The sequence below is a fragment of the Rhodoferax sp. GW821-FHT07F03 genome (genome assembly GCF_059418745.1).
Genome location: NZ_JBWKQM010000003.1, coordinates 281448 through 338916 on the forward strand (window position 1 = coordinate 281448; position 57469 = coordinate 338916).

51 protein-coding genes (2 of these 51 only partly in view) are annotated in these 57469 nt (G+C 56.7%); 36 read left to right on the forward strand and 15 right to left on the reverse strand.

Translation table 11 applies throughout. The features are described from left to right. The 19 genes from AC07R0_RS05905 to AC07R0_RS05995 form a co-directional block, all read left to right on the forward strand. Positions 1 to 760 carry the 3' portion of a ThiF family adenylyltransferase gene (locus AC07R0_RS05905; protein ID WP_495104154.1) on the forward strand. It extends 107 nt beyond the left edge of the window, so 760 of the gene's 867 nt are visible here — the last part of the coding sequence; the start codon falls outside the window, past its left edge; the stop codon is at positions 758 to 760. Between the two features lie 737 nt (positions 761 to 1497). Further along, positions 1498 to 2013: an XrtA/PEP-CTERM system exopolysaccharide export protein gene (locus AC07R0_RS05910; protein WP_495098075.1), complete on the forward strand. Its 516-nt coding sequence runs from the start codon at positions 1498 to 1500 to the stop codon at positions 2011 to 2013. Positions 2014 to 2066: 53 nt separating this feature from the next. Next, the gene (locus tag AC07R0_RS05915; RefSeq protein ID WP_495104155.1) at positions 2067 to 3650 is read left to right on the forward strand and encodes an XrtA system polysaccharide chain length determinant; all 1584 of its coding nucleotides are present in this window, start codon (positions 2067 to 2069) and stop codon (positions 3648 to 3650) included. Positions 3651 to 3653: 3 nt separating this feature from the next. Continuing rightward, entirely contained in the window at positions 3654 to 4577 is a 924-nt protein-coding gene (locus AC07R0_RS05920) for an XrtA-associated tyrosine autokinase (protein ID WP_495075855.1), read from the forward strand. Between the two features lie 36 nt (positions 4578 to 4613). Further along, positions 4614 to 6146: a TIGR03016 family PEP-CTERM system-associated outer membrane protein gene (locus AC07R0_RS05925; RefSeq protein WP_495104156.1), complete on the forward strand. Its 1533-nt coding sequence runs from the start codon at positions 4614 to 4616 to the stop codon at positions 6144 to 6146. A 3-nt stretch (positions 6147 to 6149) separates the two neighbouring features. Next, positions 6150 to 7232 carry an XrtA/PEP-CTERM system-associated ATPase gene (locus AC07R0_RS05930; protein ID WP_495104157.1) on the forward strand — a complete coding sequence of 361 codons (1083 nt, stop codon included), beginning with the start codon at positions 6150 to 6152 and terminating at the stop codon, positions 7230 to 7232. Beyond that, a complete protein-coding gene (gene wecB, locus AC07R0_RS05935; protein ID WP_495075852.1) occupies positions 7232 to 8383 on the forward strand; it encodes a non-hydrolyzing UDP-N-acetylglucosamine 2-epimerase in 1152 nt (383 codons plus the stop codon). The genes AC07R0_RS05930 and wecB overlap by 1 nt, the downstream gene beginning before the upstream one ends. 8 nt (positions 8384 to 8391) lie before the next feature. Next, a complete protein-coding gene (locus AC07R0_RS05940; RefSeq protein ID WP_495104158.1) occupies positions 8392 to 9231 on the forward strand; it encodes an XrtA system polysaccharide deacetylase in 840 nt (279 codons plus the stop codon). Positions 9232 to 9244: 13 nt separating this feature from the next. Continuing rightward, positions 9245 to 10303, forward strand: a complete 1059-nt coding sequence (locus AC07R0_RS05945) for a FemAB family XrtA/PEP-CTERM system-associated protein (protein WP_495104159.1) — start codon at positions 9245 to 9247, stop codon at positions 10301 to 10303. A gap of 25 nt (positions 10304 to 10328) precedes the next feature. Beyond that, positions 10329 to 11540 (forward strand): TIGR03087 family PEP-CTERM/XrtA system glycosyltransferase, encoded by a 1212-nt coding sequence (locus tag AC07R0_RS05950; RefSeq protein WP_495104160.1) that lies wholly within the window; start codon positions 10329 to 10331, stop codon positions 11538 to 11540. Beyond that, positions 11533 to 13083, forward strand: coding sequence for an exosortase A (xrtA, locus tag AC07R0_RS05955; RefSeq protein ID WP_495104161.1), 1551 nt, complete (start codon positions 11533 to 11535; stop codon positions 13081 to 13083). Before AC07R0_RS05950 ends, xrtA begins: the two co-directional genes overlap by 8 nt. A 34-nt stretch (positions 13084 to 13117) precedes the next feature. After that, complete coding sequence (locus AC07R0_RS05960) at positions 13118 to 14398, forward strand: nucleotide sugar dehydrogenase (RefSeq protein ID WP_495075847.1); 1281 nt, start codon at positions 13118 to 13120, stop codon at positions 14396 to 14398. Positions 14399 to 14415: 17 nt separating this feature from the next. Then, complete coding sequence (locus tag AC07R0_RS05965; RefSeq protein ID WP_495104162.1) at positions 14416 to 15576, forward strand: TIGR03088 family PEP-CTERM/XrtA system glycosyltransferase; 1161 nt, start codon at positions 14416 to 14418, stop codon at positions 15574 to 15576. Between the two features lie 5 nt (positions 15577 to 15581). After that, positions 15582 to 17516: an XrtA/PEP-CTERM system amidotransferase gene (locus AC07R0_RS05970; RefSeq protein ID WP_495104163.1), complete on the forward strand. Its 1935-nt coding sequence runs from the start codon at positions 15582 to 15584 to the stop codon at positions 17514 to 17516. Further along, the gene (locus AC07R0_RS05975) at positions 17513 to 18730 is read left to right on the forward strand and encodes a TIGR04063 family PEP-CTERM/XrtA system glycosyltransferase (RefSeq protein WP_495104164.1); all 1218 of its coding nucleotides are present in this window, start codon (positions 17513 to 17515) and stop codon (positions 18728 to 18730) included. The genes AC07R0_RS05970 and AC07R0_RS05975 overlap by 4 nt, the downstream gene beginning before the upstream one ends. A 56-nt stretch (positions 18731 to 18786) precedes the next feature. Continuing rightward, entirely contained in the window at positions 18787 to 19812 is a 1026-nt protein-coding gene (locus AC07R0_RS05980) for a glycosyltransferase family 4 protein (protein WP_495104165.1), read from the forward strand. Positions 19813 to 19839: 27 nt separating this feature from the next. Then, on the forward strand, positions 19840 to 21186 hold the full coding sequence (locus tag AC07R0_RS05985) for a phenylacetate--CoA ligase family protein (protein ID WP_495104166.1): 1347 nt from the start codon (positions 19840 to 19842) through the stop codon (positions 21184 to 21186). Positions 21187 to 21203: 17 nt separating this feature from the next. Next, complete coding sequence (locus AC07R0_RS05990; RefSeq protein ID WP_495104167.1) at positions 21204 to 22508, forward strand: putative O-glycosylation ligase, exosortase A system-associated; 1305 nt, start codon at positions 21204 to 21206, stop codon at positions 22506 to 22508. 3 nt (positions 22509 to 22511) lie between these two features. After that, positions 22512 to 23477 (forward strand): polysaccharide deacetylase family protein, encoded by a 966-nt coding sequence (locus AC07R0_RS05995; RefSeq protein ID WP_495104168.1) that lies wholly within the window; start codon positions 22512 to 22514, stop codon positions 23475 to 23477. Between the two features lie 19 nt (positions 23478 to 23496). On the opposite strand, the gene AC07R0_RS06000 is transcribed toward AC07R0_RS05995, so the two are convergent. Then, positions 23497 to 24396: a DMT family transporter gene (locus tag AC07R0_RS06000; protein ID WP_495075839.1), complete on the reverse strand. Its 900-nt coding sequence runs from the start codon at positions 24394 to 24396 to the stop codon at positions 23497 to 23499. A gap of 63 nt (positions 24397 to 24459) precedes the next feature. Here AC07R0_RS06000 and AC07R0_RS06005 point away from each other — a divergent pair, with 63 nt between their 5' ends. The 5 genes from AC07R0_RS06005 to AC07R0_RS06025 all read left to right on the forward strand — a co-directional run bounded on the left by AC07R0_RS06005 (position 24460) and on the right by AC07R0_RS06025 (position 29712). Continuing rightward, positions 24460 to 25452 (forward strand): quinone oxidoreductase family protein, encoded by a 993-nt coding sequence (locus AC07R0_RS06005; RefSeq protein WP_495104169.1) that lies wholly within the window; start codon positions 24460 to 24462, stop codon positions 25450 to 25452. Continuing rightward, complete coding sequence (locus AC07R0_RS06010) at positions 25449 to 26249, forward strand: NUDIX hydrolase (RefSeq protein WP_495104170.1); 801 nt, start codon at positions 25449 to 25451, stop codon at positions 26247 to 26249. The genes AC07R0_RS06005 and AC07R0_RS06010 overlap by 4 nt, the downstream gene beginning before the upstream one ends. A gap of 150 nt (positions 26250 to 26399) precedes the next feature. Next, positions 26400 to 27254: a DUF6502 family protein gene (locus AC07R0_RS06015; protein WP_495075836.1), complete on the forward strand. Its 855-nt coding sequence runs from the start codon at positions 26400 to 26402 to the stop codon at positions 27252 to 27254. Beyond that, complete coding sequence (locus AC07R0_RS06020; RefSeq protein WP_495104171.1) at positions 27247 to 28788, forward strand: DUF5666 domain-containing protein; 1542 nt, start codon at positions 27247 to 27249, stop codon at positions 28786 to 28788. The genes AC07R0_RS06015 and AC07R0_RS06020 overlap by 8 nt, the downstream gene beginning before the upstream one ends. Positions 28789 to 28812: 24 nt before the next feature. Beyond that, positions 28813 to 29712 carry a dioxygenase family protein gene (locus AC07R0_RS06025; protein ID WP_495104172.1) on the forward strand — a complete coding sequence of 300 codons (900 nt, stop codon included), beginning with the start codon at positions 28813 to 28815 and terminating at the stop codon, positions 29710 to 29712. An 88-nt stretch (positions 29713 to 29800) separates the two neighbouring features. Here the strand turns inward: AC07R0_RS06025 and AC07R0_RS06030 are convergent, their stop codons facing one another. Next, positions 29801 to 30451, reverse strand: coding sequence for a Smr/MutS family protein (locus AC07R0_RS06030; RefSeq protein WP_495075833.1), 651 nt, complete (start codon positions 30449 to 30451; stop codon positions 29801 to 29803). Then, positions 30451 to 31146 carry a RadC family protein gene (gene radC, locus AC07R0_RS06035; RefSeq protein ID WP_495104173.1) on the reverse strand — a complete coding sequence of 232 codons (696 nt, stop codon included), beginning with the start codon at positions 31144 to 31146 and terminating at the stop codon, positions 30451 to 30453. Before radC ends, AC07R0_RS06030 begins: the two co-directional genes overlap by 1 nt. A gap of 40 nt (positions 31147 to 31186) precedes the next feature. Here radC and AC07R0_RS06040 point away from each other — a divergent pair, with 40 nt between their 5' ends. Together AC07R0_RS06040 and ispH are read left to right on the forward strand one after the other, a co-directional pair. After that, complete coding sequence (locus tag AC07R0_RS06040; RefSeq protein ID WP_116604723.1) at positions 31187 to 31654, forward strand: FKBP-type peptidyl-prolyl cis-trans isomerase; 468 nt, start codon at positions 31187 to 31189, stop codon at positions 31652 to 31654. Beyond that, on the forward strand, positions 31651 to 32592 hold the full coding sequence (gene ispH, locus AC07R0_RS06045; protein WP_495104174.1) for a 4-hydroxy-3-methylbut-2-enyl diphosphate reductase: 942 nt from the start codon (positions 31651 to 31653) through the stop codon (positions 32590 to 32592). The genes AC07R0_RS06040 and ispH overlap by 4 nt, the downstream gene beginning before the upstream one ends. A gap of 55 nt (positions 32593 to 32647) precedes the next feature. Here ispH and AC07R0_RS06050 read toward each other — a convergent pair whose 3' ends face one another. Both AC07R0_RS06050 and AC07R0_RS06055 read right to left on the reverse strand, forming a co-directional pair. After that, positions 32648 to 33145, reverse strand: a complete 498-nt coding sequence (locus AC07R0_RS06050) for a hypothetical protein (protein WP_495104175.1) — start codon at positions 33143 to 33145, stop codon at positions 32648 to 32650. Positions 33146 to 33455: 310 nt separating this feature from the next. Next, entirely contained in the window at positions 33456 to 34976 is a 1521-nt protein-coding gene (locus AC07R0_RS06055; protein WP_116603804.1) for a CoA-acylating methylmalonate-semialdehyde dehydrogenase, read from the reverse strand. Between the two features lie 107 nt (positions 34977 to 35083). Here AC07R0_RS06055 and AC07R0_RS06060 point away from each other — a divergent pair, with 107 nt between their 5' ends. Next, complete coding sequence (locus AC07R0_RS06060) at positions 35084 to 36022, forward strand: LysR family transcriptional regulator (RefSeq protein WP_495104176.1); 939 nt, start codon at positions 35084 to 35086, stop codon at positions 36020 to 36022. Between the two features lie 101 nt (positions 36023 to 36123). On the opposite strand, the gene AC07R0_RS06065 is transcribed toward AC07R0_RS06060, so the two are convergent. After that, a complete protein-coding gene (locus AC07R0_RS06065) occupies positions 36124 to 36786 on the reverse strand; it encodes a GntR family transcriptional regulator (protein ID WP_495104177.1) in 663 nt (220 codons plus the stop codon). A gap of 161 nt (positions 36787 to 36947) precedes the next feature. Here AC07R0_RS06065 and AC07R0_RS06070 point away from each other — a divergent pair, with 161 nt between their 5' ends. The 6 genes from AC07R0_RS06070 to AC07R0_RS06095 all read left to right on the forward strand — a co-directional run bounded on the left by AC07R0_RS06070 (position 36948) and on the right by AC07R0_RS06095 (position 42960). Further along, a complete protein-coding gene (locus AC07R0_RS06070; protein ID WP_495104178.1) occupies positions 36948 to 37862 on the forward strand; it encodes a dihydrodipicolinate synthase family protein in 915 nt (304 codons plus the stop codon). A gap of 10 nt (positions 37863 to 37872) precedes the next feature. Next, positions 37873 to 38835 (forward strand): 4-hydroxyproline epimerase, encoded by a 963-nt coding sequence (locus AC07R0_RS06075; protein ID WP_495104179.1) that lies wholly within the window; start codon positions 37873 to 37875, stop codon positions 38833 to 38835. Between the two features lie 135 nt (positions 38836 to 38970). Next, positions 38971 to 40077 (forward strand): NAD(P)/FAD-dependent oxidoreductase, encoded by a 1107-nt coding sequence (locus AC07R0_RS06080; RefSeq protein ID WP_495104180.1) that lies wholly within the window; start codon positions 38971 to 38973, stop codon positions 40075 to 40077. Next, the gene (locus AC07R0_RS06085) at positions 40068 to 40307 is read left to right on the forward strand and encodes a (2Fe-2S)-binding protein (protein ID WP_495104181.1); all 240 of its coding nucleotides are present in this window, start codon (positions 40068 to 40070) and stop codon (positions 40305 to 40307) included. Before AC07R0_RS06080 ends, AC07R0_RS06085 begins: the two co-directional genes overlap by 10 nt. Continuing rightward, complete coding sequence (locus AC07R0_RS06090) at positions 40304 to 41611, forward strand: FAD-dependent oxidoreductase (RefSeq protein ID WP_495104182.1); 1308 nt, start codon at positions 40304 to 40306, stop codon at positions 41609 to 41611. Before AC07R0_RS06085 ends, AC07R0_RS06090 begins: the two co-directional genes overlap by 4 nt. A 215-nt stretch (positions 41612 to 41826) precedes the next feature. Continuing rightward, positions 41827 to 42960 carry a branched-chain amino acid ABC transporter substrate-binding protein gene (locus tag AC07R0_RS06095; RefSeq protein WP_495077162.1) on the forward strand — a complete coding sequence of 378 codons (1134 nt, stop codon included), beginning with the start codon at positions 41827 to 41829 and terminating at the stop codon, positions 42958 to 42960. Between the two features lie 78 nt (positions 42961 to 43038). On the opposite strand, the gene AC07R0_RS06100 is transcribed toward AC07R0_RS06095, so the two are convergent. The 7 genes from AC07R0_RS06100 to AC07R0_RS06130 all read right to left on the reverse strand — a co-directional run bounded on the left by AC07R0_RS06100 (position 43039) and on the right by AC07R0_RS06130 (position 51522). Further along, positions 43039 to 43299, reverse strand: a complete 261-nt coding sequence (locus tag AC07R0_RS06100; RefSeq protein WP_495098027.1) for a hypothetical protein — start codon at positions 43297 to 43299, stop codon at positions 43039 to 43041. Positions 43300 to 43466: 167 nt separating this feature from the next. After that, positions 43467 to 43844: a hypothetical protein gene (locus AC07R0_RS06105; protein ID WP_495104183.1), complete on the reverse strand. Its 378-nt coding sequence runs from the start codon at positions 43842 to 43844 to the stop codon at positions 43467 to 43469. Positions 43845 to 43893: 49 nt separating this feature from the next. Beyond that, positions 43894 to 44427: a hypothetical protein gene (locus AC07R0_RS06110; RefSeq protein WP_495104184.1), complete on the reverse strand. Its 534-nt coding sequence runs from the start codon at positions 44425 to 44427 to the stop codon at positions 43894 to 43896. Positions 44428 to 45818: 1391 nt separating this feature from the next. After that, on the reverse strand, positions 45819 to 46628 hold the full coding sequence (iolB, locus tag AC07R0_RS06115; RefSeq protein ID WP_495104185.1) for a 5-deoxy-glucuronate isomerase: 810 nt from the start codon (positions 46626 to 46628) through the stop codon (positions 45819 to 45821). A 1-nt stretch (position 46629) separates the two neighbouring features. Further along, positions 46630 to 47535 carry a myo-inosose-2 dehydratase gene (gene iolE, locus AC07R0_RS06120; protein WP_495104186.1) on the reverse strand — a complete coding sequence of 302 codons (906 nt, stop codon included), beginning with the start codon at positions 47533 to 47535 and terminating at the stop codon, positions 46630 to 46632. Between the two features lie 169 nt (positions 47536 to 47704). After that, positions 47705 to 49573, reverse strand: a complete 1869-nt coding sequence (gene iolD / locus AC07R0_RS06125; RefSeq protein WP_495104187.1) for a 3D-(3,5/4)-trihydroxycyclohexane-1,2-dione acylhydrolase (decyclizing) — start codon at positions 49571 to 49573, stop codon at positions 47705 to 47707. A gap of 8 nt (positions 49574 to 49581) precedes the next feature. Continuing rightward, complete coding sequence (locus tag AC07R0_RS06130; protein WP_495104188.1) at positions 49582 to 51522, reverse strand: bifunctional 5-dehydro-2-deoxygluconokinase/5-dehydro-2-deoxyphosphogluconate aldolase; 1941 nt, start codon at positions 51520 to 51522, stop codon at positions 49582 to 49584. Positions 51523 to 51782: 260 nt separating this feature from the next. On the opposite strand from AC07R0_RS06130, the gene AC07R0_RS06135 reads away from it, so the two are divergent. From AC07R0_RS06135 to AC07R0_RS06145, 3 genes are all read left to right on the forward strand, one after another. Next, on the forward strand, positions 51783 to 52712 hold the full coding sequence (locus tag AC07R0_RS06135; protein WP_495104189.1) for a sugar ABC transporter substrate-binding protein: 930 nt from the start codon (positions 51783 to 51785) through the stop codon (positions 52710 to 52712). Between the two features lie 81 nt (positions 52713 to 52793). Then, positions 52794 to 54329: a sugar ABC transporter ATP-binding protein gene (locus AC07R0_RS06140; RefSeq protein ID WP_495104190.1), complete on the forward strand. Its 1536-nt coding sequence runs from the start codon at positions 52794 to 52796 to the stop codon at positions 54327 to 54329. A gap of 18 nt (positions 54330 to 54347) precedes the next feature. Next, positions 54348 to 55367, forward strand: a complete 1020-nt coding sequence (locus AC07R0_RS06145; protein ID WP_495104191.1) for an ABC transporter permease — start codon at positions 54348 to 54350, stop codon at positions 55365 to 55367. A gap of 34 nt (positions 55368 to 55401) precedes the next feature. Here the strand turns inward: AC07R0_RS06145 and AC07R0_RS06150 are convergent, their stop codons facing one another. Together AC07R0_RS06150 and AC07R0_RS06155 are read right to left on the reverse strand one after the other, a co-directional pair. Beyond that, positions 55402 to 55854 (reverse strand): DUF4864 domain-containing protein, encoded by a 453-nt coding sequence (locus AC07R0_RS06150; protein ID WP_495104192.1) that lies wholly within the window; start codon positions 55852 to 55854, stop codon positions 55402 to 55404. 291 nt (positions 55855 to 56145) lie between these two features. Next, positions 56146 to 57469: the 3' portion of a heavy metal sensor histidine kinase gene (locus AC07R0_RS06155; protein WP_495104193.1), read on the reverse strand. Its footprint extends 59 nt past the window's final position; the window shows 1324 of its 1383 coding nt (coding positions 60-1383); the start codon falls outside the window, past its right edge — the gene reads right to left on this strand; the stop codon is at positions 56146 to 56148.

Below are 57469 nucleotides of genomic sequence, written 5' to 3' on the forward strand. Positions count from 1 at the left end.
CGTAGGCGGAACGCATTTATTGACACTTGTGCGGTTAGGGTTGGGTAATTTTAATATATCGGATTTTGATACTTTTGATGTGCACAATTTGAATAGGCAGGCTGGTGCATTTATGTCTTCCATGGGGAGGGCAAAGCTCGAAACTATGACGACCATGGCGGGAGATATTAATCCAGATATAAATATTAAGAATTTCCCCGATGGCATTAAATTAGATAATGTAGATGAGTTTTTATGTGATGTAGATGTGTATGTTGATGCGCTTGACTTCTTTGCCTTGCCTGCACGCCGTATGGTGTTTGCCAAGTGTCGTGAAAAAGGAATTCCTGCATTAACTGCGGCCCCCCTGGGGATGAGTACAGCACTTTTATATTTCAGTCCAAATGGCATGAGTTTTGAGGAGTATTTCAAAATGGAGGGGCATAATGTGCAAGAGCAATATGCTCGTTTCATAGCAGGCTTATCTCCAGCAATGCTCAATCGTAACTATTTGGTTGCACCGGAGGCAGTAAATTTCCGAGAAAAACGTGGCCCTTCAACGGTGATGGCTTGCGACCTATGTGCAGGTGTAATAGGAACATCTGTTTTGAAGTTGCTGCTGAATCGTGGTGCAATGAAAGCGGCTCCGTGGGGAATGCAATTTGATGCATATCATCAGAAGCTAAAATTTACTTGGAGACCATGGGGGAACTCAAATCCACTTCAACAGTTTCTACTAAGATTTATCAGACCTATTTTGCAGGGGCGAGTTGAAAAATAACAGTCATTATTTCCATTAAATGACTAAGTGGTCTTATTTATTGGTGAAATATACAAATTATTCATTTTTCTAGTTAAATTGAATGTGATGCAATTGTATTGCGATTGCGAAAATGTCAATCGTTATATTTTTATAGACTATTGTTTTTTTGTTTGGGTGGGAGTGGCTGTGTTTCAAATTGTTGCTCAGCAACGAGGTGGGACCCCCCCTAGGGAAATTCAGCCTATGTAGGGGAATATTTCATGTTAGAACTTGTGACCTTAGGCGTGACCATGACCACAGTCTGGCACTGATCCCATGGTTGGAACGCTATGAAACTAGTATTTGGGATATGTAAGGTAAGACATCGACAAAATTGACCCAACCACCTCTTTGTGACTGCATGGTGCTGTGCTGGAAAGGGTATCTGATCGAGGCGTGGACTTGAACCACGGCTTCCGCCATATCTTATTCTTCATAGTCAGCAAAAACCGCATTGCTTTGTCTCTGAGAGTGTGCTTGGCTATCTAAATTAGACTGCTCACAACCATGATTTTTGACTATAGAGATGTGTCGAACTAGGTTATATTCAAACTAGGTATGTGCAAGCAATTAATTCAGTACGGGGAATAATTTTGAAAACTTTTAACGTTTTTTTTGTGGCCGCAGTTCGGTGGGCCTTGGTTGCTTTAGTAGCGTCTCTTGTGACCGCCTGCTCATGGTTTTCACCTGCATTTCCTGCCGCTCCGGCACTCGCAATGCCCTCGACCGACTACAACTACATCATTGGACCAGGGGACTCACTCAACATCATCGTATGGCGAAATCCGGAGTTGTCTATGACAGTGCCAGTGCGTCCCGATGGAAAATTGACTACGCCGTTGATCGATGAGTTGAGCGTTCAAGGCAAGACCTCGGTGGAGGTTGCACGAGAGGTGGAAAAATTGCTGGCTAAGTTCGTACGTGACCCAGTCGTAACAGTGATCGTCACAGGGTTTGTAGGGCCGTACAGCGAGCAGATACGAGTGGTTGGTGAGGCTATGAAACCTCAGGTGCTACCTTACAAAAATAAAATGACTGTACTGGATGTAATGATTGCGGTCGGTGGATTGACTGATTTCGCTGATGGCAATGCAGCAACCATTTTAAGAACAGCAGAGGGTGATAAACGATATGCTGTTCGCTTGAAGGATCTTATTAAGCGCGGTGACGTTTCATTAAATGTTGAAATGCGACCTGGAGATATATTGATAATACCACAGGGATGGTTTTGAAAAATGATTTCCACGCATTCGATAAGTAAATATATTCAGCAAAGAATTATCTAATGGATGAAATAATTAGTCAAATACTAACCTATGCTAAAGGTGCGTGGAAATATCGATGGCTCGGCGTGGTTGTCGCTTGGTTAATTGGAATAGTTGGCGTTGGTGTGGTGTTGCGTGTTCCTGACCGTTACGAGGCATCCGCCCGCATCTATGTAGACACTCAATCGATTTTGAAACCCCTAATGTCTGGTTTAGCGGTTCAGCCAAACGTTGATCAACAAGTCGGAATGTTAAGTCGGACATTAATAACACGTCCAAATGTTGAGAAATTAATTCGCATGGCTGATCTTGATTTATCAAATTCATCCAAATCGGCTCAAGATGGTTTAATTGAGCGATTAATGAGTACATTGCAAATAAAAAGTACTGCAAGAGATAATCTTTATACATTATCTTATCAAGACCCGAATCCGGAAAAGGCAAAAAGAGTTGTCCAGTCTCTTGTTTCCATTTTCGTAGAATCTAGTATGGGTGATAGTAGAAAAGACACCGATGCAGCTAAGAAATTTATTAATGAACAAATAAAAACCTATGAATCAAAACTCGAAGCTGCTGAAGCTCGTTTGAAAGAATTTAAGTTGCGAAATATAGATGTTCAAACTGCAGGTGGTGGTACCGATATAGCTGGAAAACTTGGAGAAATATCATCTCAATTAAATCAGGCAAAACTTGAGTTGCGCGAGGCGGAAAATGCTCGAGACGCAGCAAAATTGCAGTTACAAAATGAGAAATCTCAAAATTCAAGTATTACTTCGAAGAGTTTGCTACAAGAGTCTGCGCAATCTCTTGCCACGCCTGAAATAGATTCTCGAATTGAGGCACAAAAGAGAAATTTAGATGGCTTATTACAGCGATTTACCGAGCAGCATCCAGATATCGTAAGCGCGCGAAAGCTAATAAAAGAACTAGAAGAGCAAAAGCGTAAAGAAGTGCAGGAACTAAGAAAAACTGCCATGCTAAATAGTTCGGCTGCCAGTGGTGGTGGCAATAGCCTTGCTGCGCAAGAAATGGGGCGGTTGTTGGCCTCGTCTGAGGTGCAAGTAGCCGCATTACGTGCTCGTGTGTCTGAGTATTCAGCGCGCTACGACCGGGCTCGTGAAACAATGAAAACTGCACCTCAAACTGAAGCCGAATATGCGCAGTTAAATAGAGACTACGCGATTAATAAGAAAAATTATGAAGATTTGGTCACGCGGCGTGAGTCGGCATCTTTATCAGGCGACTTGGAGTCGGCTGCTGGAGTAGCAGATTTCCGATTAATTGATCCACCAAGAGTTTCGCCAAAACCGGTAGCTCCAAATAGAGTCCTTTTATTGTTGCTTGTTATGTGTGTAGCATTGGCTGTGGGAGGATTTACTGCATTTTCTTCAAGTCAATTGAAACCCGTTTTTCACGACGCACGTACGCTTCGTAGTGTTATTGATTTGCCAATATTAGGAGTGGTCACACTTGTTATGAGCGAAACTGCTAAAGCGCGCGAGCGATCTGATCTTAAAAAATTCTTTTTAGCATCGGGTGGTCTTGTCGGAGTTTTTATTATTGCGATTGCTGCGTTGACTATTATTTCCGGACAGGTAGGGTAATTTATGAGCAGCTTGATTGAGCAAGCAACACGGCGTTTGGAACAACTTCGGCGAGCTGGTGTTGCTGTACCTGAAGAAGTTATTGCAGATGTACAACTAACTAAAGAAAATACGAAAATAGGTTTGGCAACGGCTAGCAATTTAGATGAAAAAGTAAACACTACAAATAAGAGCTTCTCGAGAAAAGTTGATTTGGATTTGGATGCACTAAATGCAGCGGGTATAGTTAGTCCAAATGCCCCTCGTTCACAGATCGCGGATCAATATCGAGTAATTAAGAGACCATTAATAAGCAATGCGATGGGGAGGGGGGCATCAAAGATAGAAAATGGTAACCTTATTATGGTTACAAGTGCATTAGCTGGGGAGGGGAAAAGTTTTTCCGCAATTAATTTGGCGATGAGCATTGCAACCGAGCTAGACAATACTGTGATGTTGGTCGATGCGGACGTTGCTCGTCCTTCCGTTTTAAGAATGCTGGGTTTGCCAGCTAGTCCTGGTTTATTGGATTTATTGGTTGGCGAAGTTGAAGATCTATCAAGCGTTTTATTAAAAACAAATATAGATAAATTAACTCTGTTACCTAGTGGCACCCCCCATCTGCGTGCGACAGAGTTGTTAGCCAGTGATGCAATGAGTGCATTAATTACAAATATTGCCAATCGATATTCTGATCGAATTATTATATTTGACTCACCTCCATTGCTATTAACTACAGAGGCTCGTGTTTTGGCTACGCATATGGGTCAAATTGTTATAGTTGTTCATGCAGAAAAAACATTGCAGACAAGTGTTCAGCATGCACTTACATCAATTGAGTCGTGCCCCGTGAAAATGATGGTACTGAATCAAGCTCGAAATGGCTCACAAGGTGGATATGCTGGATATGGTGGATATGGATACGGCTATGCGCAATCCGATACATGAACTTTAGTATAGATAAATTGTTTTGTTGTTTTGAAAATGAAAAAAAATATCTATAAAAAAACATTGCATTTATGGATGGTGGTTTTATTTTCATCTCCAAGTTATTCTCAGGAAAATTCATCAAATGTAGATGCTGGAAGTTCAGCAAGAGCTGCATCTATTGTTCCCAGAATATCTATAACTGAATACTATACAGATAATTATTATCGTACGAATGAAAATAAACAATCTGGATGGACAACAGATGTTAGTCCTGGAGTGCATCTGAGTAGTTCTACCGGAAGAATAGTGGGCTCCCTAGATTATTCTTTGCATCAAATAATTCAATCTAATGATTCAAGTAAAAATGAACTACAAAATGCACTTGATGCTACAGGATCTGTTGAGATTATAGATAAATGGGCGTTTGTTGACGCAAATGGGAAAATTTCACAAAGAACTATTTCTGCATTTGGAACACAATCAACCGTAGATGGTTTCTCTAACGCAAATAAAACTGAAGTTTCGTCATATAGGGTTTCTCCATATATTAAAGGGCGATTAAGTTATTTTGCTGATTATGAGGCAAGATACGAGGCATCAACTACTCGTGCAAAAGATGCACAATTCGCAAATACAAATGAACAGTCCGCAAATTTTAAACTGAATGGTGTCGGTTTAAATGGACGTCTTCATTGGGGTTCTCAATTATCGACGAATAAAGTCGAACAAAGTTCAAATCAAACATCTAGATCTGACAGTATTAAAAATACTTTAGGATATTTAATTGATCCGCAATTCAATCTAACAGCTTCTTTTGGGCGAGAGTATGGAAATTACTCTCCATCTGAGAATAGTTATAAAAATACCTCAGGTATTGGAGCAATCTGGACTCCTTCTGAGAGAACAACTGTTTCTGCAGATATTGAAAATGCTTATGCAGGTAAGATGCATAAGTTGAATTTTGAACATAGAACACCAAAAACAAGCTGGCGTGTTAGTGATGCCAAGAGCGTATCTTTGACAAATTCTATTACGTCTAATTCAATACAAGGAAATACGTATGATCTACTGTTTAGCCAGCTTGCATCAATAGAGCCCGACCCTATAAAACGTGCTGAAATGGTGAATAATTTGCTTTTAACAAATTATGGAACCTCGTCCGGAAGTATTTTGAATGGATATTTAACTTCCGGAGCGTCAATACAAAGAACTCGAGATTTTTCGTTTTCGTTGCTAGGTGTAAGAGATATCTTAACATTTACCGCCATGCAAAGTGTTGGGCAAAAAATAAACCAATCATCAATTGGTTTTGATGGTGCTAATGCTATAACACAACGCGCAATTACTTTCAGTCTGACGCACCGTCTTAATCCAGATACGTCGTTAAATACTCAGCTTACTAGCCAAAAGACTAGCAGTGATGGTTCTAATTTAACTTCAAACTTGAAATCTTTTAGTGTGGATGCCTCAACTAAACTGAATTTGAAAACTATAGCTACATTTGGGGTTCGTCGAACTATTTATTCTGGTGGCATTTCTCCTTACAACGCTAACTCCATTAATGGTGGATTATCAGTGCAGTTTTAATCTATGTATGAATCATTTTATGGTTTAAATATTAAGCCTTTTCAGCTTAATCCTGATCCGGCATTTTATTTTTCAAGCAAACAACACAATAGAGCCAAAGCATATTTGGAGTATGGGGTACTCAGAAATGAAGGTTTTATTGTTATCACCGGTGAGATCGGTGCTGGAAAAACCACAATTGTTCGTGGCTTGCTTGATAGCCTTGATGCTGACAAAGTAATTGCCGGAAGTTTAGTCAGTACGCAATTAGATGCTGATGATACATTGCGCTTGGTAGCCGCAGCTTTTGGTGTGCGGGTTAAAGATGTATCGAAAGCGGATCTTTTATTGGCGTTGGAGGCATTTTTTGTAAGTCAAGCAACTCAAGGAAAACGGTGTTTACTGATTGTGGATGAGGCGCAAAATTTAACTCCCCGTGCTGTTGAAGAATTACGGATGCTATCGAATTTTCAATATGGTAAGCAAGCATTGTTGCAGAGTTTTTTAGTTGGGCAGCCTGAGTTTCGCGAGGTTCTCCAGCATCCGCAGATGCAGCAATTACGGCAGAGAGTAATTGCTGCTTGTCATATTGGTCCCATGGATCTGGACGAAACACAAGGTTATATACAGCATAGATTGAAATGCGCAGGGAGCACCGGTCGTCCTGAATTTGAGAGTGCTGCGTTTGACGAAATTTTTAATATAAGTGGAGGAGTTCCTCGTCGAATAAATGCAGTGTGCGATCGATTATTATTATTGGGTTTTTTAGAAAACAAAGAAATATTGACATCAGATGATGTGGCTACTGTTTCGCGAGAGATGAGAGAGGAGTCCGGATCTTCGTTCAATTCGTTGAACGGAGAAAATTCAAATGGTTCATTAAATGAATTTGGAAATTCGGTACTTACTTCGTATGATATTAAATCATCAGAAGTTCATAATTTACTAGATGAATTTTCCAAGAAAATAGATTGTATAAGTAATGATCTGCATGCTGAGCGCTTAGAACAAAGTCTGCTAAGGTTGGAAAAGTCAAATAGTGAAATACTTTTCATGCTAAAACAATACTTTGATGCAGTAATAAATAATTCGAAAGATCTAAAATAATGGAAAAATTGCCTTCACAAAAACCCGTAATTTGTGTAGTTGGAGCAAGGCCCAATTTCATGAAAATGGCCCCGATATTGAGGGCATTTTCTTCTCATGTCCCCGTTATTCCAGTGTTACTTGTTCATACAGGACAGCATTACGACAAAGACATGAGTGATCGTTTGTTCGAGGATTTGCAGTTACCTAAACCGGATATTAATCTTGAAGTTGGCTCCGCAAGTCATGCAATTCAGACCTCCGAGGTTATGCGTCGATTTGAGCCTATTCTGGACGAAAATGATCCATCATGTGTTCTGGTTGTTGGAGATGTCAATTCGACGTTGGCCTGCACTTTGGTCGCTGTAAAGAAGCACGTTCCGGTTGCCCATGTAGAAGCTGGTTTGAGGAGCCACGATCGCTCAATGCCTGAGGAGATTAATCGTATCTTGACCGATCAGATAGCGGATAAGTTGTATACAACTGAACGCAACGCGGAAGGAAATTTACATTTAGAAGGCATACCCTCTGCTCGTATTTGTTTTGTTGGCAATGTAATGATTGATACTCTTAAGTTCAGTCAAAAAATTGCCCGAAGCGCATCTGATACTTTGAGTTCTTATGGCATTTCTCCCGATATTTTGAGCGGTAAAAATGGTTATGGCGTAGTTACACTGCACCGCCCGTCCAATGTTGACGAGAAGGAGACTTTATCTAAATTAGTTGACGATTTATCTTTGATCTCTAAAAAATTGCCCTTGATTTTTGCGTTGCATCCACGAACTCGTGGAAATCTTGAGAAATTTGATTTGCTGCGTGCAATTGATACCAACAAGATTGTTTTATTGCCACCGCAAGGTTACTTGGAAATGATTGGCCTAATGAGCAATGCTGCATTAGTTCTGACAGATTCCGGCGGTTTGCAGGAGGAAACCACCGCCCTGGGTGTTCCCTGCATAACCTTACGTGAGAATACTGAGCGCCCGATTACTATTGAACAGGGAACCAATACGCTGGTTGGCACTGATCACGATGCCATTATGAACTGTGTTAATCAGGTGCTTGCTGGCAATGGTAAAAAAGGGAGAATGCCTGAATTGTGGGATGGGCATGCCGCTGAGAGAATTGCTGCAGATTTATGGACTTGGATATCTTCATTTCCTCAAAATTGAATTGATCTATGGCTGAAAAAAAGATCTTTAATGCATTGACCATCGATGTGGAGGACTATTTTCAAGTTTCTGCTTTTGCTCCTTATATTTCACGTTCGAGTTGGGATAGTTTGGATTGTAGGGTGGAAAAGAATATCGACTCCATACTGACCTTACTTGATGTTCGCAATGTTAAGGCTACGTTCTTCACGTTGGGCTGGATTGCCGAACGTTATCCCAATATGGTTCGACTTATAGTCGATCAAGGTCATGAATTAGCTAGCCACGGATATGGCCATGAACGCGTTAGTGATCTAACTGCTTCGAAGTTCTTGTCTGATATTGTTTTGTCTAAAAATATTTTAGAAGATATCGGTGGTGTTGAAGTTCGTGGCTACAGAGCGCCCAGTTTTTCAATTGGGGAAGCGAATCTCTGGGCGTTTGATTCTCTGTTGGAAGCAGGCTACAAATATAGTTCTAGCATTTATCCGATTCAACATGATCATTATGGAATGCCGAATTCTCCACGTTTTCCTTATGAGTCAAGAAAAGGTTTATTGGAAATTCCAATTACAACATTAAGATTTTTGAATAAAAATTTTCCATCTAGCGGCGGCGGATATTTTAGATTGTTTCCATATGCACTATCTAACTGGATGTTGAATCGAGTTAATTCAAGGGAGAAAATGCCGGCTATATTTTACTTTCACCCTTGGGAAATTGATGCCATGCAGCCTCGTATTCCTGGGGCTGACTGGAAGTCGAAATTTAGGCATTATGTAAATCTTGAAAAAACAGAGGGTAAATTGAAGCGATTATTGTCTGATTTCGATTGGAGTCGAATGGATAAAATTTTTCTAAGTCTTTGAAAAAATAAATTAAATGATAGATATTTCTACGCCTTCGATAAGTATAAAAAAACTTGTTCGAGGCGATGTGTTTATTGAAAATGCGTGGGATGTTTTTGTCGAAAGATGTCAAAACGCAACTTTTTTCCATCGATCAGGATGGCAAAATATTATAAATGACGTTTTTCAGCATCAAACATATTACTTGTATGCGGAAATCGATGATTTGATTGTTGCGGTGCTTCCCCTTGCGCATGTAAATAGCTTTTTGTTTGGAAAATCTTTAACAAGCTTGCCTTTTGCCGTTTATGCTGGAGTGGCTTTTGAAAATGCTGATGCCGCTATTTTACTGGAGGATGAGGCATACAAGATTTCTCAAAAAATTGGTGTTGATTACGTAGAGTTTAAAAATATCTATCCTCGCCATTCTGATTGGCCATCTCAGGATATCTATGTTACTTTTCGAAAGAAAATATTGCCTGATGTCGAAGGTAATCTACTTGAAATTCCGCGTAAGCAACGGGCAATGGTTAGAAAGGGTATAAAGAATAATCTGACTAGTCAGCTTGATACTAAGTCAGATAGGTTTTTTAGCTTATATGCAGATAATGTTCATAGGCATGGTACACCACCTATGTCAAAAAAATATTTTGATGCATTACTCAAACAGTTTGAAGGGGCTTGTGAAATCTTAACGGTGGTAGACGACGCTGGCAATCCCGTTAGTAGTGTTTTTAGCTTTTATTTTCGAGATGAAGTTTTGCCTTATTATGCGGGTGATAATGAAAAGGCACGAGATCTCGCGGCAAATGATTTCAAGTATTGGGAGTTGTTGCGTAGATCTTGTTTGCGTGGGAATAAGATATTTGACTTTGGTCGAAGTAAGATAGGTACAGGTTCATTTTCCTTTAAAAGGAATTGGGGTTTTGAAGCTACGCCGTTGGCCTATGAGTATCGCTTGCTGAATCGAGACTCGGTTCCACAAAATAATCCATTGAATTCAAAATACAGCTTACTGATTGCTGCCTGGCGGAAGCTTCCTATCGGTGCTGCTAATTTTATCGGTCCATTTATTGTTAGAAATTTGGGCTGATGTCTTGAGTAATATACTTTACCTTGTGCATCGAATACCTTTTCCTCCCAATAAAGGAGATAAGGTTCGATCTTTTCATTTATTAAAATATCTGTCGCTTCATCATAATATATATTTGGGAGCATTTATTGATGACCCACTTGATGTGGCATATATTCCGGAGGTTAAGAAATTTTGTGTCGATTCATTATTTTTGGAAATAAATTCTTTTAAATCTAAATTTAGAAGTATCTTTGGGATTTTTCATAATTCACCGTTAACATTGAGTTATTATTTTAATAACTCTCTTCGGGAGTGGGTTAGAGATCTTCTTTTAAAAAAGAAGATTGATAAGATAATAATTTTTTCTTCTGCGATGTCTCAGTATGTGGATTATGTAAGTGATATAGATATATTGGTAGATTTTGTGGATGTGGATTCTTTGAAATGGTCTGAATATGCATTGAAGCATATTTTCCCAATGTCTTTGGTTTATCGTCGCGAAGCTACCAAATTACTCCAGTATGAGCGATTTGTTGCTACTCGCTCAAGACAATCTTTTTTTGTGACCGATAATGAGTCCTCGCTTTTTAAAGATCTAGCTCCTGAGTGTATTGATAAAATTTCAACTATTAATAACGGGGTCGATTCGGAATATTTTTCTTCAGATTTTTCATGTTCATCTCCATTTGAGGTGGGGAGTTTCGGGCCAGATTCTCGGTTCTTGGTCTTTACTGGTGCAATGGATTATTGGCCAAACATTGATGCGGTAGTTTGGTTTGTTGACGAAATTTTTCCTAAATTACAGCGTGTACGTAAAAATCTATACTTTTATATAGTAGGCAGAAACCCTAGTACCCAGGTTTTGGCATTGGCATCGGACTCTGTGGTAGTGACTGGTACGGTTGCGGACGTTAGGCCTTACTTGAAGTTTGCTTCGGTTGTAGTGGCACCTTTAAGAATCGCACGCGGTATTCAAAATAAAATTTTAGAAGCGATGGCTATGGGTTGTCCTGTTGTTGCGTCGACAATCTGTGTTAATAGTATGGCCGTTGAGTCAGAAACGGATCTACTTTCTGCGGAGAGTTCTGATGAGTTCTTTTATCAAATTAATAAATTATTGAACTCCGTGGATCTTTCTCATTCAGTAGGTGAGGCCGCTCGTTGCAAGGTTCAGGAAAAATATAGTTGGACGGCCCATTTATCCCAAATCGATCAGTATCTTGATGAGCCAACCTTTCATTTACTCCATGAATAGCGTCAAGATGTACTCTTCGCAGATTTGGCGAAATGCATTAATTTCGTTGATGCTTCTTGTTTTTATTGACTTCATTGTTTTTAAAAATAGCTTTTCTGGAATGCTAGCTATATGGTCTCGTTCCGAAACATTTGCTCACGGCTTTGTTGTGCCACCAATTTCTTTGTGGTTAATTTGGCGGAAGCGTAAAGTCATTGTTGTTGAAGTTCCCCGGCCTAATTTTTGGTTTCTAATCCCATTATTTTTTGTTATTACTGCATGGGTTTTGGGTGATGTAGTTGCGGTGAATTCTGTAACTCAACTGATGGCGATGGCATCCATTGTGTTGCTTGTTCCTGCATTGTTCGGCTACACGATATTTAGAATTATCTTATTCCCACTCTGTTTTTTGTTTTTTGCTGTTCCATTGGGGGAGTTTCTTTTTCCTCAATTGATGGAATGGACGGCAGACTTTACTGTGATTGCGTTGCGATTTAGTGGTGTTCCCGTATATCGCGAGGGATTGCAATTTGTTATTCCTTCTGGGAATTGGTCAGTCGTGGAAGCATGCAGTGGAATTCGATATTTAATTGCATCGGTTACCGTTGGTGCGTTATTCGCTTATTTAAACTATAGGTCCATTTATCGAAGATTTATTTTTCTTTTGATATCCATTGCTGTGCCTATTTTTGCGAATTGGATTCGTGCGTATCTTATTGTCATTTTAGGGCATTTATCTGCGAATAAAATTGCTACTGGTGTGGATCACATTATTTATGGTTGGCTTTTTTTTGGATTTGTTATTGCAGTAATGTTTTGGGTAGGGGCGCGATGGTCGGAAGCATTTATTGAGTTTTATCCGCGTTCTAATGCAATTGCGACGAGATTGCAACCGAATATGTTTGTTGAATTCGTTGGTATTTTTGCTGCAGTTATTTTTCTGTTAACCTGCCCCCTCTTGCTGAAGGCTGCTATAGATAATGTTGCTCCATATAATTTAAAGGGTTTGGCTAGCTTTTCGGATGTTAAATTTAATTGGGTATCCAGGCAGGAAACTCACTCTAATTTTTTGCCGTCGTACAAAAATACTGCACTTAATTTTTCTAGAAGTTTTGAAAAAAACGGTAAAACTGTTGATGCTTTTTTGGGATACTACGTCGGGCAAAGTTATGGCCACAAGATGATTTCTTCGGACAATGTACTGGTAACTAGTGCAGATCCGCATTGGTCAAAAGTTGCCTCGAGCGTACAGTCTCTTGAAATAGATTCGCAATCTATCCCAATACGTACCACAGTACTTCGAGGCGTCGGTTTTCCAGAGGGGGAGGTGCGGCTTGCTGTTTGGCAATTTTATTGGATTAATGGTTTTGTTACGAATAATGATTACATTGCGATAGTTTATAGTGCGTTTCAAAAAATTTTAGGGCATGGGGATGGTTCGGCTGTAGTTATCTTGAGTACAAGAATTGTTGAAGATGTCAATGCTGATGATGTGTTGAATGGATTTTTTTTGGATAATTATGTTGGGTTGAAGTCTATTCTTTACAAAATTAAAAATAATTGATGTATTTATTTAATATTGATAAATGGAGTGATTTATGAGTGTTGTTGCTGTAATTGGTTTGGGTTATGTCGGGCTCCCATTAGTCATTGAGTTCGGTAAGCATTTCCGAACGATTGGATTTGATATATCTTTACCTAAAGTGGAGTCTTGTAATCGCGGTATCGATCCTTCTCGGGAACTGTCTGATGAGGAAATGCGAGCATCTCCTCATGCGGTATATACCGCCGATCCTAAAATGTTAGGTGAGGCCGATATTATTGTTGTTGCAGTGCCTACACCTGTTGATGACGCGCATATACCGGATTTCAAACCATTAATTGGTTCCAGTACTAGTGTTGGCCGAAACATGAAAAAAGGTGCGATCGTTGTATACGAATCGACCGTTTATCCCGGTGCAACAGAGGAGGTTTGCATTCCTGTGCTTGAGCGCGAATCGGGAATGAAGTGGAAGCAAGATTTTTTTGTGGGTTATTCACCTGAACGAATTAACCCCGGTGACAAAGAGCATACGCTGACTAAGATTTTAAAAGTGGTATCTGGCGACGGACCCGAAACCCTTGAAAAAGTTGCTCGGCTGTATGAAACTATTATTGTGCCTGGTGTGCATCGTGCATCGTCTATTAAGGCTGCCGAGGCGGCGAAAGTTATTGAAAATACGCAGAGAGATTTGAATATCGCACTGATGAATGAGTTGGCTATTATTTTTGACAAAATAGGCATCGATACTTCGGAGGTTTTGGCTGCCGCTGGTACCAAATGGAATTTTCTGAAGTTTAGTCCCGGGTTAGTGGGGGGGCATTGTATTGGTGTGGATCCCTATTATTTAACCCATAAGGCCGCCATGCTGGGGTACCAGCCAGAGGTTATTTTGGCCGGTCGTCGCATCAATGACAGTATGGGGAAATTCATTGCTGAGCAAACAATCAAAAATATGATTGCTTCTGGTAGTTATATTAAGGGTGCTAAAGTTAATATTTTGGGTTTGACATTTAAAGAAAATTGTGGTGATTTGCGAAACTCTAAGGTGATCGATATTATTAGAGAGTTGCGCTCCTACGGTGTTGAAATATTTGTTACAGATCCTCAAGCCGATGTAGAGGAGGCTGTGCATGAATATGGTGTGCATTTGTCCAAGTGGGATGATTTGCCCCGTGCTGATGCTATTGTTGCGGCAGTTGCACACAAAGAGTATGCAGCGCTTTCTGTCGAGGATTTCTCCAAAAAACTTGTTAAGGGTGGAGCCTTTATCGACGTTAAGGCGGCCTTTGACGGTGATGCTATACAGGCTGCCGGTTATAAGTTGTGGCGTCTATAGTTGATTCACGTCCAGTTGTGGTACACGTGATGTACCGCTTTGATACAGGTGGCCTAGAGAATGGCGTTGTTAATTTGATTAATAAAATGCCTGTATCGATTTATCGCCATGTTATTTTGGCTTTAACGGACGTTACCGACTTTCGCTACCGTATTGTGCGATCTGATGTGGAATTTATTGCCTTGCATAAAACACCAGGGCATGCGATTTGGCTGTATCCACGTTTATTCAAATTGTTTCGAGCCTTACGCCCGGCGATTGTTCACACTCGGAACTTGGCAGCCCTTGAAGTGGTGGTTCCGGCATTTTTTGCAGGCGTGCGTGTTCGTGTTCATGGTGAGCATGGTCGTGATCAAGAAGATTTGGCGGGCTTGAGTAAGAAGCACCAATGGATTCGGCGAATTTACAGTCCATTCGTTTCTCACTACTTGGCACTTTCTCGTGATTTGGCTGCCTATCTAATAGATAGAGTCAAAATCTCTGGCTCACGTGTCACGCAGGTATACAACGGCGTTGATTCTGGCAAGTTTCGTCCTTTTGAGACGAATTCGGATTCTTTACCTGTTGATTTTCCATTTCGGCAGCCACGTGAATGGATTGTGGGTACTGTCGGGCGTATGCAGGTGGTAAAGGATCAGCTTAATTTGGCCAGAGCGTTTGTTCGAACGATTGAAATCGCTCCAGAGTTGAGAGCACGTTTGCGGCTGGTTATGGTGGGGGACGGGCCGTTGCGCTCGCAGTGTCAAGATGTCTTGGATGCTGCCGGCTTATCCGATATTGCTTGGCTGCCTGGCGAGCGCCAGGACATTGCGGAGTTGATGCGCAGCCTGGATTGTTTTGTATTGCCTTCGCTAGCCGAGGGTATTTCCAACACAATCTTGGAGGCGATGGCGAGCGGTTTGCCTGTGATTGCGACGGAGGTGGGCGGGAATGCTGACTTGGTTGTGCAAGGGGAAACCGGTTTGCTCGTGCCTTCTGGTGATTCAGAGGCGCTGGCGCGCGGTGTGGTGCAGCTTGCTACGGCACCTATGTTGGCCAAGAGTATGGGGCAAGCAGGGCGCCGGCTTGCCGAAGAAAAATTTAGCATGGCTGCCATGGTTGCGACCTACCAAGGCTTGTACGATCGCCTCCTGGGTGCGGCAAGGGTTGCTGTCCAAACACCTCTCAATACAAAATAAATACCATGTGCGGAATCGTTGGCATTTTTGATACCCGTGGCAGCCGAGATATCAACCGCGCGGTGCTTCACCGTATGAATGAATCGCAACACCATCGCGGACCGGTGGAGGGTGATCTTTATCTGGAACCCGGCTTGGGTCTTGGGCACAGGCGTCTGTCGATTATTGACTTGGCTACGGGTCAGCAGCCCCTCTTCAACGAAGATGGTTCTGTTGTGGTGGTCTTCAACGGCGAGATATACAACTACCAGCAGCTTATTCCCGAGCTTCAGGCCCTGGGCCATGTATTTCGTACGCGTAGCGATACCGAGGTGATTGTTCATGCCTGGGAGGCTTGGGGCAAAGATTGCGTCAAGCGCTTCCGCGGTATGTTTGCGTTTGCTTTGTGGGATCGTAACCAGCAGACATTTTTCATGGCGCGGGATCGTTTGGCGGTCAAGCCCCTGTATTACGCCCATTTGGACGACGGCACATTGCTGTTTGGCTCCGAGCTCAAGTCATTGTTGGCCCATGGTGGTCTCAAGCGCGATATGGATCCGCTGGCCGTAGAAGAATATTTTGCTTTAGGCTATGTTGCCGAGCCGCGGACCATTTTCCGTCAGGCAAAAAAGCTTTCACCAGCGCATACGTTGACTTTGCGCAGAGGGCAAGCTTTGGCAGAGCCCGAGCAGTACTGGGACGTGCGTTTTAGTCTGGATAGCAAGATCAGTGCGGAAGAGGCTTGTGCGGAGCTGGATGTCAGGCTGAAAGAGTCCGTGCGTTTGCGGATGATTGCCGAGGTTCCGCTGGGTGCATTCTTGTCGGGGGGGGTGGACTCTAGCGCCGTGGTAGCGGAGATGGCTGATTTGTCTGCCGAGCCAGTCAACACCTGCTCCATCGCTTTTGATGATCCAGCTTTCAATGAGTCAGCGTTTGCGCAAACCGTGGCAGACCGATACCGGACCAACCATCGTGTAGAGACGGTGAAGAGCGACGATTTCGATCTGATTGATACCTTGGCCAGTCTGTACGACGAACCATTTGCAGATAGCTCGGCCATTCCCACCTACCGTGTATGCGAGTTGGCGCGTAAGCATGTGACGGTGGCGTTGTCGGGGGACGGGGGGGACGAGACTTTTGGTGGTTACCGGCGTTACCGTTTGCACTTGATGGAGGAAAAGATGCGCGCCTCCATGCCGCAGGCGTTGCGTCAACCCTTATTCAAAACACTAGGGCGCTTGTATCCCAAGGCGGATTGGGCACCTCGCATCTTCCGGGCCAAAACTACGTTTGAAGGCCTTTCTCGCAGTTCGGTAGAGGCCTATTTCCATTCAGTCTCGATACTGCGTGACCCGATGCGTGAGCAATTGTTCAGTACGCGCTTCAAGAGTGAGCTTGCGGGTTACAACGCCCAAGAGGTGTTTGATCACCACGCCGCAAAGGCGAACACCGACGATCCTCTTGCCTTGATCCAGTATTTGGATTTGAAAACCTATTTGGTGGGTGACATCAACACCAAGGTGGATCGTGCAAGCATGGCCCATTCGCTGGAGGTGCGCGAACCCTTGATGGACCATGAACTGGTTGAGTGGATGGCAACTTTGCCCTCTTCTCTCAAGATCAAAGGGCAAGAGGGCAAGTATTTGCTTAAAAAGGCGATGGAGCCGCGTTTGTCGGACGATATTTTGTACCGTCCCAAGATGGGTTTCTCCGTGCCCTTGGCCCGTTGGTTCCGGGGACCTTTGCGCCAGCGCGTTCGTGATGCGGTGCTGGGGCCTCGCTTGGCGGAGACTGGTTGGTTTAACCGGGAATATCTGGAGCATCTGGTCAATGCACATGACTCTGGAGCCCGTGATTACAGTGCCCCTTTGTGGACGCTGTTGATGTTTGAAGCCTTTTTGCGCAATGTGATGCAGAGTGATATTGCGCTGCCTGCACAGGCTGAAGGCGTGGCAGTATGACGCGCGTATTGCATGTACTGGACCACTCCATCCCACTGCACAGCGGCTATACCTTTCGAACCCTGTCCATTTTGCGGGAGCAGCGCAAGCTAGGCTGGGAAACCTTTCATCTCACGACTCCAAAGCACACTGCCGAAAGTGGCCCGGAGGAGACGGTGGACGGCTGGCATTTTTATCGGACGCCCACACCGGAATCCAGTGTCATGCGTTTGCCTGGCTTGGGTGAGTTGGCATTGATGCGCCATGTAGAGCGCCGTTTGCAAGAGGTTGCCGAGCAGGTGCGGCCGGATATCTTGCATGCCCATTCTCCTGTTCTGAATGCCTTGCCGGCATTGCGGGTGGGTAAGCGCTTGGGGATTCCGGTGGTGTATGAGGTACGTGCCTTCTGGGAGGATGCTGCCGTGGACCACGGTACTACGGAAGAGGGCAGTTTGCGCTATCGCTTCACGCGCAGCTTGGAAACCCGGGCGCTCAAGCAGGCGAACCATGTCTTCACCATCTGCGAAGGACTGCGGTCTGACATTGTGGCGCGGGGCATTGCGGCTAACAAAGTAACCGTCATTCCAAATGCGGTCGATATCGACGCCTTTGACGTGGGCGGCGTTCCTGATGATGCCTTGAAGGCCAAGCTGGGTCTTGCGGGTTGCACCATCGTGGGTTTCATTGGCTCTTTCTACGCCTATGAGGGGCTGGATGTTTTGCTGTCGGCTTTGCCTGCAATTCTGGAGAAAATGCCCCAGGTTCGCGTGCTGCTGGTGGGTGGTGGTCCGCAGGATGCGGCCTTGAAAGCCCAGGCCCAGGCACTTGGTTTGCAAGACAAGATCGTATTTACCGGTCGCGTGCCGCACACTGAAGTACAGCGTTATTACGACCTTGTGGATGTGCTGGCCTATCCGCGCCATTCCATGCGCTTGACCGAGCTGGTAACGCCTCTCAAGCCTTTGGAGGCCATGGCGCAGGGGCGTTTGCTGGTCGCATCCGACGTTGGTGGGCATAAGGAGCTTATCCGCCATGGTGTCACGGGCGTTCTGTTCAAAGCCGGCAGCGTTGAATCATTGGCCGAAGCTATCGTCAAGTTGTTGCAAGAGCCCGAGCGTTGGGCGCAACTGCGTGCTGCTGGCCGCAAGTTTGTCGAGACTGAGCGTAACTGGACCAAGAGCATTGCGAATTATTCTGACCCCTATGCTGCGCTAACAGATCGCGTGGCTGGATGAGCTTTGCTGGCATTCGTGTGGGGCTGGTGGGACCATTGCCGCCGCCCGCTGGCGGCATGGCCAACCAAACCCGGCAATTGGCTGAATTGTTGCGTTCAGACCAGGCTGAGGTCACGCTGGTTCAAACCAATGCACCGTACCGTCCAGCGTGGGCAGCAGGTTTGCCTGGGGCCCGCGCGCTGTTTCGGTTGATTCCGTATATCGTGGCTTTGTGGCGTGCGGCGGGTCGTAGCGATGTGTTGCATATCATGGCAAATTCAGGTTGGTCCTGGCATTTGTTTGCGGCTCCCGCGATCTGGGTGGGGCGCCTGCGTGGTGTGCCGGTGGTGGTGAACTACCGGGGCGGTGAAGCAGCGGAGTTTCTGAAAAGCGCACAGTTCATGGTTCGCACCTCCATGGCCGCTACTGCGCTGCTGCTCGTACCCTCGGCTTTTCTGCAAGAAATATTTGCCCGCTTTCATATGCCATCTACGATCGTGCCCAACATCATTGATTTGGCACGCTTTCACTCGCGAGGCCCTCGCGTGGGAGCCTCGGCGCACCTGGTGGTAGCCCGAAATTTGGAAGCCTTGTATGACAACGCTACCGCGATACGCGCATTTCATCGCGTTCGCTCGCATTTGCCTGCAGCACGCATGACTATTGCCGGGAGTGGGCCACAGGAAGCCGAACTGCGGCAACTCGTGACCGATTTGGGCCTGGATGATGCTGTGCATTTCACGGGGCGTTTGGACCGTGATGCCATGGCTGCCTTGTACCGCGAGGCCGATATCATGTTGAATCCCAGTCTTGCGGATAACATGCCGAACTCCCTGTTGGAGGCGATGGCCAGTGGTGTGCCTGTGGTCAGTACGCGCGTGGGCGGAGTCCCCTACATGGTGGAGGACGGGGAAACGGCGCTGTTGGTACCCGCCGGAGATGCCGACGCAATGGCACAGGCCTGTTTGCGCTTGCTGCAAGAGGCACCCTTGTGGGAGCGCCTGCATGCCGCTGGTCTGGCCCGGGTGCAGCGCTATACCTGGAGCCAGGTCGGCCCTCTGCTGGCGGCCCAATACAAGAGTGCCATAGGCGCTTCCCGCTAATTTTTGTTGCCTGGCAATATTCAAAAAATGGATCTGTACACAAAGCTGATCTCCAATGTGCTTTTCCCGCTGCAAGAGCGGCTTAAAAAGCACACCACCGTTGCCGTGCACCGCCATATGGAGGATGCCCAATGGTGGTCTTCTGCACAGCTGGCGGATTACCAGGTGCAGAGATTGCGTGCGTTCCTGGCCGAGGTTGCAGTCAACGTGCCTTACTACCGTGACTTGTTTGCGGCGACCGGGTTTGATCCGGCCAAGGTTTCGTCCGTCAAAGACCTTGCCGGATTACCGTTCCTTACCAAAGCCAGCATCAAGGCCAACACCGATGCGCTCAGACATGTGGATGCCCAGGGCTTGACCCGTTTCAATACCGGAGGCTCGTCAGGTGAGCCTTTGGTGTTTTTCATTGGTACCAAGCGCGTAAGCCATGATGTAGCCGCCAAGTGGCGAGCGACCCGTTGGTGGGGCGTGGATATTGGCGATCCAGAAATCGTGGTGTGGGGTTCGCCGATTGAGCTGGGCACGCAGGACCGATTGAAGCTGGTGCGCGATACCTTGATGCGGACCCAGTTGCTGCCCGCATTTGAAATGTCGGAGACCAAGCTTGACGGCTTCATTGCGACCATCCGAAGCACGCGGCCCAGAATGCTGTTTGGTTACCCGTCGGCGCTGACCTTGATTGCCCGCCATGCGCAAAAGCGCGGTATCGCCATGGATGACTTGGGCATCAAGGTGGCATTCGTGACCTCGGAGCGTTTGTACGATGACCAACGCGCCACCATCAGCCAGACTTTTGCCTGCCCCGTGGCGAACGGCTATGGTGGTCGGGATGCGGGTTTCATTGCCCATGAATGCCCGGCTGGCGGCATGCACATCACGACCGAAGATCTGGTGGTGGAAATCATCAACGAAGCTGGTGAGGTGCAGCCACCCGGCGTGGCAGGTGAAATCGTGGTGACCCATTTGGCGACCCAGGACTTCCCGTTCATACGCTACCGCACGGGTGATATCGGCGTGCTCGACACCGCCACTTGCAGCTGTGGCCGCGGTCTGCCTTTGTTGAAAGAGATCCAGGGGCGCAGCACCGACTTCGTGATTGCCGCTGACGGCACTGTGATGCATGGCCTTTCGCTGATCTATATTTTGCGCGACCTCGCGGGCGTCCAGTCGTTCAAGGTGGTGCAGGAGTCGCGCGAAAAAACCCGGGTACTGCTGGTGGCTGGGCCAGGTTTTCTGCCGGGTGCTCCGGCGCAGATCGTTGATGGTTTCAAGCGCCGCCTAGGAGCAGGGGTGGAGGTGCAGGTAGACCTGGTGGACGCCATCCCCGCTGAAAAATCCGGCAAATTCCGCTACATCGTGAGCCACGCCGCTTAAGGCCACAGGAGACCAGCATGCGTGACATATTGATTGTGGGTCTGGTGCTGCTGGGCGCCATCGCGGCTGTGCGCCAGGCATGGATAGGCGTGATGTTGTGGACATGGCTGAGCATCATGAATCCGCACCGCTACACCTATGGTTTTGCCTACGATGCGCCGGTCGCCATGGTGGCTTTTTGCGCTACGGTGCTGGGCCTGCTGGTGACGCGGGATCGAGCTTCGCCATTCAAGGCGCCGGTCGTGGTGGTGTTCTTGTTGTTCATGGTCTGGATATCTCTCTCGACCGTGCTGGGCCTGGACCCATCAGGCGACTACTGGCAATGGAACAAGGTCATGAAGGTGGACCTGATGATCCTGGTCGCGCTGGTTCTGCTGCACAGCAAGAAGCATATTCTGGCCCTGGCCTGGGTGTGCGCGGGCTCGCTGGCCCTGTTGGGCGCCAAGGGTGGCTTGTTCACCTTGCTGACAGGGGGCAACTTTCGGGTGTGGGGGCCACCGGGCTCCTTCATCGAAGACAACAATGAGTTCGCTCTGTCCCTGGTGATGGCCATCCCGTTGCTGCGTTTTTTGCAGCTGCAGCTCAATTCGCGCTGGGGCCGCCATGCCATGACGGGCATGTCATTGCTGTGCGCCGTGGCGGCCGTCGGCAGCTATTCGCGGGGGGCCTTGTTGGCCATCAGTGCCATGGCTGCATTCATGTGGTGGAACGGCAAGAACAAACTCGTGGTGGGCATGGTGCTGGGGCTGGCAGCGCCCTTGTTGATTGCCTTCATGCCCAGCGAATGGATGGGCCGCATGTCCACCATTGGCGAATACGAGCAGGATGAATCTTCCATGGGCCGCATTTCTGCCTGGTGGAATGCCTGGAACATCGCTTTCCACTATCCCACGGGGGTGGGTTTTGATGCGGCCCGGCCTGAGTTGTTTGCGCAGTATTCCCCTTACCCGGAGGCCGTCCATGCGGCCCACAGTATTTACTTTCAGGTGCTGGGCAACCACGGATTCGTCGGTCTGTTCATGTTCCTGACCGTCTGGGTGATGACCTGGCGTGCGGCCGGCTGGCTGCGTACCCATTGCACCAAGATTCCCGAGGCGGCCTGGTGCGTGGACCTGGGTGCCATGTGCCAGGTCTGCTTGCTGGGTTATGCCGTGGGCGGGGCCTTCTTGAGCCTGGCCTATTTCGACCTGCCTTACAACGTGATGGTGCTGGTGGTGCTGACCCGGGTCTGGGTGCAAACCAAGGGCTGGCTGCGCGAGCCGGCCTATGTGCCGGGCTGGAAGAACATCCCCGGCATGGCCCGGCTGGTCAAACCCAAGTGATCCATGTTTAAAACGGTACTGAAACACCTTTCCCCCGCAGGTGAGCGGGGCCGCCTGTCGGTGCTGATCTTCCACCGTGTGCTGCCCGAGCCCGACCCGATCTTTCCGGGCGAGGTGGATGCCGTGGCCTTTGATGCCATCTGCCAATGGATGAAATCCTGGTGCAATGTGCTGCCGCTGGATGTGGCGGCCCAGCAGTTGCAAAGCCGCAGCCTGCCCGAGCGGGCCGTGGTCATCACTTTTGACGACGGCTATGCCGACAACCGCACCGTGGCCCAGCCCATCCTGGCGCGCCACGGCCTGCAGGCCACCTTCTTCATTGCCACCGACTTCCTGGATGGCGGCCGCATGTGGAACGACACCGTGATCGAATCCGTGCGCCTGTGTACCCAGGCACAGCTGGATTTGTCGTCCCTGGCCAAGCCTGACGGCAGTGGCTATCTAGGCCAGTACACCATAGGCAGCCCGTTGCAAAAGCGCGAGGCCATACAGGCCATCATTGGCCAGATCAAATACCTGCCGCTGGCCCAACGCAAGACCTTGACCGAGCAGATCGCTACCTGCGCCGGGGTATGCCCGCCCGACGACCTCATGATGACCTCGCAGCAGGTGCGTGAGCTGCGCCAGGCCGGCATGCAGATCGGCGCCCACACCCGCACCCATCCCATTCTGGCCAAGCTGGGCGCCGATGCAGCGCGCGCCGAGATTGGCGAGAGCCGGGCGTTTTTGCAGGACTTGCTGGGGGAGCGCGTGGGCCTGTTTGCCTACCCGAATGGCAAACCTGGCACCGACTACATTCCCGAGAGCGTGGACATCGTGCGTGAACTGGGCTTTGACGCCGCCGTGTCTACCACCTGGGGTGCGGCCCGTACGGGCACCGACCCGTTCCAGATCCCCCGCTTCACCCCCTGGGACCGCAGCAAGCTGCGCTTTGGCAGCCGCTTCGCCGGCAACCTCTGGAAGACCTGAGCGTCCTTTCTGCGATGGTTCAACGGCGCGACGACACCACGATACCGCCCACGATCAGCGCAAACGCCAGCCCGTGGTACAGATGCGGCCACTCGCCCAGAAAGGCTGCCGACAGCAGGGTCGCAAACAGCGGCGTGAGATTGATGAAGAAGCCCGCCACATTCGGTCCCACCCGCTGCAGCCCGGCGCCCCAGCAGCGGTAGGCCAGCACCGCCGGGCCCACCGCCACATAGGCCAAGGCGGCGGCCAGCGGCCAGCCCCATTGCACCGGGGCCGCGCCCACACCCCATTCCATTGCCGTCATGGCGCCCGACCACACCAGGCCGAAGCTGATCTGTGCCAGCAAAAACGCCGCCCAGTCGGCGCGTATGGCCGGTGGGTCTTTGGGCAGGCTGAGTTGCCAGCTGTAGAACGACCAGGACACGGTGGCCAGCAGCATGAAAATGTCGCCCGCCACCAGGCGCAGTGCCAGCAACTGCTGCCATTCGCCCCGGCACAGCACCAGCAGCACGCCGGCCAGCGACAGCAGCGCGCCCAGCACCTGCCTGCGTGTCACGCGGGCGCCAAAAAACAGGGCCCCGACGGCCAGCATGCACATGGGCAGGCTGGCGCCCACCAGGGTCACGTTGATGGGTGTGGAGGTCTGCAGCGCCATGTACTGCAGCGCGTTGTACAGGCCCACGCCCAGCAGACCCAGCAACGCAAACCGCCGCCAGTGTGGCCACAGCCCGCTGTCGCGCCGCAGCACCCAGCCGGCCATGGGCAGCAGGATGGCAAAGGCCAGCACCCAGCGGATGAAGTTCAGCGTGATGGGCGGCACCAAGGTGTGCACCATGCGGCCCACGACGGCATTGCCGGCCCATAACAGGGGGGCCAGGGTCAGGAGAAGAGCGGTACGGAGCGTCAGGCCTTGTTGCATGGCGCGCACTGTACCTAAGCTTTCATGGCACCATGCGGCATACCCTTTGGAGGAATGTGTTTTATGTCTGTTAGCAGCCTGTCCGTACAAATCCGCCAGCATGGCGGGCCCGAACAACTGGAGCTGGTCACCATCCCCGTGGGCGAGCCCGGTCCCGGCCAGATCCGTATCCGCCACCACGCCATCGGCCTGAACTTCATCGACGTCTACCAGCGCAGCGGCCTGTACCCACAGAGCTTGCCGGTGCAGCTGGGCATGGAGGCCGCCGGCGTGGTCGAGGCCGTAGGGCAGGGCGTCACCCACCTGCAAGTAGGCGACCGCGCAGCCTACGCCAGCAACCCGCCCGGCAGCTACTGCGAGCGCCGCGTCATGCCGGCTACCTGCGTCTGCAAGCTGCCCGACGCCATCTCCTTCGAGACCGGCGCGGCCATGATGCTCAAGGGCCTCACGGCGCAGTACCTGCTGAAAAAGACCCAGCCCCAGGGCGGCCTGCAGGCGGGCGACTTCGTGCTGTTCCACGCAGCTGCCGGCGGGGTCGGCCTGATCGCCTGCCAGTGGGCCAAGGCGATGGGCCTGCAGCTCATCGGCACCGCAGGTTCCGCAGAAAAATGTGCGTTGGCGCTTGCCAATGGTGCGGCATATGCTATCAATTACGCAGCAGAAGACTTTGCTGCGCGGGTCAAGGAGATCACTGGCGGCCAAGGCGTCAAGGTGGTCTACGACTCGGTGGGCAAAGACACGTTTGATAAATCGCTGGACTGCCTGCGCCCCTTCGGCCTGCTGGCATCGTTCGGCAATGCGTCCGGCCCGGTGGCACCTTTTGCGCCCGGCATACTGGGCGCCAAGGGCTCGCTGTACCTGACCCGTGCCACGCTGTTCACCCACATGGCCACCCGCGAAAGCACCCAGGCCATGGCCGATGACTTATTTGCCGTGGTGCAAAGCGGCCAGGTGCATATCCACATTGGCCAGCGCTACCCCCTGGACCAGGTACAGCAAGCCCACCGTGACCTGGAGGCACGCAAGACCACCGGCTGCACCATCCTCACCTTATGAACTGGTTGAAGACCTTGCGCGCCGAGGCCGACCAGCCGCCCGCGCGGCCGCGCTGGCCCCTGTGGGCTGGTGCGGTACAGATCGGCTCGGTGGAGCCGGAGTTCATGGCAAAAATCGGCCTGCAGCGCATACCCTACCTGCGCAAGGTGCTCCTGAAAGTAGAGCAATACGGCCAGCTGGGTTGGCAGCTGCAGGGTGAGCCCACGCACAGCCTGGCGCACCTGGCCCATGTGCTGCGTGAGGCCGGCCTGGCCCATGTCTGGCGCGACGAGCAACTTGCCGTGCCCGATGCCGACGGTCGTGTCGTGGCCACGGTGGAGCGTGGCGTGGTGCGCGCCCTGGGCATCACCACCTGCGCCGTGCACCTGGTGGGCGCCGCGCCGGACGGCCGGGTCTGGGTGCAGCAGCGTTCGGACAGCAAACCCAATGACCCCGGCCGCTGGGACACCCTGGTTGGCGGCATGGTGTCGGCGGCGGATTCCATCCCCACCGCGCTGGAGCGCGAAACCTGGGAAGAGGCCGGCCTGCGCCCGCCGCATATGCTGGACCTGCGCCCTGGCGGTCGTCTCACCACCCGCCGCCCCAGCACCGACAGCGGCGGCGCCGGCTATGTGGTGGAGCACATCCACTGGTACGCCTGCAACCTGGCCGAGGGCGTGGCCCCGGCCAACCAGGACGGTGAGGTGCAAGGCTTCGCCCTGCTGCCCCCCACAGTGTTGGCCGAGCAACTGGCGCAAGGCCTGTTTACCGACGATGCGGCGCTGATACTGGCGGACTACCTGGGTTTGGACGCATGATGTCCAGTGTGTAAATACTCAGTCTTTTAGGCTGCTGGCGCAGATAGAATCTGCGCTGGTAGCTATGATATTCATAGTAAATACCGCGCCGAACCGCGGCAAGCGTGGTTTTTGTTTGTTGTGGGTAAATTTCCCATTTACAATACAGCCATGTCAGAACTTCCACCACCCACGCCAGGCCAGCCCGTGCTGGAACAGGTGCTCGCCATGCTGCAGCCGTTGGTCGTGTGGCTGCTGCGTTCCGGGGTCGGTTATACCGATCTGACCGCCGCGCTGAAGCCGGTGTTCCTGGAGGCTGCGCGCACCGAGCTGACACGCATCGGCGGCAAGCAGACGGACTCGGCGGTCAGCCTGCTGTCTGGCCTGCACCGCAAGGACGTGCGGGCCGCCGCGCATACCGAGCGCGCCGCCGATGTGCGGGCCCGCCTGGGCAAGCCCACGCCTGCCAGCCAGGTGATGACGCGCTGGCTGGCCTCCGACCTGCCCGACGTGCTGCCGTTTGCCGGTGCCCTGGCCTCGTTTGAAAGCCTGGCCCGTTCCGTATCCAAAGACATCCACCCGCGCTCCGTGCTGCTGGAGCTGGTACGCCTGGACGTGGTCGAAGAATCCGATGGCCAGGTATGCCTGCGGCGCCAGGCCTTTGTACCCAATACCTCGCTGGAAGAGGCACGCCGCCTGCTGGCCGGCAGCGTGGCCGACCATATCGAAGCTGGCGTGCACAACCTCAGCGCGGGCGACGGCAAGACTTTTCTGGAGCAAAGCGTGTTTGCCGACGGGCTCAGTCCGCAGTCGGTACAGCAACTGGAGCAACTAGCCAACAGCCTGTGGCGCGACGTGCTGGCCGCCATGGTCAAGGCGGCTGTGCCTTTGTGCGAACAAGACGAACCCGCTGGCGGTAACCAGCGCATCCGGTTGGGCATGTTCTGCCTGACCGCACCCATGGCACCTGTGCCCCCCCCACCCCCGAAGAACAACAGCCCGCAGGACGCACCCGACCATGGCTAAAGCAGATACCAGCATCCAGATGGATCCAAACGACGGCGCCGCCCGCTTTGCTGGCGCTAGTCGGGAGTGGCAGGGTTGGTTGGCCGCCATTTTGGCCAGTCTGGCCGTCATGCTGCTGGCGCTGCTGCTGGAGAGCTGCGGCGGCGGCACGGTGGCCGGTGTGGGCAGCGGTGGCACCGGTGAGGCCGGCGGCACGGTCAGCGGCTTTGGCAGCGTGATCGTGGACGGCGTGGAATACAGCGACACCAGCGCCACCGTGCAGCGCCGCGACGCCAGCGGTGCCCTGGTCAATACCACGGCCGAGCTGGGCCAGCGGGTGCGGCTGCAATACCAGGGCAGCAACGCGGCTGTCAGCATCGAGATCGTGTCGCAGCTGCTGGGCAGCGTCACCAGCCTGCCGGACAGCAATGGCCGTCTGCAGGTGCTGGGCCAGACCGTGCGCCTGGTCAGCACCAGCAGCGACGCCACCCGCAGCAGCATTACCGTGCTCGATGGCTACAGCGCGTCTACCGACGTCGCCGTGGGCGACACGGTGGATGTTTACGGCTGCTGGGTCTGGGACAGCAGCAGCGCCAGCTATGTGCTGGTGGCGACCCGTATTGCCAAGCAGTCCAGCGCGCCCAGCGTGGTGCAGCTGGGCGGCGTGGTGCAGGCCTTGTCGGGCAGCAGCTTCCGCCTGAACAGCGCCACCGGCACCCTGGTGCATTCCAGCAGCCTGCCCGACAACCTGGCCAACGGCCAGGTGGTGCAGGTCTGGGCCAATGCCACGGACCTGGCCACGGTGCCCGTGCCTGCCGTCCGCGTGCTGCGCCTGGAAAGCAACGAGCAGGACCTGGCCAGCGGCCAGTCGCTGCGCCTGAGCGGCCTGGCCACCGAATACAACGCCACAGCCCATACCGTGGTGGTGCAGGGGGCGCTGGTGTATCTGTCGTCCAGCATGTCGCAGGACGAGGCGGCGCTGGCCCAGGGCCAGTTCGTCAGTGTGGATGCCACGCGTGTGGGCTCCCGCCTGGTCGCTACTTCGATCAGCCTGCGCACCGGCTCGGGCGGCAATGGCGACCAGGGCGCGGTCACCGTGCTGTCAGGCGTGACCAGCGGCATAGACTGGACCGCCAGCACGGTGCAGTTCAGCCTGCGCGGTGTCAGTGTGCAGGCCGCTGCCGCGGTGATCGATGACAGCTGCCGCAGCGTGTCCCAGAGCAGCCAGGCCACGGTATATGTGGAAGCCCGACTGCAGGCCCCCGGCCAGGCGTTGACCGCCAGCAAGGTGACTTGCAGCAGCACGCTGGCCGCCGACGCGGTGATCGACACCCGGGGCCAGGTGACCAGCGTGCAAACTTCCAGCAACAGCCTGGTACTGCAGACCAACGAAGGCAGCGTAACCGCCACCTGGGACAGCAATACTTATTTCTCCCAAAGCCCTGCCACCTTGGTGGGGCGGCAAGTGGACGTGGAAGCCCTGCTGGCTTCCGACAAGACGCTGCGCCTGCGTTCGGTGCAGCTGGCTGGACAGACCCCTCCGCCCCCCCCATAACCACCCATTACAGGAGCAATACCCATGCATGAAGAACACCTCCACGGCCTGGCCCAGGATCTCGCCGTACTCGACAAGATGCTGGCCGAGCGCCGCCGTACCCTGCGCTGGCTGGGCGTGGGCAGCGTGGCGCCCCTGGGCCTGCTGGGTTTGCCCGGCTGCGGCGGCGGTGGCGGCTCCAGCAGCACGGCCTCGTCGGACAGTAGCAGCACGGGCTCGACGACGTCGACCACAACGACCACCACCACAACGACGACAACAACAACCGGCAGCTGCACGAATACCGTGAGCGAGACCAACGGCCCCTACCCGGCCGATGGTTCCAACAGCAATAGCAGCGGTACGGTCAATGTGCTGACGCAGTCCGGTATCAATCGCAGCGACATCCGCTCCAGCTTTGGCAGCTCTACCACCACCGCAGCAGGCATTCCGCTGACAGTGACGCTGACATTGAGCAATACCAATTCCAGTTGCGCTGCACTGGCGGGTTATGCCGTTTATCTGTGGCATTGCAACCGCGACGGCCTCTACTCGCTGTATTCCAGTGGCGTAACGGGTGAAAACTATCTGCGCGGCTTGCAGGTTACGGACAGCAACGGCAGCGTGACCTTCACCACCATCTTTCCCGCCTGCTACTCCGGGCGCATGCCGCACATCCATTTCGAGGTGTATTCCAGCCTGTCGGCCGCCATCACCACGCCGGTCAGTGACCAGGTGCTGACCTCGCAGATTGCTTTGCCGCGCGACATATGTAGCACGGTCTACGCTACTACTGGTTATTCGGCCAGCGTTACCAATCTGGCAGCTATCAGCTTTGCCAGCGACAACGTGTTCAGCGACGGCACCTCCACCGAAATGGCCACCGTGACCGGCAGCGTCAGCGCCGGCTACGCGGCCTCGCTGGCAGTGGGTATTTCGGTCTGAGTTTGCTATGGTTTAAATAGCTGCTAGCGCTGGTAAATTCTGCGCCGGCGGCTTGTTTTTTATAAATCGCAGATTGCAAATAGGTTCTTTAGGCCGGGCCAATACGGCTGGGCTGCAGCAGCACTACCAGCGCGCCGGCGCCGCCTTCCATGGGGCGGGCCTGCACAAAGGCCAGCACCTCGTTCTTCTGCACCAGCCAGTTGCGCACCTTGGCCTTCAGCACCGGTGTTTTGCCCGGCGAGCTCAATCCTTTGCCGTGCACCACGCGCACGCAGCGTATGCCCTGTTTGTAGGCCTCGCGGATGAAGCCGCTGAGGGTGTCGCGCGCTTCGTCGCTGCGTAGGCCGTGCAGGTCCAGCTGGCGCTGGATGGCCCACTCACCCTTGCGCAGGCGCTGCAGCACGTCGATGCCGATGCCGGGGCGGCGGTAGCTCAGCGTGTCGTCGGTTTCCAGCAGGTTGCTGGCATCAAAACCGTCGCTGATGGCCTCCACCAGCACCGCTTGCTCGTCGCGCTGCAGCTGGATTGCCAACGGTGGTGGCTGCTCTTTTTTCAATAGTGCCTTGCGCTGCTCCGGCAAGCGGTGCACCGCACCTGCGGCATTCACAAACAGATTCTTCTGGGCGGCTTTGCGGCGCTGGGCCTCCAGCTCGGCAGCCTTTTGCGCGGCTTGCAGCGCGGCCGCGTCGGCAATGGCTTTCTGGATCTTCTTCAGGTCCTGCAGCGAACTGATCTTCATTACAGCAACCCTTTTTCGGCCATGGACAGGGCCTCGCCCGGCGCCACAATGATGTGGTCCAGCACCCGCACGTCCACCAGGGCCAGCGCGGCGCGCAAAGTCTGCGTCAGCGCCTCGTCGGCGCGCGAGGGCTGGACCGAGCCGCTGGGGTGGTTGTGCGCCAGCACCACGGCGGCGGCCTGGTGGTGCAGGGCGCGCACCACCACCTCGCGCGGGTAGACGCTGGTCTGCGTTAACGTGCCACGGAACAGCTCCTCCAGCGCCAGCAGGCGGTTTTGTGCGTCCAGAAACAGCACGGCAAACACCTCGTGCCCCTTGGCCGCCAGGTGCAGCTGCAGATAGTGCTTCACGGCGCCCGGGTCGCTGAAAGCTGGCCTTTCTTGCAGCCGCTGGGCCATGGCACGGCGCGCCAGCTCCAGCACGGCGCTGATTTCGGCGCGCTTGGCCGGGCCCAGGCCCTTGACGCGTTTCAGGTCATCGGTGGTCGCGTTCAGCAGGCCGGCAATACCGCCAAAACCCATGCTGCCTGGGCTGGCAATCTGCAGCAGCTCGTGCGCCATCTGCAAAACTCCCTTGCCCTGGATGCCGGTGCGCAGCAGCAAGGCCAGCAGCTCGGCGTCGCTCAGGGCTGCGGGGCCGCGTGCCAAAAGCTTCTCTCTCGGACGGGCATCGGGGGGTAGATCTTTGAGCGGCATGGCAGACTTTTACAATAGAGCCCAGTTTACCGAGACTCCTATGCCTTCTACTTCTCTGCCCGTGGTTCAGCCCGGTTCCTTTTTGACCCTGCATTACCGCCTGGGCGGCCCCACGGGCGACATCATCAATACCTTCAACGACAAGCCTGCCACCTTGTCGCTGGGCACCGGCCAGCTGTCGCCTGCGGTCGAGCAGCGGCTGCTGGGCCTGCCCGAGGGCACGCGCACCGCGTTCAGCATCCCCGCAGGCGAGGCTTTCGGCGAGCGCAAGGCCGATATGCAGCAGTGGGTGGCGCGCAAGCTGCTGAACCAGATGGGCGACCCGCTGGAGCAGTACCACGTGGGTGATGTGGTGCAGTTCCCCACGCCGGACGGCCTGGGGCATTACGCCGGCGCGGTGCAGCAGGTCGGCAATGCCGACAGCCCGGACGCCGTGCTGTTCGACTTCAACCACCCGCTGGCCGGCCAGCCTGTGACCTTCGAAGTACAACTGATTGGGGTGCTATGAGCTCCGCAGAAGAAATCATCCTGGCTGAACCGCGTGGATTTTGCGCGGGTGTGGACCGCGCCATCGAGATCGTGGACCGCGCGCTGGCCAAGTTCGGCAGCCCCATCTACGTGCGCCACGAGATCGTCCACAACACCTATGTGGTGAACGACCTGAAGTCGCGCGGCGCCATCTTCATCGAAGAGCTGGACGACGTGCCGCCCGGCGCCACCCTGGTGTTTTCGGCCCACGGAGTGAGCCAGGCCGTGCAGCGCGAGGCCAAGGCTCGCGGCTTCCAGATATTTGACGCCACCTGCCCGCTGGTGACCAAGGTCCACGTTGAAGTGGCCAAGCTGGCCAAAGAAGGCTATGAGTTCATCATGATCGGCCACAAGGGCCACCCCGAGGTCGAGGGCACCATGGGCCAGCTCGACAGCGGCATCCATCTGGTGGAAGACGTGGCCGACGTAGCCAAGGTCCAGCCCAGCCAGACCACCAAGTTAGCGGTGGTCACGCAGACCACGCTGAGTGTGGACGACGCGGCCGAGATCGCCGCTGCCGTCAAGGCCCGCTTCCCGCTGATCCGTGAGCCCAAGCAGCAAGACATCTGCTACGCCACGCAGAACCGCCAAGACGCCATCAAGATCATGAGTCCGCAGGTGGACATCGTGATCGTGGTCGGTAGCCCCACCAGCTCCAACAGCAACCGCCTGCGCGAGCTGGCCGAGAAGCTGGGCACACCCGCCTACATGGTGGACAGCGCCGAAGAGCTGCAATCCTCCTGGTTCGAAGGCAAGGCCCGCGTCGGCCTGACTGCCGGCGCTTCTGCCCCCGAGGTGCTGGTGCAGCAGGTCATCGACCGCATCCGCGCGCTGGGGGCGGTGGCTGTGCGTAAGATGGATGGGATTGAAGAGACGGTGAAGTTTCCGCTGCCCAAGGGGCTGCGGATGGAGGGGTAGGAGCCCCTGAAGTTTGAGTTGAGAGACGAGCGCAAGGCTGGCTCTCGGTTGCTGGCTAGCGTGATGTGAGTGAGAGCAATTCGGCCAAAGATTGGGGAAGAAGGGCGGTAGTGGCGGATGCCGATGGGCGCCAGAGTCCATTTGGATCAGGCTCGAAGGCCAAGATTTCGACGAAGTAGCCTCGACCTCCGCGTTCGATGGCTATAAGGATGCAATTTGTCGATGCCGCAGCAAGACCAAAGCGACGCATAGGTAGTTCTTCGTGAACGACGTCGGTCTTGTTGAACGGTTGTCCCCGATCAGCGATGCCCGTCGTGCTGAGGTTCGACTGAATGCTTTGAGGAAGCTTCCTGAGGTAGTCAACCTGAAGTGCTTCGGACGGCTGGCAGAGGTGTCCAGCGGCGATCGCTGCGCTGAATAAAAAATGGCTCGCGAGAATTGCTACCGTGATGCGGGCCAACGTCCTTATTGGGCCTTGCATGGGTAAGGCAATATGTCTTGAACGAGGTCCCGTCTTGGATTTTCGGGGAGGCTGCAGGCGATCAGTGTTCATACGAGTTCCAGCAAAAGCAGCAGGCGAAAGCGCTGGACCACTATGGTTGGGCCCCGTTGTGTTGCGCCCACTGTGCCAGCGTCTCTTTCTTCAAAAGTGGAAGTGAAGTGTGCTTTATTTTTTGTAGCGTCTTGCGCTGATTGACATTGCACGGAGTGCTCTTGGCGTCCATGCGATCCCCCGGCCGGGGATGCCCACAAACACCCACCCACCCACAAACAAAAATAGCTGCCAGCGCAGATAAATCCTGCGCAAGCAGCTACTTTTACGATAGCAAGACCCGCAGAAAGCGCGCCTTGCAAGTCGGCTCTTACTTCGCCGTAGGCATCACAAACTCAGCGCCCTTGGCAATGCTTTCGGGCCAGCGTTGCATGATGGATTTTTGCTTGGTGTAGAAGCGCACGCCTTCTTCGCCGTAGGCGTGCATATCGCCGAACAAGCTCTTCTTCCAGCCACCGAAGCCGTGCCAGGCCATGGGCACGGGGATGGGCACGTTGATGCCGACCATGCCGACCTGGATGCGGCGGGCGAACTCGCGGGCCACGTTGCCGTCGCGGGTGAAGCAGGCCACGCCGTTGCCGAACTCGTGGTCGTTGATGAGTTGCACGGCCGTGCCGAAGTCGGGCACGCGCATGCAGCCCAGCACCGGGCCGAAGATTTCTTCCTTGTAGATCTTCATGTCGGGCGTAACGTTGTCGAACAGCGTGCCGCCCAGCCAGAAGCCTTCGCCACAGCCGTCGCCGGCCTTGCTGCCGTCAAAACCACGGCCGTCGGCCAGCAGGGTCGCGCCTTCCTTGATGCCTTGCTCGATGTAGCCGCTGATGCGGGCATGGGCGGCGGCGGTGACGATGGGGCCCATTTCGGCGGCCAGATTGGTGCCGTTCAGCACCTTCAGGGTCTTGGTGCGTTCCAGCAGCTTGGGGATGACCTTGTCGGCCACGTCGCCCACCAACACGGCGACCGAGATCGCCATGCAGCGTTCGCCGGCCGAGCCGTAGCCTGCGCCGATCAGCGCGTCCACGACCTGGTCCACGTCGGCGTCGGGCATGACCACCATGTGGTTCTTCGCGCCGCCCAGGGCCTGTACGCGCTTGCCGTGGTGGGCGCCGGTTTCATAGATGTAGTTGGCAATGGGGGTGGAGCCGACGAAGCTCACGGCCTTCACATCGGGGTGCACCAGCAGGGCGTCCACGGCTTCTTTGTCGCCTTGCACCACGTTGAATACGCCGTCGGGCAGGCCGGCTTGCTTCAGCAGGTCGGCGATGAACAGGCTGGGGCTTGGGTCGGTGGGGCTGGGCTTCAGGATGAAGGTGTTGCCGGCGGCAATCGCCACCGGGAACATCCACATCGGCACCATCACGGGGAAGTTGAACGGCGTGATGCCGGCCACCACGCCCAGGGGTTGGCGCAGCGTCCAGTTGTCGATGCCGGTGGAGACCTGGTCGGTGAAGTCACCCTTCAACAGCTGGGGAATGCCGCAGGAGAATTCGACGATGTCGATGCCGCGGGCGACTTCGCCCTGGGCGTCGGTGAACACCTTGCCGTGTTCGGCGGTGATCATGTGGGCCAGCTCGTCCTTGTGCAGGTTCAGCAGCTCCAGGAACTTGAACATCACGCGGGCACGGCGGATCGGCGGCGTGTCGGACCACTTGGGGAAGGCGGCCTTGGCGGACGCCACGGCAGCGTCCACGTCCTGCACATTGCCCAGGCGTACCTGGCGCGCCACGGCGCCAGTGGCGGGGTTGTACACGGGCTGGGTGCGGGTGCCCGTGCCGGTGCTGCGTTGGCCCTGGATGTACTGGGCGACTTCGGTGTTATCGGTGTAGGACATGGTAGGTGTCTCGTTGTGTAGTGCGGACTTGCAGTTTATGGACTCGCCCCCTGTGCTACAAGGCCGAAAATTTGAATTGATTGTTCAGAATGGTGAACAATAGGGCCATGAACGAGCAAAAGATCAATGAGCTGTGGAGCCATTTGCACTGGCTTACCGTGCTGGCCCAGCAGGGCAGCTACACGGCGGCGGCGGCGCGGCTGGGCGTCAGCAAGGCGGCGATGAGCCAGCGCATGGCCGACCTGGAGCAGATGGCCGGCGTGCCCCTGGTGCGCCGCACCACCCGCAGCGTGCGCCTGACCGAGGCCGGCCAGCGCCTGGTGGACGACACCCGGGCCTCGTTCGAGCAGATCGCCCAGAGCTTTGCCCAGGTGCGCGATCTGGCCGATGCGCCGCACGGCCTGCTGCGGGTGACGGCACCGGTGGCGTTTGCGCGCCAGCAACTGGTGCCGCGCCTGGCCGACTTTCTGCGCGAATACCCGGATGTGCGCCTCGAATTGGAACTGTCGGACCGCCTGTCCAGCCTGGCCACCGAAGGTTTCGACCTGGCGATACGCCACACCGCCGCGCCGCCCGATACCCATGTGGCCTGGACCCTGTGCGCCACGCGCTCGGTACTGGTGGCCAGCCGCGGCTATCTGCGCAAGCGTGGCACACCACTGCGGCCCGAAGAACTGCGCAACCACAGTTGCCTGCACTATCCGCGCGCCCAGGACACGCCGGCCTGGACTTTTGCGCAGGGGGATGAGCGGGTGACGGTGCCGGTGTCGGGCGTCTTGTCGGCCAACAACAGCGAGGCGTTGCGCGATGCGGCCGTGACCGGCTTGGGTATTGCGTTGTTGCCGGACTTCAGCCTGCCCGCCAGCCTGCGTGCCAGCAAGCTGGTGCCGGTGCTGCCGGATTGGCAGCTGGTCGGGGGCTATGCGGACCAGTTGTACGCCATCCGCCCCTACACCGCCCATGTGCCGCGCGCGGTGACGGCGTTTGTGAACTACCTGCGACAGGCCCTGGCGCAGGGATTTGCCCAGGGGTTGGACGAGGTTTAAATCGCCAATTTAAGGCTTATTTTTAGGCATGAAATAGGCCGCTAGCGCAGGTTTTATCTGCGCAAGCTGCTCCTGTTTTTGATGCTAAAAATAGGAGCAATTTAGTTGTCTATGACGCGCCGCGCAAAGCCCTGCAGATAGTCCATCAGCCGGGTGGCGCCACCCACCGCAGCGGCTTCGTCGCCCGTGGCAATGCCCTGGGCCAGATCCATGTGCGCCTGCGCGGCTTCCATGATGTCGCCTTCGTGCTGGTAGGCGACCCAGAAGCGCCGGCACTGCACGATCAGGGGCACCACGGCCTTCACGGCCGAATGGTTGTGGCTGGCCTGGTGGTTCACCTGGTCCAGCGCCAGGTCGGCGGCCATGTAGTCCACCAGATGGCCGCGCGTGGCGGCCTGCACCATTTTTTCGGCGCAGCGCAGGATGTCCTTGCGCTGCAAGGCCGTGGCCCGGCGCGCCGAGCAGGCGGCAATCAGGCATTCCAGCACCCGCCGGGTTTGCACCACGTCCAGGTGGTCGGCCAGGTCGATGTGCGATACCAGCAGGCCGCGCCGCGGCTGCTGCACGATCAAACCAATCGACACCATGCGCAGCAGCGCCTCGCGCACCGGCGTGCGGCCCAGCTGCGTCAGCTCGACGATGTCGGCCTCTACCACCGGGCTGCCGGGGGCCAACTGCAGGGTGGAGATCAGCGTCTCTATCGCGTCGTAGGCCATGTCGGCCGCGCGGCGCTTGGGCAAAGGAGGGGCGGGGAGTTTGGGCATGGTGGTGGGCGCAAGCCATTAATTGCATTGGTGCATTGGACCAAAAAAAGCTGGCACGCAAGCTGCTTAAAACCCTAACAAGATATTTTAAATATGTCGTTAATATATTAAGACTGCTACAGTTCAGCTCTCCAACCACCCATTTACCAAGGACACACACCATGACGCTCCCCCGCTGGAAAGGCATCTTCCCCGCCATCACCACCAAGTTCCACGCTGATGAAAGCATCGATGCGGAGGGCACGGCCAAGCACATCGAGTTCCAGATCGCCAACGGCATCCACGGCCTGGTCACCTGCGGTTCGCTGGGCGAAGCCAGCACCCTGACGCTGGAAGAAAAGCTGCAGGTCGCCGAGATTGCTTTGAAGGCCGCCAAAGGCCGCATCCCGGTGCTGGCCAATGTGTCCGAAACCAGCACCCGCGAAGCCCTGCGCTACATCGAGGGCGCGAACAAGTTGGGCGTAGACGGCTTCATGGTCATGCCTTCCGTCATCTACGTGGCCGATGCCCGTGAAGCCATGCTCAACGTGCGCACCATGGCCAACGCCGCGCAAAAGCCCATCATGGTCTACAACAACCCGGTGGCCTACCGCGTGGACCTTAGACCTGAGCACATGGCGGAGCTGGCCGACTGCCAATGGATCGTCGCCATCAAGGAAAGCACCGACAACATCCGCCGCATCACCGATCTGCGCAACACCGTGGGCACGCGCTACCAGCTGTTCCTGGGCGTGGACGATCTGGCCTATGAAGGCCTGGCGCTGGGCTGCGACGGCCTGCTGGCTGGCGTGGGCTGCGCCTTCCCGCGCGAAACCGTGGCGCTGTACGACCTGATGCAGGCGGGTGAGTGGGCCGAAGCGCTGTCGCTGTACCAGTGGATGACGCCCATGCTGCACCTGGACGTATCCACCAAGCTGGTGCAAAACCTCAAACTCATCGATGCATTGGTGGGAGTGGGCAGCGAGCACATGCGCCGTCCGCGCCTGCCGCTGGTTGGCGAAGAGCGGGCCGTGATTGAGCGTATCGTGACGCGGGCACTGGAAACCCGTCCGGCTAAATACCAATCCGTCATGTAAGGAAACCCGCATGCAGCGCATCCAGATCATTGATTCCCACACCGGCGGCGAACCTACGCGCCTGGTGGTGGGCGGCTTCCCCGACCTGGGTACCGGCAGCATGGCCGAGCGCCGCGCCTTGCTGGCCGCCCAGCACGACCAGTGGCGGGCCGCCACCGTGCTGGAGCCGCGCGGCAACGACGTGATCGTCGGCGCCTTGCTATGCGAACCCGTGGCCGCCGATGCGGCCGCTGGTGTGATCTTCTTCAACAACACCGGCTACCTGGGCATGTGCGGCCACGGCACCATCGGCCTGGTGGTCAGCCTGGCGCACATGGGGCGCATCCAGCCCGGCGTGCACAAGATCGAAACCCCGGTGGGTACGGTGGAAGCCACTCTGCATGCGGACGGCTCGGTCAGCGTGCGCAATGTGCCGGCCTACCGTTTTGCCACGCAGGTGGCGGTGGATGTGCCGGGCTACGGTGTCGCGCATGGCGACATCGCCTGGGGCGGCAACTGGTTCTTTTTGGTCAACGACCACGGCCTGTGCGTGGCCAGCGACCAGCTGGCGGCGCTCACAAGCTACGCCTGCGCGCTCAGTGCAGCCTTGGGAGCGCAGGGCATCACCGGAGCCGATGGTGCGGAGATTGACCACATTGAATTGTTTGGCCCGGACGACCAGGGTGCGGATAGCCGCAACTACGTGCTCTGCCCCGGCATGGCCTACGACCGCTCGCCCTGCGGTACCGGCACCAGCGCCAAGATTGCCTGCCTGGCAGCCGACGGCAAGCTGGCTCCGGGCGAGACCTGGCAGCAGGCCAGCGTGATCGGCAGCCGCTTCGAGGCGTCCTACACCCTAGACAACGGCCAGGTGATCCCGACCATCCGGGGCCGTGCCCATGTGTGTGCCGAGAGCACCTTGTTGGTGGCCGAAGACGACCCCTTCGGCTGGGGCATCACCTTAGTACCCCGACTCGGAAGTATCGGAACATGAAAGCGCGTCTTCGCCCCCATGGCGGCGTTGCAAAGCCTCGCCATAGCCACAGCTATGTCTGCGTTTTACGCCTTGCCCTAGTGGCGAATCCATCACTTTCATTGTGTTCCTTTACTTCCGAGTCGGGGTACTAGGATGAACGCCGACACCATCGTCATAGGCGCTGGCATCGTGGGTGCGGCCTGCGCCCACGCGCTGGCACAAGCCGGCCGTAAGGTGCTAGTGTTGGACGCGCAGCGCGGCGGCGCCACCGGCGCGGGCATGGGTCACCTGGTGGTGATGGACGACAACCCAGCGGAACTGGCCCTGAGCCGTTATTCCGTTGGCCTGTGGCAGGCCCTGGCGCCGCAGATGCCCGCCGACTGCGCCTATAGCGGCTGCGGCACGCTGTGGATTGCCGCCAACGCCGAGGAAATGGCCGCCGCCGAGGACAAACGCCAGCGCATGCAGCAGCACGGCATTGCCAGCCATTTGCTGGACGCGGCCGCGCTGGCCCAGGCCGAGCCGGCGCTGCGCCCCGGCCTGGCCGGTGGGCTGGTGGTGCCGGGCGACGCCATCGTCTACGCACCCAATGCGGCGCGCTGGCTGCTGGCGCAGGGCGGTGAGCGCATCCGGCAAGAGCACGCCGAAGTCACCGCCTTAGAAGGCACGCGCGTACGCCTGGCCGACGGCAGCTACCGCCAGGCGCCACAGATCCTGCTGGCCAATGGCATCCAGGCCACCACGCTGTGTTCCGATTTGCCGATACGCCCCAAAAAAGGCCATTTGCTGATCACCGACCGCTACCCCGGTACCGTGCATCACCAACTGGTGGAGCTGGGCTACATCACCAGCTCGCACCATAGCGAGGGGCCTTCCGTGGCCTTCAACCTGCAGCCGCGCCCCACGGGCCAACTACTGCTGGGCTCCTCACGCCAGTTCGACACGACGGATATGACGGTAGAGGCCCACATGCTGCAAGCCATGCTGCAACGCGCGTTGGGCTACATGCCGGACTTGGCCCGCTTGAACGCCATCCGCGCCTGGACCGGCTTGCGCGCCGCCACGCCAGACAGCCTGCCCATCCTCGGCCCGCACCCCACGCGCGAGGGCCTGTGGCTGGCCGTGGGCCACGAAGGGCTGGGCGTAACCACTGCGCTGGGCAGTGCCCAGCTGCTGGCGGCACAGATGACTGGCGGCACGGCCGCCATCGATGCCAGCCCTTACGGCTTGCAACGTTTCAAGGAGGCGGTATGCGCGTGAATCTGCATATCGATGGCCAGCCGGTCGCCGTGCCCATGGGCTGTACCGTGGCGGTGGCCTTGGCTATTTCGGGGAATGGCGTAGCGCGCATTTCCGTGCGTGGGGATGCGCGGGCGCCGCTGTGCGGCATGGGCGTGTGCCAGGAATGCCGGGTCAATGTGGATGGGCAGCGCCAGCTGGCCTGCCAGACCCTGTGCCGAGACGGGATGCAGGTGGAGAGAACCTTATGACGCAAACCTTGCCCGCCCACGAATCCTGCGACCTGCTCATCATCGGTGCGGGCCCGGCGGGCATGGCGGCGGCGCTGGCTGCCGCACCCAGCGGTGCGCGCATTGTCGTGGTGGACGATAACTTGCTGCCGGGCGGCCAGATCTGGCGCGATGGCCCTGGTGCGCAGTTGCCGCCGGCCGCCCGTCGTATGCGCGAGCAGGTGGCTGCGTGCGCCAATGTGCATTGGCTCAGCGCCACCCGCGTAGTGGCTGCACCCGCGCCCCAGACCCTGTTGCTGGAAGATGCGCAGCGCGGCTGGTCCATCCAGTGGAACAAGCTGCTGCTGTGCACCGGCGCACGCGAGTTGCTGTTGCCGTTTCCTGGCTGGACCTTGCCCGGCGTGACCGGTGCCGGCGGCTTGCAGGCGCTGATCAAGTCCGGCCTGCCTGTCGCCGGCGAGCGGGTGGTGGTGGCAGGCAGCGGCCCCTTGTTGCTGGCCGTGGCGGCCACCGCGCGCAAAGCGGGTGCCCAGGTGCTGCGCGTGGCCGAGCAGGCCAGCGCGGCAGCCATGGCTGGTTTTGTAGCGCAGCTGCCGCGCTGGCCCGGCAAAGCGGCACAGGCCTTGGGTCTGCTGCATGCCGGCTGGCGCACGTCTTCGTATGTGCTGTCGGTGCAGGGCCAGGGCCGGGTGGAGTCGGTGCGGCTGCAGCAGGGCGGTACCATTGTGGAGCTGGATTGTGATCGCGTCGCCTGCGGCTTTGGCCTGGTGCCGAATATCCAGCTGGGCCAGCTCTTGGGCTGCGCGCTGGTACCTACCGCAACAGGCGCGCAGGCGCTGCAGGTTGATACCTGGCAGGCCACCAGCGTGCCCAATGTGTATGCCGCAGGCGAATGCACAGGCATAGGCGGTAGCGAGCGGGCATTGGCCCAGGGCGCAGTCGCCGGCCATGCGGCCGTGGGCCAGCAGGCTGCGGCGCAGCAGCGCTGGCCGGAGCGTGCACGTTGGGACCGCTTTGCGCAGCAGCTGGCGCACAGTTTTGCACTCCAGCCGCAGTTGTGCAGCTTGCCGCAGGCTGACACCCTGGTCTGCCGCTGTGAAGACGTGCCCTACGCCGCTGTGTCCGCCTGCTCCGGCTGGACCGATGCCAAGCTACACAGCCGCTGTGGTATGGGCGCCTGCCAGGGCCGCGTGTGCGGCGCCGCCACCCAGTTTTTACTGGGTTGGACGCCGCCCGTGCCCCGGGTGCCGCTGACGCCAACACGGGTTGGCACGCTTGCTGCAATGGTCTCCACACCAGGCGCTGCCCAGCGCCATACCTCTTGAAAGGATATTGCCAACATTAGCCGACCTTCTTTGCGCTCATATTTGCTTCAATCAGAACAAACCCGCCCATGCGACCCGGCCGTTAGAGCCTACAGTCCAGCGGTGGCCTATTACAAGCTTCACATATGTCTTACCCGGTGCCCTGTCGATGGTTACAAGCCCTTGAATCAGACACTGTGTAAGTCTTAACCCAATCCCTTTCTAGGACAGAGTTCATGCAACCTACTTTCACGAAGATCGCACTTGTTGGTGCCATGGCAATGGCAATGGCCGGCGGCGCGTACGCAGAAGACCAGATCGTCAAAATCGGTGTGACCGGCCCCTTGTCTGGCCCCAATGCTTTCATCGGCAAGGACAATGAAAACGGCGTACGCTTGGCAGTTGAAGACCTCAACGCCAAGAAAATGGTTGTCGGCGGCAAGACCCTGAAGTTTGAGCTGGAGTCCGAAGACGACCAGTGCGACCCCAAGTCCGGCGTAAGCGTGGCCCAGAAGCTGGTGGACGCAGGCGTCAAGTTCGTGATGGGCCCATACTGCTCGGGCGTGGCCATCCCCGCTTCGCGCGTGTACAGCCAGGGTAATGTGGTGGTGTCCACCGTGGGCAGCAACCCCAAGGTCACCATGGGTGGCTACAAGAACCTGTTCCGCATCATGGCCGGTGACAACGAAATCGGTGCACGCCTGGCCTTCTATGCGGCCAACATCATGAAGGTCAAAAAGGTCGCCTTGATCGATGACCGCACCGCCTACGGCCAAGGCCTGGCAGACGAGTTCTCCAAAGAAGCCAAGAAGCTGGGCCTGGAAATCGTGGGCCAAGAGTTCACCACCGACAAGGCAACGGACTTCTCCTCCATCCTGACCAGCCTGAAGGCCAAGCAGCCTGAAGTTATCTTGCTGGGCGGCTACGCGCCACAAGCTGGCCCCATGGTGCGCCAGATGAAGTCGTTGGGTGTGACCGCCAAGCTGCTGGGCGGCGACGCCATCTGCACGGCTGAACTGGGCAAGCTGGCAGGTGATGCCGCGACCGACACCGTGTTCTGCGCCCAAGGTGGTGCGGTACTAGAAAAAACGGCTGAAGGCCCCGCTTTCAAGGCTAAGTACAAGAAGCGCTTCAACATCGACCCCGATGCATACGCTCCTTCGTTCTACGACCAGACCATGTTCGTGGGCCAGTCCATCCAGAAGGCTGGTGCAGTCGACTCTGAAAAGGTCGGCGCCGAGATCTACAAGACTTCCTACAAGGGTATGTCGGGCACGTTCGGCTTTGACGACAAGGGCAACCTGAAGGCTGCGCCTATCACCATCTACACCTTCAAGGCTGGCGCACCGTCCGCACTGGGAACGTACTAATCTCTAGCTTTGCTAGCGTGAAGTAAAAAAAAGGGCCGTTCAGACGGCCCTTTTTTTATGCACAACTGTAGTGCGTAGTCAGTCTGCAGTGCCTTCGTCTTCGTCGTCCATGCCCTCGCTGTCCATCACGGCGATTTCGGCGTATTGCACGGCATTCAGCTGGTGGCGGTAAGCTGCATAAGCGTGGCGCGCGCAGGCTTCGTCATCGCCGTCGTCGTCTGCTGTCGCGGCCAGCGCATGGAATTTGGCCGCCGCAGCAAAGTGGTGCGCCGCCATGCGGTGGTGGTCGCCCAGGGTTTCAAACTCTTCTTCCAGGATGGTGGTGTCGGCAGTGTTCATAAAGTCCTCGCAGATGCTGGCGCGGCGACATACCGCTTGGCTAGGATGCGCGGTTTGGATGAAGGCTTGATGACACGGGTGCTATGGTTGTTGTAGCTGGTAGCGCAGGTTTTATGTGCGCTGGGGGGATTTTTTCTTTAACGTTGGACGTTCGCTCGATGGAGAGGTTAGACGCCGGCTGCAACGCGGCAGCTCCGTAGATTGCGCTCGAACTTTGGGAAGAAGGTCTCCGGGTCGCAGATGGTTCCGGGCGCCGATATTTTGCAGAACCCTACGATCAAAAAATCGGTTACCGCGTCAGTGCACATCGGGAACTGCTCCAAGGCGGCTGCATCCCCCTTGAGTCCCCAGCTCTCAAGAAACGTCGTCGTTCGAGTCGTGGCTGCGACGAAATAAGCGCGGTCAGAGGACTTGACCGCCGCCTCCATTTGAGGAAGCTCCTGTCCAAGAAAATCGGTTGCCGCTCGCGGGAAGTCTGTGGTTTCTCGCTGCGCTATTGCGGCAGTCGATGCAATTACGAGCAAAAGGCAGAGCGTGAGCTTCATAGGCGACTAACCCCGGAGCTGCGGGTCGGCTCGAGCGACATGTTATGCGTCACGCTCCCGGCCTTCCGCCAATTACAGACTGTTGGTGGAGCGTGCGCTCTGGTTCTGCGGACTGAAGCTCGGTTTCAAATTCCGAGGCATACGCTTTCAATCGAGCGAGGGAACTCGTCAGATTTCTGAGTACCCGATCAGTATCCTCAGCAGGTGCCTTTACGAGTGCCTCAGTTCCGTTCAAAAACGGCTTTGCCGTTTCTGAGATTTCGATTGCCTTTGCTAACCGTTGCGCTACGTTCTGCCGAACTTGTTCGTGTCGCGACCCACCAGACCCGCCGTTGAAAATGGCAAGATCGGAATACACCTTCTCAAGGTGCCGCGCCAGCGATTTGACTCTTGTGATTTCGGCGTCAATCGACACTACCGTGTATGCAATTTCGCGAAGGCGTGCCCGAAATTCAATATTGCTAGCAGCCTGCTGGGTTTCGTGAGCTGATCTGGCCGAGCGAAATGCAGCAACCGCAGCGAATGCGCCTCCCAGGGCACTGACTGCCGACGCAATCGCAGATATCCAATCAGTCGAACTCATGTCTGTGGATGGCGCGGCGCCCAACTTGACGAAAAACGCAATGTAGACCGCAAAACCTGCGGGATAAGAAGGTCGCTGCGGTCTACATCGTTCATCAAAATTTCCTGAAAGTGGCTTTTAGACTGGTACTCCCAGGGTTGTACTTGTCTTTATACAGGTATAAATGTTTTGACAAACACCGCACGCCGAGTGATGAACCACTATAGCCCGGCGTAGCCGATCGGTTTCCGACTCGCAGGCATCTTCACCTCAAAAAGGTGGAGCCAATAAGTGCTCTATTTTTTATAGCTGCTTGCGCAGGTTGAATTTGCGCTGGAGCCCGTTTTATTTGCAGATTTATATGCGGTGTGGGGTAGTGCGGATGGTGTCTGACGTTTGTATGATCCCTGGCCGGGAGTTCGCCCCGGCGGGCGAGTACCTTTTCTTTTACGCAAAAGAAAAGGCACCAAAAGAAAGGCGCCCCCACTGTCTGCGCCCTTCGCTGGCGCTACGGGAACCTGCGGTGCTCGCTTCAAGTGGGGTCCCGCTCGAACTCGCTTCGCTCAGACAGTCGCGGGCCCTGATCCACTTGAAGCTGTGCTCCTCGGCGCATACAGAGGGGGACCCCGGGGAGCGGGATCGGTGGCGCGCAGCGCCACATCGCGCCTAGGGCGCGCGCGGGCGTCACCGTCCTCCGTTCGGGCTGGGTTTGTCGGTGCCCCTCGACAAGCTCAGGACGAACGGGGAATTCTTTTCGCGCCTGCGGTGCGATGACCGGCGCAGCCGGGCTGGATGTTCGGATGTTTGGCTGTCCGCTCCCACGCCGTGTGGCGTCGGCGAGTAGCGCAGGGCTGGGCGGATCAGGGCCCGCGATTGTTTGAGGCCGTAGGCCGAGTTCGAGCGGGACCCCGCACAGACCGAGCAACGCAGCGTACCCCGTAGCGCAGCGAAGGGGGCGACGACTTCGGCTCGCCTTTCTTTGGGTTACGTTTCTTTGGCGACGCAAAGAAAGGTGACTGCGCCGCCGGGCGCACATCCCGGCCGGGGATGCCGAAGACATCAACCCTTTCAAAGGTTCAAGCCAAATCACCCGCTAGCGCACGAATTACCTGCGCAACCAGCTATCAATATGAGAGTGAACGTCTATCCGGCCTTGGGGTCAGCCGAAATGCGGGTGGGCGCTGTGGGCTCAGATAGGCAGACAGAGCGCAATTCGGATCTGACCCCATGGCCTCGCACTGCGTGGTGCGTTGCGTTCCAGCGCGTTGAGGCGAAAGCTGAGCTGGATGTCCGGCCCCATGGCCTCGCGCCGTGCTTGTCGTGTGCAGCGTGGCCTCGAAGAAATTACAAGCCAAATCGGCTGCCAGCGCAGATAGAACCTGCGCTGGCAGCTATTGAATCACTAGCAACGACTACTTCGCCGCCAGCATCCACTCATGCGCTGGATCGTTCTTGAAGACCCAGAAGCGGTTCGGGCCGGCCATGACGTTCAGGTAGTACAGGTCGTAGCCATGCGGCGCCACCACCGGGTGGTAGCCGCGCGGGACCATCACCACGTCGTGGTTCTCCACGGCGCAGGCTTCGTCCAGGCTGCGGTCGTCGGTATAGACGCGCTGGAAGGCAAAGCCCTGCGGTGGGTTCAGGCGGTGGTAGTAGGTTTCTTCCAGCAGGGTTTCCACCGGCGGCTGCTCGATGTCGTGCTTGTGCGGGGGGTAGCTGCTGGAGTGGCTGGCGGGCGTGAGGACTTCGACCACCAGCAGGTGGGCGGCGGTGGGGTCGTCGTGCGGCAGCACGTCACACACATAGCGAGTGTTCGTGCCCTTGCCGCGCACGCTGCGGCGCATGCTGGCAGGGTCGAGCACCTTGACCGCATGCGGTGTGTTTCCGGCGGGCGCTGTGCACAGGCCGACTTCCGCGTCGGTCTCGGCGACGATGACGACGGTTTTGTCTGCGGGCACATAGACCGCTGCCGGCGAGACTTCTTCGAACACGCTTTTGCGCGTGCCCAGGTGTGCATGCGTCTGGCCGTCGATGGTGACGCTGACGGTGCCGGTCAGCACCACCAGGCAAAGTTCGCGGGTGCTGGTGTTGACGGTTTCAGACTCGCCTTTTGCCAGGCGCACGGCGCGGAAACCCACATGGGTCCAGCCGGCACGCTCGGGCGTGACGTTGACGATTTCGCGGCCCGTGGGGGCCGCTTTGGCTAGCAGGGGGCTCACCATCTCAGCCGCCGATCTTGTCGACCAGGCCGCGCAGGGTGTCGTAGCCCTTTTTCGCGTATTCGTAGCTGGGGGCGACGGCCGGGTCTTGCTCGGCTTCGACCACCAGCCAGCCTTCGTAACCGGCGTTCTTCAGCGTGGTCAGCACGGCTTCGTAGTCGATGCTGCCATCGCCGGGCACGGTGAAGGTGCCGTTGATCACGCCGTTCAAAAAGCTCCAGCCGTCGTTGCGTGCCTGGGCAATCACGGGGGTGCGCACATCCTTGCAGTGCACGTGCACTACGCGTTCGACGTGTTTCTTCAGCAGCGTGACAGGGTCGGCAGCGCCGCCGAAATAGGCATGGCCGGTGTCGAACAGCAGGAAAACCTTGGTCGGGTCGGTCAGCGCCATCAGTTTGTCCACATCGGCGGGGGACTCGACGTAGGCGCCCATGTGGTGGTGGTAGGCCAGCTTGATGCCATAGGTCTTGACCAGGTGCTCACCGAAGGCGTTCAGGCGCTCGGCGTAGGCCTTCCATTGTTCGTCGTTGGCGAACTTGGGGCGCTTGGACACGGGGGTGTCGATCTGGCCCTGGATGGTGTCGGCGCATTCGCCGTAGACCACCACATTCACCTTGTTGTACTGCAGCTTTGTCATGTGCGCCTTGCAGCGCTCGATCTCGGCTTCCACCGTGTCGTTGCCCAGGAAGCCTGAGTACCAGCCGGACACGCAGGCCAGGCCAAATTCGTCCAGCTTGGCTTTCAGGCCGGGGCCGTCCTTGGGGAATTTATTGCCCAGCTCGAAGCCTTCGTAGCCGATTTCCTTGCCTTCGCTGAGTGCCGTTTCCAGCAGGGTTTCGCCGCCCAGCGAGGGCAGATCGTCGTTCATCCAGGACAGGGGGTTGATGCCGATGCGTACGTTCCAGGTCATAGTAAAACTTTCTTTCAATGGATGGTTATAACTAGCCACCACCCAGGTTCAGCGAGAACGCCCTCCCACCAGAAACACCGCAGATCTGGCTTTGCCAAGCTGCTGGTGTTGCCCCCTGCAAGGGGGGTGGCGGAAAGTGCGTAGCACTGGAGCCTGGGGGTGTTCTTATTCAGATACGTTGTTCAGTTTTTGCGGCGGTGTAGCGCTCAAACGCTTCGTTCACCGCAGGGCGTTCAGAGACTTCGGGTATGGCGACTTCCCACCAGCAGCCGCCTTCGGCCGTAGTGCGCTCATAGGTGGTGTCGATCACGATGACTTGGCTCTTGGTGGCGGCGCGGGCGGCCACCATGGCGGTCTTCAGCTCGGCCACGTCCTTCACGTGCACCGCATCGGCGCCCATGCTGCGGCCGTGCATGGCAAAGTCGATCTGGCTGCTGCTGCCGCCCTCGGGGATGCAGTCGTCCAGCATGTTGTTGAAGTTGGGCGTACCGCTGGCGCGCTGCAGGCGGTTGATACAGCCGTAGCCCCGGTTGTCCAGGATCACCACGATCAGCTTCTTGCCCAGCAGCACCGAGGTGGCCAGCTCGGAGTTCATCATCATGTAAGAGCCATCGCCGACGATGACGATGACTTCCTGGTCGGGCCGGGCCATCTTGGCACCCAGGGCACCCGCCACTTCGTAGCCCATGCAGGAGTAGCCGTATTCCACGTGGTAGTTGCCGGGTCGGGTTGCGCGCCACAGCTTGTGCAGCTCGGCGGGCAGGGTGCCGGCGGCGCAGACCACCACGTCATGCACATCGCTGTTGGCAATGGAGTCGCGCACGGCGCCAATGACTTCGGCGTCGTAGGGCAGCACGTCTTTGGGGGCGGCGGTGGTGAGCTCGGTCACGCGCTTCACCCAGCCTGCGGCCAGGCTGCGGGCGCGGGTGGTCCAGGCCGGTTCGGCCTTCCAGTCGCCAGCGGCGGTGCTGAGCTGGGCCAGGCCGACGCGGGCATCGGCCACCAGGGCGGTGCCGGCCCACTTGGTGGCGTCGAAGCTCTGTACGTTCAGGCTCAGCAGCTTGGCCTTGGCGAACAGCGCGTGCGAGCCGGTGGTGAAGTCTTGCAGGCGCGTGCCCACGGCCAGCACCACATCGGCTTCGCGGGCCATTTCATTCGCGGCCGGGCCGCCGTCCACGCCGATGCCGCCCAGGTTCAACGGGTGGTCCCAGGGCAGGCTGCTCTTGCCGCCGTGGGATTCGACCACGGGCACGCCGTGCTTCTCGGCAAAGGTGCGCAGTGCGTCCCAGGCCTGGCTGTACAGCACGCCGCCACCGGCCACGATCAGTGGCTGCTTGGCGGTCTTCAGCAGTGCGGCGGCAGCGGCCAGCTCGCGGGTGTCGGCGGGCGGGCGGCGGAAGTGGATCACGCCGGGCTGCAAGAAGCTCTCGGGGCAGTCGAAGGCATGGGTTTGCACGTCCTGTGGCAGCGCCAGGCAGACCGGGCCGCAGCTGGCCGGGTCGGTCATCACCTGGATGGCGCGGGGCAGGGCGGTCAGGATTTGCTCGGCACGGGTGATGCGGTCAAAGAAGCGCGTCACGGGGCGGAAGGTGTCGTTGGCGCTCAGGTCGCCGTGCTGGAAGCTTTCGATCTGCTGCAGCACCGGGTCGGGCGCGCGCGAGGCAAAGGTGTCGCCGGGCAGCAGCAGCACGGGCAGGCGGTTCACGTGGGCCATGGCCGCGGCGGTGACCAGGTTGGTGGCGCCGGGGCCGATGCTGGTGCTGACGGCCATGATGCGCTGGCGGAAATGCGCCTTGGCATAGGCCACGGCGGCATGGGCCATGCCTTGCTCGTTATGGGCGCGGTAGGTGGGCAGCTGGGCGCGTTCGGCGTACAGGGCTTCGCCGAAGCCGGCCACATTGCCGTGGCCGAAGATGGTGAATACGCCCGCGCAGTAGGGCTGGATGCTGCCATCGGCCATTTCGACTTGCAGCGCGGCCAAGTGCTTGACCAGCGCTTGGCTCATGGTGAGTTTTTGGGTGAGCTTTTGGGTTTTCATGGGCAGATTCAGGACGCAGATTTCCGGTTACGCCAGGCGTTGACGAGGGTAGCAAAGTTGTGCGCAACGGCGTCTTTGAAGGCGGCGTCGTTGATTTCGTTCTTCAGCCACTTTAGCGAAGGTTCTGCCCACAGGGTGCGGCCCACCATGAAGCCCTTGACGATGGGGTTGGTGGCGTGCACAAAGCTGTCGGCCAGGTGCTGCAGTGGCTGGTTCAGGCCCAGGATCACCGCGCCGCGGCAATACGGGTCGCGCTCGGCCACCAGGGCGGCCAGTTCGGTCCAGCCCTTAGCCTGCATGGGCGCCAGCTTCCACCATTCGGGCTTGACACCCAGGTTGTAGAAGCGCTTTACCGAACGCAGCACGGCCGCGTCTTCGGTGCCGGCGGGCGTCATGGCGCGGGGGCAGATGATTTCCAGCAGCAGCTCGTTGCCGCTGGTGCGGGTGGCTTCCCACAGTTCCAGCACGGTTTGCTCTTGCTGCAGGCGCAACTCGTAGCTGTCGTCCGGGTGGTAGTGCACCAGGCACTTGACCACGTGTTCGGTAGGCCAGTTGATCAGCGCGCTGCCGACCGAGCGGGTACCGTCAAAACGCAGCGGGCGCGAGCCGGGCAGCTCGACCGGGCGGCCCACCCACCAACCACGGCCGGTGGCGCTGGCCAGCGCGTCGCGGCCGTAGTCGCCGCCGTCGATCAGCACGCCGGTATGGCCTTGCAGCTTGTGGCTGGTTTCCACCTGCTCGGCGGCTTGCACCAGTAATTTTTTCAGCGCGGGAATGCGGGAGTCGCTGGCACCGGCTTCACGGGCAATATCAAAAAACTGGCTGCGGTGGTCGAACGCCAGTACGCACATCTCGTTCCAGTCGGGGCGGGCCGCGGTGACGCGGTGCAGATGGGCCAACTGTTCATCGGCATCCACCTTGGGGTTGCGGCTGCCGCTGAACCAGTGGGCAAGCTCGGCCGGCGTGGCCATGGCAGCCGAGCAGGCGTGGCGCGACACCACGATGGCACCGCAGGCGTTGGCTACTTTGGTGGATTCGGCCCAGTCCTTACCCTGCAGCAGGCTGGCCATCAGGCCGGACAGAAAGGAGTCGCCCGCGCCCAGCACGTTCAGCACTTCGACGCGCTCGCCCTTGAAGGTGGGGGCGTCGTCGATATTCGTGGGGATGGCGCCTTCGATCACGCTGCAGCCAGCGGCGCCGCGCTTCACCACCAGGGTGGCGGAGCTGATGGCGCGCACCGCACGCAGGCTGGCCATCAGGTCGTCGGCCACGCCGCCGGCGATGAAGAACTCTTCTTCGGTGCCGACCAGCAATTCAAATTCGGGCAGCATTTCCTGCAACTGCTGTGTCACGTGTGCGTCTGCCACATAGCGGTTTTCGCCCGCGCCGCGACTGGTCAAGCCCCACAGCACGGGGCGGTAGTCGATGTCTAGCACACGCACCACGCCGTGTTTTTTGGCGTAGGCCAGGGCGGTCTGCGATGCGCGGCGGGTACCGGGGGTGGAAAGATGGGTGCCGGTGATGGCCAGCGCACGGCACTGGGCTATGAAATCTTCGCTGATCTGGTCGGCATCCACCGCCATGTCGGCACAATTTTCACGAACGAACAGCAGGGGGAAGGTGTCGCGGTCCTTCAGGCCCAGCAGCACCAGCGCGGTCAGGCGCTCGGGGTCGATCTGCACCTGGCTGGTGTCGCAGCCTTCCTGAGCCAGCGTTTCGGTCAGGAAACGGCCCATTTGTTCATTGCCCACGCGGGACAGCATGGCGCTTTTCAAACCCAGGCGGGCCACACCAAAGGCAAGGTTGCCCGAGCTACCACCCAAATACATGGCCATGCTGCGTGCGTCTTCCAGGCGGCTGCCAAATTGCTGGGCATACAGGTCTACTGCCAGGCGGCCCAGGCAGGCGAGGTCGATACGGCGACCTTGGGGGAAGTTCAGTTGGCTCATCAAGTGCAGTAGTTTCAAGGAAATGGGTTCTCGCCACGGGCGAGAAAACGAAATACACGGCTCGCAGCCATGCCAGGTGGACTGACTATAAATTGTAGAGAAATTTTTTTCTCTAAGTGTAATCACTTAGAAATTTATTTTCTATTTTTGGAAATAGTGATTACAGTACGGATCGTGGTTTGGCGCATTTCCATGACCAGATCTCAACCAACCGAGCGGCACAAAAATAGCCGTTCCTTACTACTTCGGAGACGTATTCAATGAAAAAACTTCTACTCGCAGCTGCCGTGTCTTCCACCTTGTTGGCGCCAATGGCTGCGCACGCTGAGAAGGTTGGCTTGGCCATGGCCCAACTGGACACCTTTCTGACGATCCTGAAAAACGGCGTGGTGGATGCCGGCAAGAAATCTGGCACAACCGTGCAAGTGGAAGACGCTCAGAACGACGTGGGCAAACAGCTCAGCCAGATCCAGAACTTGATCGCCCAAAAGGTAGACGCCATCATCGTCAACCCCGTGGACACCGACGTCACCCCCAAGATCACCAAGATGGTGACCGACGCCAAGATTCCGCTGGTCTACGTGAACCGCAAGCCCGTCGACTTTGCCAAGCTGCCCGCAGGCGTGGCGTTCGTGGCCTCTGACGAAGTGGTCTCCGGCACCGTGCAAACCCAGGAAGTCTGCCGCTTGCTCAAGGGCAAGGGCGAAGTCGTGGTGCTGATGGGCGAGCTGTCCAATGAAGCAGCGCGCACCCGTACCAAGGACATTGAAGATGTGCTGGCCACCAAGGACTGCAGCGGCATCAAGATCCTGGACAAGCGTGAAGGCAAGTGGGACCGTACCCAAGGCCAGGACATCACCACCAACTGGCTGTCCACCGGCATGAAGTTTGACGCCATCATCGCCAACAACGACGAAATGGCCATCGGCGCCATCAACGCGCTCAAGGCGCAAAAGAAGTGGACCCCTGCCAGCATCGTGGCCGGCATCGACGCCACCCCTGACGCACTGGCTTCCATGAAGGCGGGCGACCTGAAGGTCACCGTGTTCCAGAACGCGGCCGGCCAAGGTAGCGGCGCGCTGGACGCAGCCCTGAAGCTGTCCAAGAAGCAGGCCGTTGAGCGCTTCGTCAACGTGCCATTTGAACTGGTAACCCCGGCAAACTTGGCCAAGTACTCCGGCAAAAACTAATTTGCCCTGATTGGCCATTCGCCAGACGCCCCCACCGATGGGGGCGTCTACCCATTTTTACCGTTCAATCGAGTTAGCTGTATGTCAGATACTGCCACTATGGAGCGACCGGCTGCGCCGTCCGCCGCCGCCGTTCCGCCTTTGCTGGAGATCCAGGGCATCCTGAAGATATTTCCAGGTGTGGTCGCACTTAACAATGTGCAACTCAAGCTGCGCGCAGGTACCGTGCACGCGCTGATGGGAGAAAACGGCGCCGGCAAGTCCACGCTGATGAAGATCATTGCGGGCATCTACACGCCAGAGAAGGGCGATATCCGCCTGCGTGGCCAGCCCATCGTGCTGAAGTCGCCGCTGGACGCGCTGAACCAGGGCATCGCCATGATTCACCAGGAGCTGAACCTGATGCCGTACATGACGGTGGCAGAGAACGTCTGGATCACCCGCGAACCGAAAAACTGGCTGGGCTTGGTAGACCACGCCGAGCTGAACCGCAAAACCGCCGAGCTGTTCAAAGACTTGAACATCGACATCGACCCGGCGATAGAGATCCAAGAACTGTCTGTCGCCAACCGCCAGATGGTGGAGATTGCCAAGGCCGTGTCCTGGAACTCCGACGTGCTGATCATGGATGAGCCGACATCTGCCCTGACCGAAACCGAAGTGGCGCATTTGTTCGCCATCATTCGCCGCCTGCGGGCCCAGGGCAAGGGCATCATCTACATCACCCATAAGATGAACGAGCTGTTCGAGATTGCCGACGAGTTCTCGGTGTTCCGCGACGGCCAGTACATCGCCACTCATTTGTCCTCCGAGGTGACCCGCGACGACATCATCCGCATGATGGTGGGGCGGGAAATCACCCAGATGTTCCCCAAGCTGGACGTGCCGATCGGCGACGTCGTGCTGTCGGTGAAAGACCTGTGCGTCGAAGGCATCTTCAAGAATGTGAGCTTCGACATCCGTGCCGGCGAAATCGTCGGCATGGCCGGCCTGGTCGGCTCGGGCCGCTCGAATGTGGCCGAGGCGCTGTTTGGTGTGGTGCCTGCGACCTCGGGCACGATTTCCATCAAGGGCGAGCCCGTGCAAATCCGTACGCCGCAGCAGGCGCTGGCTGCGGGCATGGCGTTTTTGACCGAAGACCGCAAGGAAACCGGTTGCTTCCTGGCGCTGAATATCCAAGAAAACATGGACTCGGCGGTGCTCAACCAGCGCTACGTGAGCAAAGGCTTTGTGCAGAGCGAACAGCTCAACAAAGACTGCCTGGAAATGGCCAAGCGCCTGCGCGTGAAGACGCCCAGCATGGACGAGATCATCCAGAACCTGTCGGGTGGCAACCAGCAAAAAGTGCTGGTGGGTCGCTGGCTGCTGACCAACCCGCGCATCCTGATCCTGGACGAGCCCACCCGCGGCATCGACGTGGGCGCCAAGGCCGAAATCCACCGCCTGGTCTCCGAGCTGGCCGGCACGGGCGTGGCCATTTTGATGATTTCGTCGGAAATGCCCGAGGTGCTGGGCATGAGCGACCGCGTCGTGGTGATGCACGGCGGCCAGGTCACCGGCATCCTGGACCGCAAAGACGCCAACCAGGTCTCCGTCATGGACCTGGCTGCGAAGTAATTTAAAAGGAATGAATGTATGAGCTCCCCTACCATCTCCCAGCCCGCATCAGGCGCTGCCAAATCCAAAATGAAGTTGCCCCCAGAGTTCAGCATCCTGCTGGTGCTGCTGGGTATCTGCGTCTTTTTTGAGGCGCTGGGCTGGTACCTGAACGGCCAAAGCTTCATGTTCAACGCCGAGCGGCTGCAGGTCATCATCTTGCAGATGTCGGTCATCGGCATCATCGCGGTGGGCGTGAACATGGTCATCATCACCAGCGGCATTGACCTGTCGTCGGGCTCGGTGGTGGCCGCATCTGCGGTGGTGGCGGCCAGCCTGGCCCAGGTGTCGGACTTTCCGCGCGCCGTGTTCCCGCAGCTGACCGATCTGAACCCGATCTGGCCCGTGCTGGCCGGGGTGCTGGTGGGCGTGGTGGTGGGCTTGATCAACGGCTGGTTGATTGCCGCCACCGGCATCCCGCCCTTCATTGCCACGCTGGGCATGATGGTGGCTGCACGCGGCTTTGCCAAATGGTTCACCGGCGGCATGCCCGTCAGCATGCTGACCCCCGAGTTCGCCTGGATCGGCGAGGGGGCCAACCCGGTGATCATCTTCTTGGTGATCGTGGCGATTGCCCATGTGGTGCTGCGCTACACCCGCTTCGGCAAGTTCACCTACGCCATCGGTGCCAACCGCCAGGCGGCCCGCGTCTCGGGTATCAATGTGAACCGCCACCTGATCTGGATCTACACCATTGCCGGCCTGCTCAGCGGCGTGGCCGGTACCGTGACCGCAGCGCGTGCCATCTCCGGCCAGTCCGGCATGGGCGTGAGCTATGAGCTGGACGCGATTGCGGCCGTGGTCATCGGCGGCACCTCGCTGGTCGGCGGCCTGGGCCGGGTCACCGGCACCGTCATCGGCATCCTGATCCTGGGTGTGATGATGTCGGGCTTCACCTTCATCCGCATCGACGCCTACTACCAGGAGATGGTCAAGGGCGGCATCATCGTCGCCGCCGTGGTGGCCGACCAGTACCGGAACAAGAAACGCCGGACGTAAATAGATCGGCGGTTGCTGGGAGTCTGAGCGGCTCCTACGCCATCCGCCCGTTGGTTTCCTTCAGGAAGCAGCCGCTGATGCGCCACTGTTTGTTCTTTTGCCGCTCCAGCGTGTAGACGACCATCCAGCTGGTGCCTTCGGCGTCTGACATCTGTACCGGCTGGACTACCACTTTGCCATCCAGGTCCGGCTGCAAATACGCCACCGACGCGGGCCGGTACACCACCGCGTACTGGCCGCGCACCATGGCCATGAAGTACTGCGCCGAGGCGACCGATTTGCGCACACTGGGCGCCGCGTAGGAAAAGGCTTTTTCCGCATCGTCGGCGGCAAAGGCATCCAGCTGCGCATGGATGACCTCACGTACCGCCTTGGCATCCTGGCTACTGAGCGGCGTTGCCAGCGCGGACGCGCCCACCAGCAGTGCCAGCAGCATGCCGACCGTGGTGCGCCATAAGGATTGGAAGCATTGGATGGGGGGTTGCATGGCCACGGCTCCTTTCACAAATACATGGAGAGCGCCCCACGCGGGGCTCCATGCCCATCCAGCTTACGCTTTTCAGCGGATTTGTGTCAGCACAAGGTGTTGCCGGCACTGGCTGGCCTGTGCAGTACAGCTCAGCATTCCGTTTCTGGATTGATGGGGAAATATGGCTCTGGCGCAGGTATTGCCTGCGGTAGTAGCTATTAAAAGAGGAGTATTTTTCACGCGAAACGCGTGGGAAACGCTTGGGAAGTGCGGTCTGGGCTGCGAGCCGTTGCGGCCCAGAAGGCGTTCTCAACCCGTGTCCCGTGCCACGCTGAATCCGATGGTGTTGACGCCGTTTGCACTGCTGGCGCTGACCTGGCCGCCGTGCATGCTGGCGACTGCTTTCACTATCGCCAGGCCCAGACCGTGTCCGTGGTGTTGGCCCAGGCCCTGGCGGGATGTATCGACGCGGTAGAAGCGGTCGAACAGGTGCTGCTGGTGCGTTCTGGCAATCGGCTCGCCGGGGTTGGCGACCGAGATCCAGGTGGCCTTGGCCTCGTTGCGGAGTTGTACGGTCAGTTGCGCGCCGGGTTGCGAGTGCTCGATGGCGTTCTGCAGCAGGTTGCTCATGGCGCGGCGGAACAGGGCGGTTTCGAGTTCTGCCTCGACCGCCGCGTCGCCTTCGATACGAACCTGCATGCCGCTTTCGTCCAGCACGAATTCAAAGAAATCGATGGTCTTGCGCACCTCTTCGGCGATGGGGGTGCGCACCCGGCCGGTAGCGGCTTCACCCCGGTCGGCGCGCGCCAGGAACAGCATGTCGTTGACGATGGAGCGCAGGCGCTCCAGGTCTTCCAGGTTCGATGCCAGCACCTCCTGCAGCTCGGGGGCCGTGCGCTGGCGTGATAGCGCGACCTGCGTGCCACCTATCAGGTTGCCCAGCGGCGTGCGCAGCTCGTGGGCTACGTCGGCATTGAAGGCCTCTAGCTGGGCATAGGCTTCCTCCAGCCGGGCCAGTGCACCGTTGAATGCCTGGGTCAAGGCTTTCAGCTCAATCGGCAGGGCTGCCTCTGGCAGGCGCTGTGACAAAGTCTTGGGGCGCAGTGCCTGGGCTTCGTTGGACAGCTGCTCCAGCGGCTTCAGGCCCACGCGGGCTATCCAGCGGCCAGCCAACGCCACCGCCAACACCGCCGCCAGGCTGAGCGCCAGTAGCGCGCTGACAAAGGCCTGGCGCGTGCGCCGGTAGGGCGTGGTGTCGCTGCCGATGATGAGCCGCACCCCGGGGCGTTCGTCCAGTGGCGCGATGTAGATAGACCGGGTGCGCAGAGACGTTGCCTGGCCGGGTAGCGCCAGGGTGCCCCGGCCATCCGCCCCTTGGGTGATGCGCTCCATGTCGGCCAGACCGCTGCCGTACACAAAGCGTGGGTCGTCGCTGAGCACCCAGAAGCGCACATTGCCATCTTGCGGCGCGAGCGTGTCCATCTTGGCCTGTACGCGGTTCCAGCGTTCTGCGCGGCCCACGCGCTGGATGGTGTAGGCCATGCTGTTGAGGCCGATGTTGAGCTCATCGTCCTGGTGGCGGGTCAGTTCGCGGTCCAGCACGGTGTACAGCGCGGCACCTATCAGCGCAAAG

Bases quoted from the DNA above. Each gene is read 5' to 3' on its own strand.
- AC07R0_RS05975 (WP_495104164.1), top strand. From the start codon at position 17,513: ATGACGCGCGTATTGCATGTACTGGACCACTCCATCCCACTGCACAGC.
- AC07R0_RS06080 (WP_495104180.1), top strand. From the start codon at position 38,971: ATGAACGCCGACACCATCGTCATAGGCGCTGGCATCGTGGGTGCGGCC.
- AC07R0_RS05970 (WP_495104163.1), top strand. From the start codon at position 15,582: ATGTGCGGAATCGTTGGCATTTTTGATACCCGTGGCAGCCGAGATATC.
- AC07R0_RS05910 (WP_495098075.1), top strand. From the start codon at position 1,498: ATGCCCTCGACCGACTACAACTACATCATTGGACCAGGGGACTCACTC.
- AC07R0_RS06065 (WP_495104177.1), bottom strand. From the start codon at position 36,786: ATGCCCAAACTCCCCGCCCCTCCTTTGCCCAAGCGCCGCGCGGCCGAC.
- AC07R0_RS06140 (WP_495104190.1), top strand. From the start codon at position 52,794: ATGTCAGATACTGCCACTATGGAGCGACCGGCTGCGCCGTCCGCCGCC.
- radC (WP_495104173.1), bottom strand. From the start codon at position 31,146: ATGCCGCTCAAAGATCTACCCCCCGATGCCCGTCCGAGAGAGAAGCTT.
- AC07R0_RS06090 (WP_495104182.1), top strand. From the start codon at position 40,304: ATGACGCAAACCTTGCCCGCCCACGAATCCTGCGACCTGCTCATCATC.
- AC07R0_RS06145 (WP_495104191.1), top strand. From the start codon at position 54,348: ATGAGCTCCCCTACCATCTCCCAGCCCGCATCAGGCGCTGCCAAATCC.
- AC07R0_RS05985 (WP_495104166.1), top strand. From the start codon at position 19,840: ATGGATCTGTACACAAAGCTGATCTCCAATGTGCTTTTCCCGCTGCAA.
- AC07R0_RS06000 (WP_495075839.1), bottom strand. From the start codon at position 24,396: ATGCAACAAGGCCTGACGCTCCGTACCGCTCTTCTCCTGACCCTGGCC.
- AC07R0_RS06130 (WP_495104188.1), bottom strand. From the start codon at position 51,522: ATGAGCCAACTGAACTTCCCCCAAGGTCGCCGTATCGACCTCGCCTGC.
- iolE (WP_495104186.1), bottom strand. From the start codon at position 47,535: ATGACCTGGAACGTACGCATCGGCATCAACCCCCTGTCCTGGATGAAC.
- ispH (WP_495104174.1), top strand. From the start codon at position 31,651: ATGAGCTCCGCAGAAGAAATCATCCTGGCTGAACCGCGTGGATTTTGC.
- AC07R0_RS05995 (WP_495104168.1), top strand. From the start codon at position 22,512: ATGTTTAAAACGGTACTGAAACACCTTTCCCCCGCAGGTGAGCGGGGC.
- AC07R0_RS05925 (WP_495104156.1), top strand. From the start codon at position 4,614: ATGAAAAAAAATATCTATAAAAAAACATTGCATTTATGGATGGTGGTT.
- xrtA (WP_495104161.1), top strand. From the start codon at position 11,533: ATGAATAGCGTCAAGATGTACTCTTCGCAGATTTGGCGAAATGCATTA.
- AC07R0_RS06030 (WP_495075833.1), bottom strand. From the start codon at position 30,451: ATGAAGATCAGTTCGCTGCAGGACCTGAAGAAGATCCAGAAAGCCATT.
- AC07R0_RS06015 (WP_495075836.1), top strand. From the start codon at position 26,400: ATGTCAGAACTTCCACCACCCACGCCAGGCCAGCCCGTGCTGGAACAG.
- AC07R0_RS06110 (WP_495104184.1), bottom strand. From the start codon at position 44,427: ATGAGTTCGACTGATTGGATATCTGCGATTGCGTCGGCAGTCAGTGCC.
- AC07R0_RS06050 (WP_495104175.1), bottom strand. From the start codon at position 33,145: ATGAACACTGATCGCCTGCAGCCTCCCCGAAAATCCAAGACGGGACCT.
- iolB (WP_495104185.1), bottom strand. From the start codon at position 46,628: ATGGTGAGCCCCCTGCTAGCCAAAGCGGCCCCCACGGGCCGCGAAATC.
- AC07R0_RS06020 (WP_495104171.1), top strand. From the start codon at position 27,247: ATGGCTAAAGCAGATACCAGCATCCAGATGGATCCAAACGACGGCGCC.
- AC07R0_RS05915 (WP_495104155.1), top strand. From the start codon at position 2,067: ATGGATGAAATAATTAGTCAAATACTAACCTATGCTAAAGGTGCGTGG.
- AC07R0_RS05990 (WP_495104167.1), top strand. From the start codon at position 21,204: ATGCGTGACATATTGATTGTGGGTCTGGTGCTGCTGGGCGCCATCGCG.
- AC07R0_RS06085 (WP_495104181.1), top strand. From the start codon at position 40,068: ATGCGCGTGAATCTGCATATCGATGGCCAGCCGGTCGCCGTGCCCATG.
- AC07R0_RS05920 (WP_495075855.1), top strand. From the start codon at position 3,654: ATGAGCAGCTTGATTGAGCAAGCAACACGGCGTTTGGAACAACTTCGG.
- AC07R0_RS06070 (WP_495104178.1), top strand. From the start codon at position 36,948: ATGACGCTCCCCCGCTGGAAAGGCATCTTCCCCGCCATCACCACCAAG.
- AC07R0_RS06040 (WP_116604723.1), top strand. From the start codon at position 31,187: ATGCCTTCTACTTCTCTGCCCGTGGTTCAGCCCGGTTCCTTTTTGACC.
- AC07R0_RS05940 (WP_495104158.1), top strand. From the start codon at position 8,392: ATGGCTGAAAAAAAGATCTTTAATGCATTGACCATCGATGTGGAGGAC.
- AC07R0_RS06010 (WP_495104170.1), top strand. From the start codon at position 25,449: ATGAACTGGTTGAAGACCTTGCGCGCCGAGGCCGACCAGCCGCCCGCG.
- AC07R0_RS06150 (WP_495104192.1), bottom strand. From the start codon at position 55,854: ATGCAACCCCCCATCCAATGCTTCCAATCCTTATGGCGCACCACGGTC.
- iolD (WP_495104187.1), bottom strand. From the start codon at position 49,573: ATGAAAACCCAAAAGCTCACCCAAAAACTCACCATGAGCCAAGCGCTG.
- AC07R0_RS06060 (WP_495104176.1), top strand. From the start codon at position 35,084: ATGAACGAGCAAAAGATCAATGAGCTGTGGAGCCATTTGCACTGGCTT.
- AC07R0_RS06055 (WP_116603804.1), bottom strand. From the start codon at position 34,976: ATGTCCTACACCGATAACACCGAAGTCGCCCAGTACATCCAGGGCCAA.
- AC07R0_RS05960 (WP_495075847.1), top strand. From the start codon at position 13,118: ATGAGTGTTGTTGCTGTAATTGGTTTGGGTTATGTCGGGCTCCCATTA.
- AC07R0_RS05945 (WP_495104159.1), top strand. From the start codon at position 9,245: ATGATAGATATTTCTACGCCTTCGATAAGTATAAAAAAACTTGTTCGA.
- wecB (WP_495075852.1), top strand. From the start codon at position 7,232: ATGGAAAAATTGCCTTCACAAAAACCCGTAATTTGTGTAGTTGGAGCA.
- AC07R0_RS06095 (WP_495077162.1), top strand. From the start codon at position 41,827: ATGCAACCTACTTTCACGAAGATCGCACTTGTTGGTGCCATGGCAATG.
- AC07R0_RS06100 (WP_495098027.1), bottom strand. From the start codon at position 43,299: ATGAACACTGCCGACACCACCATCCTGGAAGAAGAGTTTGAAACCCTG.
- AC07R0_RS06075 (WP_495104179.1), top strand. From the start codon at position 37,873: ATGCAGCGCATCCAGATCATTGATTCCCACACCGGCGGCGAACCTACG.
- AC07R0_RS05930 (WP_495104157.1), top strand. From the start codon at position 6,150: ATGTATGAATCATTTTATGGTTTAAATATTAAGCCTTTTCAGCTTAAT.
- AC07R0_RS05980 (WP_495104165.1), top strand. From the start codon at position 18,787: ATGGCCAACCAAACCCGGCAATTGGCTGAATTGTTGCGTTCAGACCAG.
- AC07R0_RS06005 (WP_495104169.1), top strand. From the start codon at position 24,460: ATGTCTGTTAGCAGCCTGTCCGTACAAATCCGCCAGCATGGCGGGCCC.
- AC07R0_RS06025 (WP_495104172.1), top strand. From the start codon at position 28,813: ATGCATGAAGAACACCTCCACGGCCTGGCCCAGGATCTCGCCGTACTC.
- AC07R0_RS06105 (WP_495104183.1), bottom strand. From the start codon at position 43,844: ATGAAGCTCACGCTCTGCCTTTTGCTCGTAATTGCATCGACTGCCGCA.
- AC07R0_RS06135 (WP_495104189.1), top strand. From the start codon at position 51,783: ATGAAAAAACTTCTACTCGCAGCTGCCGTGTCTTCCACCTTGTTGGCG.